A 57120-nucleotide genomic window follows, 5' to 3' on the forward strand; every position below is an offset into this window, starting at 1 on the left:
GGGCGCCGGTGGGGCCGGCGGCCTGTTCGGCGGGGGAGGCGCCGGCGGAGCGGGCGGATTCACTGCGGCCGGCGGAGGCACCGGCGGCGCGGGCGGCAACGGTGGGGCAGGCGGACCGCTGGCGGGGCTGGTCGGGGCTGGCGGCGGACGCGGCGGTGACGGCGCCATCGGTGACGGCACCGGTGGCGCCGGCGGCGCCGGTGGCAGCGGCGGCTTGCTTGGCGGCCCAGGCGGTGCCGGCGGAGGCGGCGGCCTCGGCTTGATCACCGGCGGTGTCGGCGGCGCTGGCGGCAAAGCCGGCCTGTTGTTCGGCAGCGGCGGGGTTGGCGGGACTGGCGGAGCCAGCGCTAGCGCTACCGGGGGCGCCGGCGGCGCCGGGGGCGATGCCGGCCTGCTGTTCTCCAGCGGCGGGTCCGGCGGTGACGGCGGATTCGGCTTCACTGGCGGCGCCGGCGGGGCCGGCGGCAACGCCGGCCTACTGGGGTGCGGCGGGATCGGCGGTGCCGGCGGTTACGGCAACTTCGTCGTCACCGGCGGAACCGGCGGGGCCGGCGGGGCCGGCGGCAAGGGCGGCATGCTTGTCGGCAACGGCGGTGCCGGAGGCGCTGGCGGTCAAGGCGACGTGACGGGCGGTAACGGCGGAAACGGTGGCGACACCACTCTGATCGGCAACGGCGGCAACGGCGGCAACGGCGGGATCGGCCCAACACCGGCCACCGGGGGTAAGCGTGGGAACGGTGGAGCCGGTGGTCTGCTGTTGGGCTTGAACGGGATCAACGGCTTGCCGTAGTCCGCGGCTGCACAAGCAGGTGCTCCGAGGTGTGCGACGGATACGACAGCCGGCGAGGAGCGCGCAGCCGGGGTGTGGGTATTTGTCGGGAGGTCTGAGATGTCGTTGGTCACGCCGCCGGCAGCTGTAGGCACGACGGCGACGGATTTGCCCAGCCTGGCTTTGCCGCCCCGCCAATGCCGCCGTGGCGGCTCAAACGACGGGATGCTGGCCGCGGCTTGATAGAAGGTGTCGGCAGCGATTGCGGCACTGTTTTCCGGGCACAGCCAGACCTATCAGCCCGTCAGCGTGCAGGCGGCGGCGTTTCACGCTCAGTTTGTGCAGGCGTTGACCGCGGGCGCGGGGTCGTATGCCAGCACGGCGGAAACGCTTCCGCGCACCGGCGTCGCGCGAGCCTACATGAAAAATTGCGGTGGGAAATCCGGCGGACGGCGACCGACCCCTCGACGGTCGACCTCCACCGATCTGCACTTCCTCGCGGCCGAAGATGTGCCGAAACTGTCACCACACCGCCTGGTGAGCGGCTGGGGAAAGCCCACTCCGGTCCCGTATTGGCAGTGTTGACGCGCAGCTGAAACTACCCGCATGTGAGCAAGGTGTGCAACTCATGGGCTACCACCGAGTCGCGCCGTAATCGCGCCGGCGGCACGGCACCTACACCGGCCCCGCGCTACCCACGGAAAGCCCGAGCAACCCGATCAATACGCCGTGCCGGTGTCGGGGAACGGCATACGATGCCTTCACGTCTGACGTCGCCCAGGCGGCCAGGCCGGTCATGACCGGAAGGACTTCTGATGTCATTTGTGATCGCGGCGCTGGACACGGTTGCGTCGACGGCATCGGATCTGGCGACCATCGGTTCGATGATCGGAGCGGCCAACGCGGCCGCGGCCGCGCCGACCACCAACCTGCTGGCCGCCGCGGAGGACGAGGTGTCGGCGGCCATCGCAGCATTCTTCGGCGCCCACGCCCAGGCCTATCAAACCCTGGGCGCCCAAGCGCAGGCTTTCCATCAGCAATTCGTCCAGGCCCTCACCATGGGCGCGGCGTCCTATGCGAGCGCCGAGGCCGCCAACGTGTCGCCGCTGCAGCAACTGCTCAACGCGATCAACGCGCCGGTGCAGAACCTCACCGGACGGCCACTGATCGGCAACGGAGCCAACGGAGCGCCGGGCACGGGTCAAAACGGCGGTGACGCCGGGTGGCTGATCGGCAACGGCGGAACCGGCGGCTCCGGTGGCATGACCGGCAGCGGTACCGGGTTACCAGGCGGCAACGGTGGAGCCGGCGGGCTGCTGTTCGGCACCGGGGGCGCCGGCGGCGCCGGCGGATATTCATCAACCAACGTTGACGGCGGCACCGGCGGTACCGGCGGGTCCGGCGGGCTGTTTTTCGGCACCGGCGGAGCCGGTGGCGCCGGCGGTTTCGGCGCCGGCACCGGTGGTATCGGCGGCCAGGGCGGATTCCTGTTCGGTAATGGCGGCGTCGGCGGCACCGGCGGGTTGGGCGACACCGGCGGGACCGGCGGCATGGGTGGAACCGGCGGGCTGTTCGCTACCGGCGGGGCCGGCGGCACCGGCGGCGGTGGCCCCAACGGCGGGACCGGTGGCGCCGGCGGCACCGCCTTGTTGGTCGGCAACGGCGGAGCCGGCGGCAGCGGCGGCACCACCCCGGACATCGCCAACGGCGGGAACGGAGGTGCCGGCGGTAACGCGGGCATGTTCGCCGGCAACGGCGGGGCTGGCGGCGACGGCGGCGGGACCATCGGCGGCACCGTCGGCGCGAACGGCGGCAACGGCGGCAACGGCGGCATGTTCTTCGGCAGCGGCGGCGACGGCGGCAACGGCAGCGTCAGCGCCACCGACAACGGCGGCAACGGCGGCAACGGCGGCAACGCCGGCCTGGTCGGCAACGGCGGCAACGGCGGGGCAGGCGCCGACAGCGAGTTCGACGGCGGCAACGGCGGCAACGGCGGCAACGCCCAACTGATCGGAAACGGCGGCAATGGCGGCAATGGCGGCGCCAGTGTGGGAGTTGGCAATAACGGCACTGGCGGCAAGGCCGGCACCGGTGGAACACTAATCGGCCTAGACGGACTGAACGGACTGCCCTGAACGGCGCCGGGCGCCTGGCCAAGACCCATCGTTGGCACGCGTATCTACCGTCGCCGCAACGAGATTCCGGCGATCAGCGGCTACCCGCCGCGTTATTTGGATGCGCAGTCAGTAGACTGCGCCTATGACCCACGACTGGCTGCTCGTGGAAACGCTGGGGGACGAACCGACCGTCGTCGCCCAGGGGCGTCAGCTCAAGAATCTGGTTCCGATCACCACGTTCCTGCGCCGCAGTCCCTATCTCGCGGCCGTCCGCACGGCGATCGCCGAGTCGCTGCAGACCGGTCAGAGCCTCAGCAGCATTACGCCCAAGAGCGACCGCGTCATCTGCACCGAACCCGTTGTGATGTCGGACGGCCGGGTGCACGGTGTGCAGGTGTGGATCGGTCCCGCCGATGCGGAACCGCCGGAGCGGCCTATCCCGGGCCCGCTGAAGTGGGACCTAACCCTGGGGGTGGCCACCGACACCCGCGAGTCGCTGCTCAACAGTGGCAGGAATCCCGACGTCGAGGTCACCTACGGCAGAGCTTTCGCCGAGGACTTGCCGTCGCGCGAACTCAGTCCGAACGAAACCCGGGTGCTGGCCATGGTGGTCAAGCCTGAGCCTGGCAAAACACTGTGCAGCACTTGGGATCTCACCGATTGTCAGGGAAACCCCATCAGGTTGGGTTTCACCGCGCGCTGCGCGCTGGAGCCGGGGCCGGACGGCCGCGACCACCTGGTCGCACGAGCGATTAACTGGCGGGCCGAACTCAAAGGCCCGCTGGTGCCGGTCGACGACCTGGCACAGAAGATTCTCGACGGACTCGCGCAGGCCGGGGTCCACCGGGCACTTGTCGACTTGAACACCTGGACCTTGTTGAAGTGGCTCGACGAACCGTGCCCCTTCTACGACTGGCGAGCCAACGAGCCCGACAAGCCCCGCGTGCATCCCGACGACCAGGAGCTCATCGCCGCGATGACAAAGGAATTCGCTAACGGAGCCACCAGCGGCGTGCTGCGGCTTCCCGGCTACGACACCGATTGGGTGCCGGTGCACGTCACTGTCAACCGGATAGAACTGCAGCCGGAGACCTTCGCAGGATTGATCTCATTACGGTTGCCCACCGCTGCCGAACTCGCCAACGCCGGACTGCCGACGGCCGCACGCGACTCGACCTGACCGTCACGAACGATCCTGCTTGCAAAGGCATCGGACCCCATTCGACGGTAATGTGAACACTGCACGTCCTTATTGCCAAGCGGGAGAACGTCTTTCATTGTGAACGTCAAAACGATCCGCCCGCAACCCGTGCCCAGAAGCATGGAATGTCGTTGGTGATTGCCGCTCCGGAGATGCTCGCGGCCGCCGCGGCCGAGATGTCGCACTTTGGTTCGTCGCTGCACGCCGCGAACGCCGCTGCACCGGTCCGGACCACCGGGTTGCTGGCCGCAGCCGAGGATGGGGTGTCGGTTGCCGTCGCCGCATTGTCGGATCGCACGGCGACACCTATCAGGTGCCTCAGCGCACAAGCGGCGAAGTTCCATATCCAGTTTGCCCAAACCTTGGCGGCCGCTGCGGCGTCATATGCCGGCGCGGAAGCCGATGCCGGTCAGACGCTGCTGAATATCGTGAACTCGCCTGCCCAGGTCTTGTGGGGCGCCCGCTGTTCGGCAACGGGATCAACGGGGCCGGTACCGGTCAAGACGGCGGGCCCGGCCGGTTGTTGATCGGCAACGGCGGCTCCGGTGGTTCCGCACGCCCGGCCACAACGGCGGTGACGGCGGGCCCGCCGGGCTGTTCGGCGCCGGCGGCGCGGGTGGCGTCGGCGGCTTCGGGCTGCCGGGTGGCAATAGAGGGGCAGGCGGAGCCGGCGGTACCGGTGGGTTGCTCGGCACAGGCCGCGCCGGCGGGGACGGTGGGCAGGCTGACGATGCTGTCGGCGGTGCGGGTGGGGCCGGCGGAAACGGCGGGTTTGGCGGGGACGGCAGGACCGAGGACACCAATGGTGCGGCCGGTGGGACGGGCGGTCGAGGGGGTCTGCGTTACGGGCCCGGCCCTTGCGGAGGCCCGCGCCACACCGGCGAAAGCGACCCGAACCTCGACGGTGATCACCACATCCAGGTCCCGTACCGCACAGGCGGCATCGCCCACCCCCATCGCCTGCGCCACGGCCGTCGCCCGCGCGCAGGCCGCCCGGCTGCCCTCCGGTAACCGCGCGGCCGCCGCCAGCGCCGCCAGATCGGCGGCCGCCTGCGCACGATGCCGGGCCACCACCACCGAGCCCAGATAGGCACCCGCCCCGGCCACCCATAGCAGCACGCCCACCATCGCGACCGCGATGACGGTGGCCGAGCCACCGTCATCGCGGCTCCGTAGCCGCCACCGCCTGAGCCGCAATATCCAAGGTAGGCAACAGCTTTGACCGGGCGGCAACCGAAGCGACAAAGAATTCGCCGTCCCGGCGCACCTCGATCTGCGCCGCAGGCGGAGCAATACGCCGGGCAACGTCGATAGCCGAACGTTCGTCACCTCGCGCGGCCAGTCGAGCGGCCTCACGGGCGGCGTCGATACAGCGCAACTGCATGGACACCGCCGTGAGACCGGCCAGGCACAGCACCAGCACCACGACCAGGGTGGCGAGGGCCAGAGCCGCTTCGACAGTGCTCGACCCGGCACTCGACGCTAAGCCTTGGTGCTGAGCGCGCGACCGATGATGTGGTTCAGCGCCGACACCACCGAGTCGCCGGTGACGACGGTGTAGAGGATGGCGCCGAAAGCCGCCGCGGCGATGGTCCCGATGGCGTACTCGACGGTGGACATGCCGGACTCGTCGGTCACCAGCAGCGCCATACGTGCCGCGATCACCTGAAATATGTTGGCCACCAATGCATTCCTTTCGTTGCGACTTCACATCAGACCCGAGTCAAGTACTTTTCCGGCCAACCCGGCCACCACTGGGACAAGGCCCAGACACACGAAGGCCGGCAGAAAGCACAGACCCAGCGGACCGGCGATCAGCACCCCGGCGCGTTGAGCGGCCGCGGCGGCCGCATGCGCGGCGTCGTGGCGAGACTGGGCGGCCAGTTCGGCGACACCGTCGGCCAGCGCGGCACCCGAGGACGCCGAACGCCGCGCCAGCCGCAGCAGCGCATCGAGATGCGCGTCAGCGGAGCCGGGCGGCGAGTCCGGCGGTAGCGACCAGGCGACCGACGGGTCGGCCCCTAACGTCAACAAGTCGGCGGCGCGGAACAACAGCTGCGCCAGTCGCGGCGGCGCCGAGGGGGCCGTCGCCGCCGCGGCGGCCGACACCGCCATGCCCGCGGCCAGGCACACCGCCAGCACGTCGAGGCTGGATGCGAACGCCAGCGGATCCCGGGCCTGCGCCGGCCGCGACAGCGTCCGCCTTCCGCGAGACGGCATCCCCGCGCGCGCCCGAACGACCGTCGGGCCGACTCCGGCCAACAACGCCGCAGCCAGCAACACCGCCGCGGTACTCATGGCGCAACTCGATCCGTAATTCGGTCCGACCACAACAGTCCCGCGCAGACCAGCGCAACACCGACCACCAACAGCCATCCGCCCGCATGCCCGTCCAGCATGAAGCTCACCGGTCGCGCCCCGATAAGCTGACCGAGCAACACCCCGAGCAGGGGCAGGACCGACAGAATGTTGGCGGTGGCACGCGCGCCGGCCAACTCCGACGCCACGCTTGCGGAAAAGCGTTGCCGCTCAACAATGTCGCGCTGTGCGGCCCGCATCAAGGAAGCGATCGCTAGGCCATGCTCACTGCCCAGCCGCCAGTACACGGCGAGTCGCTCCCAGTGCGCGGGCAGAGCCGACATCCGGGCCGCCGCGCACAAACCGCCGGTGACGTCGGCACCCAGTCGAGCGCGTGCCGCCACGGCGCGCATGGATGCGGCAACCGCACCCTCGGTTTCGTCGGCGGCGGTGCCGAACGCGCGCACCGGATGCAGACCGACCCGTAATTCGCCGACCAGCACATCGAGCGCGGCTTCCAGGGACTGGCCTTCCTCCCTACCGCGCCGATCGCGGCGGCGACGAACGAAACGCAGGCTCGCGGTAGCGCCGATCACCGCGGCAGCCAAGACGCTCGTCACAGGCAACACCACGACGGCACCCACCACGACACAGGCACCGACCGGCACAAGCCACCGTGCCCGCAGCGGCCCGGGTCGACACTCACGACGAAGGACGAGCCGGCGCCGCGACGACGACGGCCACAGCAGCAGCGCCGAAGCGCACATCAGCGTTGCCACCACGACGCCGTTCATGCTGACGTCCGGCTTTGCAGCATGCTGCGCAAATCAGCTGCGCCATCGGCCATTCCGCATTCGGCATGCCACGCCGGCACCGCCTGGACCAGGCCTCTGTCGCTTCGGCGCAGTATGGCGATCTCCGTCAGCCGGCGTCGGCCGGCCTGATCGCGCGTGACGTGCAGCAGCACCTGGACCGCCGCGGCCAGCTGACTGTGCAACGCCGCCCGGTCCAGGCCGCCGAGCGCGCCCAACGCCTCCAACCGGGCGGGAACCTCGCCGGGCTTGTTGGCATGCACGGTTCCTGCGCCTCCGTCATGGCCGGTGTTCAACGCGGCCAGCAGGTCCACCACCTCGGCTCCCCTGACCTCCCCGACGACGATGCGGTCGGGCCGCATCCGAAGTGCCTGCCGAACCAGTTGGCGCATGGTGACCTCACCGGCACCTTCGACGTTCGCGCATCGGGCGACGAGCTTGACAAGGTGCGGATGCCGGGGAGCCAGCTCGGCGGCGTCTTCGACACAGACGATCCGCTCGGCGCCGGAGACGGTGCCCAGCATGGCAGCCAGCAGGGTTGTCTTTCCGGCGCCGGTACCTCCAGACACCAGGAACGCCAGGCGTGCGGCGATGATCTCGGCGACCAGATCGGCGGCCTGCGGCGCGATCGCGCCTGCGGCGGCCAGCGCCGTCAGATCTTGCGTGGTGGGCCGCAGTACCCGCAGTGACAAGCAGGTGCCCTCGGCCGCCACCGGCGGCAACACCGCGTGCAGGCGTACCGTCAACCCGGCGGCGCCGATCCCGCTGAGCTGCCCGTCCACCCATGGTTGCGCGTCGTCGAGCCGACGACCCGCGGCCAGCGCCAGCCGTTGCGCCAATCGCCGCACCGCCGCCTCGTCGGCGAATCGAATCTCACTGCGCCGCAGACCGTTTCCGTCGTCAACCCACACCGCGTCGGGTGCCGTGACCAGGACGTCGGTGGTGCCGTCGGCACCTAGCAGGGGCTCGAGAATGCCGGCACCGGTCAGTTCGGTCTGCAGCACTCGAAGGTTGGCGAGCACCTCGGTGTCACCGAGTATCCCGCCGGATTCGGCGCGGATCGCCGCGGCGACAACGTGGGGACGCAGCGGAGCGGACTCGGTGGCCAGCCGCTCGCGGACCCGTTCGATCAGCGATCCGGTCACGCGGCCCTGCCGTTCAGCCCGCTCTGCGGATGTCCCAGCGCCGCCAGGACCTGCCGGGCCGCCGCGGCCAGCGCCGATCGCCGTCGCAATCGAAGGCCACCGTGTTCCAATTGCCCGGCGAGGCGCGGCTGGGCTCGCATCGACGCCAGCAGCGGGACGCGGGCGATGTCGGCGACCTCCACTGCTCGCAATCCACCCGGTGACGGCCCGCGCACGACCAACCCCAGGTTGGGGTTGATCGCGGTCAGCACCGGAACGATCGCGGCGGTGGCCGCGCAGGCCCTGACATCGCTGGGGCAGACGAGGACGACGAGGTCGGCGGTGTCCAACGCGGCGTGGCTGGCGTCGGTCATCCGGCGGGGCAGATCGCAGACGACGACGACTCCGCCGCGCCGGCCGGCGTCAACGACCGCTTCCACCGGTGCGGCATCCAATTCGCAACTGCCGCGGGTGCCCGAGAGCATGCTGATCCCCCGATGTCGCGGCAAGGCCTCACATACCGCCGACCAATGCAGCCGGCCGCCCTGTAAAGCCAGGTCGGGCCAGCGCACACCGGGTGCTGATTCGCCGCCTACCAGCAGATCGATGCCGCCTCCCCACGAATCGAGGTCCACCAGCAATGCCTGGGCGGCACCATGGGCCAAGGCGACCGCGAACAGCGAGGCCCCGGCACCCCCACATCCTCCGATGACGGCGACGACTTTCCCGCGGATGCCCTCGTCGCGCGCTGATGCGGCGGCGTCGGCGAGTTCGCGGATCAGTTCGTGTTCTTGCTCGGGCATCCGCAGCACCCGCTCGGCGCCGACGGCGATGGCCGCCGCCCAGGTGGCCGTGACAGGTTCGCCGCCGGCCAGCACCGAGACGTGGGCACGCCGCGGCAGGGCAATCCGGCCGCAACGCTCGGCGGCCGCTTGGTCGAGCACCACTGCGGCCGCCGCGGACCAGGCCTTTCTGGTCACCGAACCGCTGTGAACGACCCGAACTCCCACGGCTGCGGCGATCCGGTCCAGCTCGTCGCGCAGTTCACCGGCGGTCACCATCGCCAACACTCCGGGGCCAAGGGATTGGGTCACCCCCCTACCCTGCGAGGCCGCCGCTGTTGCACACCAGTCCCAAAGTGCAATCTGTGGATAGAGACGCGGCTGTGCACAATTACGCCGGCTGCCCGCTCACATCGAACTCGGAGGACCCGGACGGGACGTTTCGCGAAGATCTCCGCAACGTGTAGCGAGCCCGGCTCAGCGCTGCGTCACACAGATTTTGCCCCAGAAAAGGGGACGACCCCCGCCAGGGGGGAGGAGGCGGAGGTCGTCGTGCTTCAGCCCCGGGGGGTCGGGCTGATGCACCCTCGGCTCAGGGCCGAGTAATGCTTACTATACACATGCCAGATGGCATTCACGCAAGTAATTGCACACGCGAAAAAATACCGCCTGAGCCGGGTAAACGTGGTGGCCAAAGCGACAACGTTTGTTACCATCGGCCCCTTCCGGCACAGGATCACGGCGTGCCGGGCGCCAACCTATGCTGGATTGGTGACCGTCTCCGACCAGGCCGCCCCGCAGCAAACTTCACCCCAATCACCCGACGCGCCGCCTCCACAGGTGCGCACCGCCGCTTTCTTCGACCTGGACAAGACCATCATCGCCAAGTCCAGCACACTGGCGTTCAGCAAACCCTTCTTCGCGCAGGGGCTGCTGAACCGCCGCGCCGTGCTCAAGTCCAGCTATGCGCAGTTCATCTTCCTGCTCTCCGGCGCCGACCATGACCAGATGGACCGCATGCGTATCCACATGACCAACATGTGCACCGGCTGGGACGTGGAACAGGTGAAGTCGATCGTCAACGAGACGCTGCACGACATCGTCACTCCGCTGGTCTTCGCCGAAGCCGCCGACCTCATCGCCGCCCACAAGCTGTGCGGCCGTGACGTCGTGGTGGTCTCCGCCTCGGGCGAGGAGATCGTGGCGCCGATCGCCCGCGCTCTGGGTGCCACTCATGCGATGGCCACCCGGATGGTCGTCGAAGATGGTAAGTACACCGGTGAGGTCGCGTTCTACTGCTACGGCGAGGGCAAGGTGCAGGCGATCCGCGAGCTGGCCTCCCGTGAGAGCTACCCGCTGGAACACTGCTACGCCTACTCCGACTCGATCACCGACCTGCCGATGCTCGAGGCCGTGGGCCACCCCTCGGTGGTCAACCCCGATCGCGGATTGCGGAAACTAGCCATCGAGCGCGGTTGGCCGGTGTTGTCATTCTCCCGGCCGGTGTCCCTGCGCGACCGTATCCCGGCGCCGTCGGGGGCGGCGATCGCCACCACTGCCGCGGTGGGAGTCAGTGCGCTGGCCGCCGGAGCAGTCAGCTACGCGCTGCTGCGCCGCTTCGCTTTTTGACCCCGGCGACCGTGCGGCACTGGTGTCCCAGTTTCACCAATCGTCCCGGTAGCAAACACGTTGAGCCACGATCAAAAGTTGTCACGGAATTTTCACGCAATTAGGCCTTGCTGTGGTCAGGGTCTAGTAGTAGAAATGGAGTCACGGAAGCCCGGTGAGGCCAAGGTCGATCCGGAAGAGAAGGTTCGTTCTCCCGACCCGGGCACCCAGCACGGTTCCCGGCACCCACGCGGAGTCATAGCCGCGATAATGGCAGAAGTGTTGCGGGCCTGCGTAATTGCGAAGTGCAGACGGTGGCGACGGTCCTTTGGGTGGGGCTGCAGCCGGATGCGTCGCAAAAGCGCCGAGGCCAACCCACGCAGCCCCGAAATGCACGCTTGGTAACCGAGAACCGTGTTGGCGGGCGGCGATTCGAATCCTTCGGTCGCCGCCCGCTTCGCATTTCTGCGAACAATTTGCTTTTGTAGTCCCGCCAGCTATCTGCGGGGCATTGCCTCGGCGATCGATAGTGCCTCGTGCGCCCCGGCTGTCAGCGCCCGGCAACACAGCACCAGCCAGGCCGCCACACCGTCGGGCGTGCCCTCGGCGAAGCTGCGCGCGGTGTCACGGTAGCGCGCGGGTTGCCGCATCCAACTCACCTCCGGCACCCCGAGGCCGTGCGGGTCCAGTCCCGTGGCGATCGTCACCAGCCGCGACACCGCGCGCGCCACCACGCCATCGGCATGGCCAAAGGGCTTGAGCGTCAATAGTTCTGCATGCGCGACCGAGGCGACCACCGGCGCCGACGCCCGCGTGGGCCGAGTCATCACCGCTGCGAGCAACTCCAGGCGAGGCCCGATCGCGGAGTCGGCCCGTGGACGGCCCAACATGTCGTCGTCGACCAGGCCGGCGGCCGCCAACGTGTGCAAGCGGGCCAGTGCCTGCAGCGGCGCCTTCTGCCACACACCGACCAGCGGGCCGCCGCCGCCCTCCAGCGCCTGCGCCACCCGCAGCGCTCCCCCGAACACGGGATCGCCGACCGCACCAGCCTCGGCCAGGTCGTCCAGCCGTGCCGGACCCCCGTCGAGCACCGAGGAAGCCCGCGCCGCCCGCAGCGCCGCCTCGGCGGCGGTCACCGGCCACCCCCGCAGGTTGGCCCGGTGCCGGTGGGCGCGGCCCAGCGCCGCACGGGCGCGATCGCTGGCGTCGGCAACGCCGGGCAAGTCCATCAACGCAGCCAGCGGGTCAGCCGTCACAGTTTCCAACCTAACGGGACGCCGCCCCGGCCCCGGGAATGGCCTCCAGCAACTGCCGGGTGTATTCGTGGCGTGGCCGGGCGAAGACTTCTTCGGTGGTGGCGTGTTCGACCGCTCGGCCGGCGCGCATCACCAGCACGTCGTCGGAGACCTGCCGGATGACGGCCAGATCGTGACTGATGAACAAGTACGTCAAACCCCGGTCAGCTTGCAGCTCGGCCAGCAGATCCAAAATTTGGGCCTGCACCACCACGTCGAGCGCCGAGACCGCCTCGTCGCACACCAACACCTCGGGCCGCAGCGCCAACGCGCGGGCGATCGCGACGCGTTGGCGCTGACCGCCCGACAGCTCGCGCGGCAGCCGGTCCAGCACCGATGACGGCAGCGCCACCTGGTCGAGCAACTCACGCACCGCCCGCCGACGCTGTCCCCGGTCACCAACCCGGTGGATGCGCAATGGCTCCTCGATGCAGCGAAACACCGAGTACCGGGGATCCAGGCTGCTGTAGGGGTTCTGGAACACCGGCTGCACCCGCCGGCGAAATGCGAACGCGCGGTCCCGGTCCAGCCGGTCGATCTGGTCGCCGTCGAAGACCACCGTGCCCGACGTCGGTTGCAGCAGACCGAGCACCATGCGCGCCAGGGTGGACTTGCCCGATCCGGATTCGCCGACGACGGCCAACGTGCTTCCCCGCCGCAGCCGAAACGACACCGAGTCGACGGCACGGAACTCCGCTCGCCGCCAGGGCACGCCCCGCACCTGGGGGTAGGTTTTGGTCAGTTCCGAGACGACGACGAGGTCGTCGGAATGGCTGGCCAGCTGCGGCCGGTTCGGTGCCGGCTGTCGCGCCGTCAGCGACGGAGCGGCGGCCACTAGCCGTCGGGTGTACTCGTGTTGGGGATCACGCAGAATCCCCTGTGCCGCACCGGATTCCACAACTACACCGCGGTTGACGACCACCACCGACTCGGCCCGCTCGGCCGCCAGCGCCAGATCGTGGGTGATCAGCAGCAGCGCGGTGCCCAGTTCGTCGGTGAGGCGCTGCAGATGGTCGAGGACCTGACGCTGCACGGTCACGTCGAGCGCCGACGTCGGCTCGTCCGCGATCAGCAGCCGCGGCCGCCCCGCCAACCCGATGGCGATCAATGCCCGCTGACACATGCCGCCGGACAACTGGTGCGGATAACGCTTGGCTTGCCTGGCCGGATCCGGCATGCCGGCCTGGCCGAGCAGCTCCATCGCCCGCCGTCGTGCATCGCGGCCGGCGGTGTTGGCCCGCAACGCCTCCCGGATCTGAAAGCCGACCTTCCAGACCGGATTGAGGTTGGTCATCGGGTCTTGGGGGACGTAGCCGATCTCCCGGCCGCGGATGGTCCGCATGACCCGCCGGTCCGACGACGTGATGTCGCGCCCGTCGAAAAGGATGCGGCCGGCGGTGATTCGCCCACCGGACGCCAGCAGCCCCAGGATAGCGGCGGCCAGCGTGGACTTGCCCGATCCCGATTCGCCCACCACCGCAACGGTTCGTCCCGCAACGACGGTCAAGTCGATGCCGCGCAGCACCGGGTCGTCCGCGCCGAACCTGACTTCCAAACCCTCGACCGACAGCAACGGCGGTCCCCCCGCGCTCATGCCCGCCACGCCCGCGAGGCCGGATCCAGGGCGTCCCGCAACGCGTCGCCCATCAGCATGAAAGCCAGCACCGTAATCGCCAGCGCACCAGCCGGATAGAACAGGATTGGCGAACCGGCCCGCAGCCGCATCTGCGCGACATTGATATCGCCGCCCCACGACACCACCGACGTCGGCAAGCCGACCCCAAGGTAGGACAGCGTGGCCTCGGTGACGATGAAGATGCCCAGCGCGACCGTGGCTACCGCGATCACCGGACCGATCGCATTCGGCAGCGCGTGCCGCAACAGGGTCTGAAAGCGACTCAGCCCCAGTGCTTTCGCGGCGAGCACATAGTCGCTGCCGCGCACCTCGAGCACCGAACCTCGGGCCACTCTGGCGATTTGGGGCCAACCGAACAGCGCCAGGATGGCGATCACCGTCCACACCGTGCGGTGAGGCATGACCTGCATGAGCACGATCGCGGCCAGCAGCAACGGTAATCCGAAGAACACGTCGGTGATCCGCGAGATCACCGCGTCCAGCCAGCCGCCGTAGAAGCCGGCCAGCGCACCCAGCGCGGTGCCCACGACGAATACCGCGAAGGTGGCGCCCAGTCCAACCAGGACCGATGCCCGCGCTCCGTAGACGGTGCGCGCGTAAATGTCGTGGCCTTGCAGATCGGTGCCGAACCAGTGCGCCGCCGACGGACCAAGCATGCTCTGGCTGGGATCGGCGTAGGTGGGGTCGGCCGCGGTGAACCAACCCGGAAACGCCGCGACGACGAGAATGAGCAGGATCAGGGCGGCGGCGGCGACGAACTTCGGTCGCCGGCGCAGCCGGCGCCAGGTGTCGAGCCAAAACCGGCCGGGCTCAGCCATATCGGATCCGCGGGTCCAGGGCGGCATACAGCAGGTCGACCGCCAGATTGGTGATCAGATAGATGACCACCAGCACCGTCACGATCGACACCACCGTGGGCGCTTCCTGTCGGGTGACTGCCTGATACAGCACGCCGCCAACGCCATGGATGTTGAAGATGCCTTCGGTCACAATGGCTCCGCCCATCAGCGCACCCAGATCCGCGCCGAGGAACGTGACCACCGGGATCAACGAGTTGCGCAGGATGTGCACCGCCACCACCCGTGGCCGTGACAACCCCTTGGCGGTGGCGGTGCGAACGTAATCCGCGTCGGCGTTGGCGGCCACCGCCGAACGGGTCAGCCGCACCACATACGCGAAAGACACGGCGCCCAACACGATCCCGGGCAACAACAGCCGGCCGAACGTCGCCCGCCCCCCTACCGTCACCGGCGCCAGCCCAAGCTTCACGCCGAACAGGAACTGCGCGAGAAAGCCGAGCACGAATATCGGGACCGCGATAATGATGAGCCCGGCGATCAGCACCGAGGCGTCGAACAGCCCGCCCTGGCGCAGGCCGGCGATCACGCCAAAGCCGATGCCCAGCACCGCCTCCACCGCCAGCGCGATCAACGCCAGCCTGATAGTGACCGGAAACGCGTGCGCCAGAACGGAACTGACCGGAAGACCGGAATAGGCGCGGCCCAAATCGCCGTGCAGCACACCGCCCAGGTAGCGAAGGTACTGCACGATGAACGGGTCGTCGAGGTGATAGCGGGCGCGCAGCTGCGCGGCCACGGCGGGAGTCAGCGGCCGGTCACCGGCCATCGCGGCCAGCGGGTCACCCGGCAGCAGGAACACCATGGCGTAGATCAGCAGCGTCGCGCCGAGAAACACCGGCACCATCGCCGCGATCCGCCGCACCAGGTACCAACCCATGTCAAGCCTTGACGATGTTCTCGTAGTCGGGCAGACCATTCCAGGTGACGCGCACATTGCTGACCTCGGCCGACCACCCGACGACGGCGATGTTGTCCCACAACGGAACAACGGGCATGTCGTGTAACAGGATTCGCTGTGCGTCGTTGACCAGCACCTCGGCCTCGCGCAGGGTGGGCGCGGCTTCGGCTCTGGCCAGCGCCGCGTCGAATTCGCTGCTGGAGTAGCCGACGTCGTTGGAGCCGGCGCCGGTGGTGTACAACGGCGCGAGAAACTCGATCATCGAGGGATAGTCGCCTTGCCAGCCGGCGCGGAAAGCAGTGTCGATGCTGCGGTTGGTGATCTGGGTGCGAAATCCCGCGAAGGTTGGCTGCGGGGCGCCGACGGCGTCGATGCCCAGCACGTTCTTGATGCTGTTGGCCACCGCGTCGACCCACTCCTGGTGGCCGCTGTCGGCGTTGTAGGCGATGGCGTATCGGCCGGTCCACGGCGAAATCGCGTCGGCTTGGGCCCAAAGCTGGCGGGCCCGTCCGGGATTGAAGTCCAAGGCATCGTTACCCGGGATGTCCGGGTCGAATCCCGGCAGCGAGCGGGCGGTGAAATCGCGGGCCGGGCTGCGGGTTCTGTTGAAGATGTTCTGGCAGATCTGCGGGCGGTTGATGGCCGCCGACAAGGCCAACCGGCGCAGCCGGCCCTCCTCTCCGCCAAAGTGCGGCAGCCGCAACGGCGTGTCCAGGGACTGGTTGACCGCAGCCGGCCCGCTGGTGGCATGGTCCCCCAGGTCACGCTTGTAGATCGTCAATGCGCTGGACGGAATCGTGTCCAGCACATCGAGATTGCCGGACAACAGGTCCGAATAGGCGGTGTCGAGGTTGGCGTAGAACTCGAACCGCAGACCCTTGTTTCGAGGTTGCCGGTTGCCGTGATAGTCGGGGTTGGGCACCAGATCGATCTTGACGTTGTGTTCCCACGAGTCGCCGTCAGCCAACTTGTAGGGGCCGTTGCCGATCGGATTGCGGCCGAACGCCGCCATGTCACGAAATGCCGTGTCGGGCAGTGGATAGAACGAGCTGTGACCCAGTCGCAACACGAAGTCGACGGTCGGCGCCTTGAGCCGCACGCTGAACTCGAGGTCGTTGAGCACCCGCAACCCGGACATGGTGGTCCGTTTCGCATCGCCGGCGGCCACCTCGTCGTATCCCTCGATCGGGCTGAAAAACTGCTGCTGCAGTTGGGCGTTGGCGGCCAAGGCGCCGTAATTCCAGGCGTCGACGAACGAGTGGGCCGTCACCGGTGAGCCGTCGGTGAACTTCCAACCCGGTTTGAGGACGATGCGGTAGTTGACGTTGTCGGTGGTTTCGATGGACCGGGCGACCTCCGGAGACGGCTTGCCGGTGGCGTCGTAGGACATCAGGCCGGCGAACAGCCGATCGAGGATGCGGCCGCCGTTGCTGTCGTTGGTACCGGTGGGGATCAGCGGGTTGGGCGGCTCCCCACCGTTGACCAGCACCACATCGGGGCTCAGCAGGCCACCGCCACACGCGGTCACACCGGCGGCCAGCAGCAGCACGGAGGCTGCTGAGGCTAGCCAGGCCAGCGCGGCGCGCAACATGACAGCGACCCTAAGGCCTGACCGATTCGCTGCCTTGACCGTGCCCGCTCAAATCAAGTGGCGGAGACGGGCCGCCAGCGCAAGATCGTCGCGAAACTGGTCGAGGTTACTGAGGGTGTACATACCGTCGATCTGCTTGTTGGTCCACAGAAAATGAATGCGACGCAGGTCAGCTTGACGCGACTTCCAGCCGATCCCGTCGATCACGGCCATGATGCACTGGGTAGGCAGACGCACGTCGGCCATCTCCTCGATTTCTCGAACGGCGTCGGTGAGCTTGCTGCCGGTGGAGTCGAAGCTCGCGGCCACCGCAATGTCGGCGTGATAGCACTCAGGCTGACAGTGGCCTGACGGATACTTCCGGCTTCCGGTGTGGAAGCAGTGGGATCGACACGTGCGGTCAGACGACCAAGCGAGTCCAAATAGGCTTCAAAAGAGATCGGTTCATTCATGCATTGCGTCCGACGAAAACGTATTCCCTGACATCACGTCGGGATGCCGCCGGGTGTGTTCCGAGGCTGTACTTGTGATCGATTGCAATGATCTCTACCGACGGCTTGACCTTGCCAAGCAGGTCCACAATGCGCGCCGCGTCCGGTATAGCGTTGGAGGAGTATGACAAAACGATCGCCCCAGCGTGCTCGAAGTGTTCGAAAGTACGCAATAAAGCGTCTTCGATCGTCCGCTTGTATGCGAAAGGGGTGAACTGCTTCTTCAGCTTCTTGGTAGTGGTTTCTTCCATGATGGTGAGTCCGCGCCAATACACGCTCAGCCCTTCGAGGAAGTGGTAGCGCTTGATGTAGTCATTGTCGTCACTGGGCGGAGCGTACGGCGGATCGAGGTAGACCAGGTCGGCTTTCGTGTCCGGAATGTCGAAAACGTCGCCGCAAATCGCTCGGCTTCGGTGCTTATTGCTAAACACCGTCGCGTTGTATTCGGCAGCTCGCTCGCGAAAGTATTCTCGCAGAGACAACCTGAGGTCGCGGCGACCGTCCGCGTAACGAGTTGCGTCGGTAAATGTGAATACTCCACGCGGCTGCCTACGAGCAGCCGATAAGACGAGCGTGCTATCGCCAGGTCTCGACGGTAGCCGCGGAGCATATCGATGTGCGAGCAGGCCGAGTCGAGGAACCTGCGATCCGCCGGCGTGAAATACAGTCCGTCGAACCGAGACTGGATGAAGTCGCGGTCATCAGCCGGCGGCCCGCAGATTTGGTCGATCAGCTCCTCCTCGAGTCGCACCGAGGAATTCTGTACCGTTGCCCGGGCGATTATCGCCGGAAAGTTCAAGAAATCGTTTGATGTGACCCGATAGCCTTGGGCTTTGAGCAGATAGGAAACGACGCCCGACCCAGAGAAGCCGTCCACAGCGGTGGTGCCACCGAGCCGGGCAAAGACGCGCTCCAAATGCGGCAGCAAGCGATACTTCGATCCCCTGTACCGCAGCCGCGGAAAAGTCTGGGCCTTGATCAAGCTGCCCGGCACGGCCGGCGGGGACGGTGTCAGAGAAGACAACTCTGAATCGAAGGCCACCCGAATCTCCCTCTGCGTCTCCCCAGGCACAGACGTATCTGCACTTGGCATCGTGCCACCAGTGACAGATACACCCGTGGACCGACAGACCGCGGGAGATACGGCCCGGCCCCGCTGATCGTCTGGGAAGGCGCCAGGTACCCCGTTCCGGCAATCTGACACGCTCGCACCGCCGTTACCGAATAATCGTCGACGTGCCCGAACCTCACCTGCGCTGCACCCGCGAACTCGTCGCATTCGCCTTGACCGCGACAAGCGCCCTAGCGTGCCCGCCGGCTGCGGCCGCGCCGGCCGATCAGCCACCCCCGTGCTCGGCGGGGCAGCTGATAGTCAGCGCCGGTCAACCCCAGGCCGCCGTGGGCCACCGCGCCATCACGCTGACCTTCGCGCTCGCCGACGACGCCATGCCGTGCACGCTCACCGGCTATCCCGACGTCGACTCGGGTGCGGGCGGTCCGCTCATTTATGCCGAGCACACGCTGCGCGGCTACCTGGGCGGCCTACCGGCAAACGTCGGCGTCCCACCGACGGTCACCCTGACGCAATCGCAACCGGCGCAGGCCATTGTGGAAGGCACCGCCATCGACGGCAACGGCAATCCCTGCCCCACCTACACCGAGCTACGCGTAACTCCCCCGGGCGCCGCCAGCGCCGTCACGGTGCCGACCGGCATCGAGGCCTGCCAATTGCAGGTTCACCCGGTCGTTCTAGGCTCGCAAGAGTGACCGAGACCGCCGCCGAAGTCCCGTCCTGTTACCCGCCGCCGCAACACTTCGTCGAGCAGGCGAACGCCCGCGAGGAGCTGTACCGCGCGGCCGAGGAAGACCGCCTTGGGTTTTGGGCCAAGCAGGCCGACCTGCTGTCCTGGGCGACGCCGTTCACCGAGGTCCTGGACTGGTCCGATGCCCCGTTCGCCAAATGGTTCGTCGGCGGCAAACTCAACGTCGCCTACAACTGCCTGGACCGCCACGTCGAAGCCGGCCAGGGCGACCGGGTCGCCATCTACTGGGAGGGCGAGCCCACCGATCATCGCCGCACCCTGACGTATTCGGAGCTGCTGACCCAGGTGTGCAAGGCGGCCAACGCGCTCACCGGCCTCGGCCTGGTCGCCGGCGACCGCGTGGCCATCTACATGCCGTTGGTCCCCGAGGCCGTGATCGCCATGCTGGCGTGCGCTCGGCTGGGCATCATGCACACCGTCGTCTTCGGCGGTTTCACCGCGCACGCACTGCGCGCCCGGATCGCCGATGCCCAGGCCAAGGTGCTGATCACCACCGACGGACAGTACCGGCGCGGCAAGCCGATGCCGCTCAAGGACGCCGCCGACGAGGCGGTCAACGACCCCGACAGCCCGGTCGAACACGTTGTGGTGGTGCGGCGCACCGGAATTGACGTGGCCTGGAACGACGATCGCGACCTGTGGTGGCACGACGTCGTCGACCCCGCCGCAGCCGAACACACGCCGGAAGCGTTCGACTCCGAGCAGCCGCTGTTCCTGCTCTACACGTCGGGCACCACCGGCAAGCCCAAGGGCATCCTGCATACCACCGGCGGCTATCTGACCCAGAGCTGCTACACGATGCACACCATTTTCGACGTCAAGCCGGAGACTGACGTGTTCTGGTGCACCGCCGACATCGGCTGGGTCACCGGCCACACCTACGGCGTCTACGGACCGCTGTCCGCCGGTATCACCGAGGTCCTCTACGAGGGCACACCGAATACCCCCGACGAGCACCGGCATTTCCAGATCATCGAAAGATACCGTGTCACAATCTATTACACCGCGCCGACACTGATCCGGACGTTCATGAAATGGGGTCGTGAAATCCCCGACGTCCACGACCTGTCCAGCCTGCGGCTGCTCGGCTCGGTCGGCGAACCGATCAACCCCGAGGCGTGGCGCTGGTACCGCGACGTCATCGGCGCGGGCCGGGTCCCGGTGGTGGACACCTGGTGGCAGACCGAGACCGGCTCGGCGATGATCTCGCCGCTTCCCGGTGTCGCCGCGGCCAAGCCCGGGTCGGCGATGACACCGCTGCCCGGCATCTCGGCCAAGATCGTCGACGACCACGGCGATCCGCTGCAACCGGACACCGATGGCGACGAGCACGTGACCGGTTATCTCGTTTTGGACCAGCCGTGGCCGTCGATGCTGCGCGGTATCTGGGGTGATCCGGCGCGCTACCACTACGCCTACTGGTCGAAATTCGCCGACAAGGGCTATTACTTCGCCGGGGACGGCGCGCGCATCGATCCCGATGGCGCGATCTGGATTCTGGGCCGCATCGACGACGTAATGAACGTGTCCGGGCACCGCATCTCCACCGCCGAGGTGGAATCGGCGCTCGTCGGCCATTCCGGGGTGGCCGAGGCGGCCGTGGTCGGGGTTACCGACGAGACCACTACCCAGGCCATCTGCGCGTTCGTCGTGCTCCGGGCCAACTACGAACCGCACGACGGGACCGCCGAAGAATTGCGCTCCGAAGTGGCCCGGGAGATCTCGCCGATCGCCCGGCCCCGTGAGGTCCATGTGGTGCCGGAACTCCCCAAGACCCGCAGCGGCAAAATCATGCGCCGGCTGCTGCGCGATGTCGCCGAAAACCGGGAACTGGGTGACACGTCGACGCTGTTGGATCCCGGTGTATTCGACGCGATCCGGGCAGCGAAGTAGTTCGGCCCGGGATCGGGACCACCAAGCCGCCGCGGTTTTAACGGGATGCCAGATCGAGTTCGGTGATTGACGACAACCGCCGCTGCGGGCAGGCCGTCACCAGCGTCAACAGCCTTTCCAACTGCTCGATGACGGTCTCGATAACCGTAGGGCTGAAGAGGGCGGTGCGATATTCAACCACCCCGCTGATCCCGGCGGGCTCACCGGTATCGTTGAATTGTTCGGTCAGCGACAACAAGAAATTCATTCGCGCGGTTTTCGTGTGCACCGAAACAGGGGTGATGTCCAACTCGCCCAATACGAGCTCGGCGGGCTTGTTGTTCTGCCAGGCCAGCACGACTTGAGTCAGCGGCCCCGGGGGTGCCGAGCGAGCGGCGTTGATCCGCTCGACGAGAAATCCATAGGGCATGTCCTGATGGTCGAACGCTTCCAGGCCGCGGGTGCGCACCTGTGCTAGCAAGTGTGCGAAGTCGAGGTCACCGGTCACCTCGGTGCGCAGCAACATGATGTTGACGAAGATGCCGACCAAATCATCGAGTCTCGGATGGCCGCGACCAGCGACCACTATGCCCATAACGATGTCGTTGCGGCCGGTAAGTAGGCCCAGCAGGGCAGTCAAGCCCGCTTGGACGACCATGAAGCTGGTGGCGCGGTGCTCTCGGGCCACTTGCATAATCTGGCGGTGCAATGCGGCCGGCCACTGCACAACGACCGTGTCGCCACGATTGTCGTACGAAGTGGCGCCGGGTTGGGGCGACAACTCGAGAGGCGGGGGCATACCCGCAAGCGTTTCCTCCCAGTAGCGAAGGTCCGCGGCGATCATGCTGTCGGGATCTTCCGGATCACCCAGGTATGCGCGTTGCCACAGGGCGAAATCGATGTATTGGATGGGCAACGGTTCCCAGGAGGGGATCTGCCCGGCACATCGACTGCGATAGGCGAGGCTGAGATCGGCCGCCAGCGGGGCCAGTGACCAGCCGTCAACGGCGATATGGTGCAGCACGAGAACCAACACGTTTTGGTCGTCGGCCACGCGATATAGCCGGGTTCGTAGCGGCATTTCAGCGGCGATGTCAAAGTGGTGGCAGGCTTGGGCGGCGACAACTTCGCGGAGCCGATCGGGCGTCCACGCGGTGGCATCGACGACTTCCCAGCACACCTGCGCCTCTTCAACCGGCAATACGACCTGATGCGGAACGCCGTCTACGGCGGGATAAACGGTGCGCAAGGGTTCATGACGACTCACCACATCGGCTAAGGCTTGTCGCAACGCCTCCGTGTTGAGCGGGCCGTGCAACTCGTACACCCAGGGGATGTTGAACACAGCCGACGGGCCCTGCGACTGGATGATGGTCCACATGCGGTGCTGGGCAAGGGATAACGGCACCTTCTCAGGCCGCTCAACCGCCACCAGAGGCAGCGACGCAGCCGATCCGGCGTTAATATGCGGCGTCAGTTCGGCGACCGTCGGGGCATCAAACAACACCCGCACGGACAGGTCTGCGCCCAGAGCGGTGTTGACTGCTGCGACCACTCGCATCGCCAGCAACGAATCGCCGCCCAGGTCGAAGAATGATTGGTCAGCGCCGACGCGTTGCAGGCCGAGGACCCCCGCGTAGATTCCGGCCACGATTTCGGCCACCGGTGTCGTCGGCGCCTGGTACCGGTCAGCGGTGTGGTCCGGAATGGGCAGCGCGGCAACGTCGAGTTTCCCGTGGACTGTCACCGGCAACTGCCTGAGCGTCATGATGGCTGCCGGAACCATGTAATGGGGCAGGCGGTCTTTCAGCCCGGCGCGGACTACGTTCGGGTCGGCCGCGCCGGTGATGTAGCCCACCAGACGTTTCTCGCCGACACGGTCTTCGCGTGCGATGACGGCCGCATGCTCCACTCCCGGTGACTGCGCTAGCGCAGTGGCGATCTCGGCAGGCTCGATGCGGTAGCCGCGGATCTTCACCTGTTCGTCGGAGCGACCCTTGTAGTGCAGTTGGCCATCAGCGCCCCAACAGGCCAGATCGCCGGTGCGGTACATACGGCTTCCCGCCGCTGAAGTTCCGCCGAATGGGCACGCCACAAAACGTGACGCCGTCAACCCGGAGCGTCGCCAATATCCAAGCCCCACTTGACTTCCCGCAACATATATTTCGCCCACCACCCCGGTGGGAACTTGCCGTAGCCACGGGTCCAATACAAACAGCGCGGTCCACGGCAGCGGACGTCCGATGGGCGCCACACCTGAACCCGCAGTCAGCGGTTCGCTGATGGAGACACAGACGGCGGATTCGGTTGGGCCGTAGGCATTAACCATCACCCGGTCGGGCGCCCAGCGGTCCACCACTTCGGCGGTGCATGGTTCACCCCCAACCACGAGTGTCGTGCCGGTCAGCCCGTCCGTCGGCAAGGCCGCAACCGCTGAGGGCGTCTGGGTTAGTACGGTGACATTTTCCGCCGCCAGCAAAGCGTGAAAGTCGTTGGGGGAGCGGGTTACGTCTTCACCTACCACCAGCAGGCGCCCGCCGTGCAACAGTGCGCTCCAGATTTCCCACACCGAAAAATCGAAAGCATAGGAATGGCATTGCGTCACCGTGAGTTCGGCTTGGGCGCTGAGCGGCGTAGCCGAGCTGACGAGCTGAACAATGTTGCGATGGGTGATCGCCACACCTTTGGGCGTTCCCGTAGTGCCGGAAGTGTAAAGCACATAGGCGATTTCGTCAGCGTCAGGCGCTGGGAGCGGGGTTCCGGTGCCGGCGGCGATAGCAGGGGCGTCGACGTCGATGACCGCGACGTCATGGCTGTCCACAAGCGTGGTCAGGTCACCAGCGGTCAGAACGGCCGGCGGTGCGGTGTCCTCGAGCAGGAAAGCGACGCGGGAGCGGGGGTAATCCGGGTCGATGGGCAGGTAGGCGGCTCCCACTTTGAGGACTGCCAGGATTGCCACGATGGCGCGGCCGCTGCGTGGCAGCAGCACCGCCGCCACATCACCGGGGCCTATCCCACGGCCGGCTAACAGAGACGCAAGTCGGTTGCTGGCTGTGTCGAGTTGCCGGTAGGTCAACACGCAGTCCGCGGATGTCACGGCGACGGCATCAGCTGTCCGCGCCGTTTGGGCGGCGAACAGCGCCGGAATCGAGGGACCGGGAGCAGCTGGAATCGTCAGCGCAGCATGATTGCTCCACGCATGAATATGGCGGTCCGCATATTGATCGAGCAGATCGATCGATGACAACCGCCGTCCCGGATCGGCGGCGATGAGCGTGAAAAGCCGCGCCAGTCTGTCGGCCATAGCGGCGCCCTCAAAATCCGACGACGGCGCGCCGGGACCTGCGGTGCTGAGAAACAGCCGGTTGCCCTCATTCATAAAGAACAACCCGAACCGATCCCCACGGCCGAAGTTGGTATACACCAGCGAAGCCGGCGCATCGCCGAATTGCGGGACCGTCGTGGACGGGAAGAAATTCAGCGCAACTCCACGAAGCGGGCCGCTCAGGGTTTGCACCGGGAACCGTTGATGCCGAACGACTTGACGTATCTGTGAATCCGCCTGGATGCACAGCTCGCCAACAGACGAGGTTGGCGGTGTCGTCAACCTCAGCGGAACCACCCCGGCAACCATCCCCGGAATCGTCTTCAACTTTTCACTGGTGCGTCTGTTTACCGGGAAATCGAGTACCACCTCGGGTCCGCTGTGGTCCCAGGTCTGCACCAGGAGTCCACACACCGCCGCGATGACCGACCGTCGGCTGACGCCCAACGTCTGCGACAGATCGTCGATTCTCTGCACGGCGGCAGCGTCCAGTGCCACCGGTGCCGACGCGAAGTAATTGTCCCCGTCACCGGCATCCGCGCACCGATAGGTCACCGGCTGGCGGTGTGACGGAAGGTTCTCTTTCCAGAACCGCAGGTCTTCTCGATACCTTCTGGACGCCTCGTACGCTAATTCGGTACCGACAAGATCGCGCAGCGTACCGAAAGTGCATTCCGGAGCCGCTACCCCGGACACGATGGCTGAGTAGCTCGTCGCAATTCGACTGACGAACATCACAGAACTAAATCCGTCAACAATTATATGGTGCAGACAGACAAACAAGTGAAATCGATTGGGACTTGTACGGAATAACGCAAATCGAAATAATGGCCCAGTCCACGGCATGGGCTCACGCTGCATTGACGAGGCCAGCTTGTACGTTTCCTGAACGGGCTCGGGCGAACTGCTCAGGTCGAAGAAGGGGACCGCGGCAGCTGGATAGTCCGCAAACTTCTGATACACATGTCCGTCCACCTCGAAAATTCCGGCTCGCAGCGGCTCGCACTCGGCGAGCGCCTGCCGGACCGCGTGCTCGATCAGGCCTGGCTCGACGACGCCGTCGATCACCACAAAAAAGCTCGCCTGCCACGGTATTCCCGAGCCAGTTGTCTCCTGCGAAAGCCATATATCAAGCTGCCCACGGGTTAGCGCGAGCGACTGCTCATCAGCCGGCATGCCGTTCTGCAAGCTGGTGGACTCAGGCATCAGGTACCGGCATGTCAGCGAATGGCGTCCGACTGCTTCGACAAATCAACGCGGGGCATGTCCCGCGAAGAGTCCCGGCAATGATCCAGACCCATGCCATTTGCTTTCCACCTAGATCATCGCAACCGACATACAACACGTGTGCTCAGCACGCCCGACATCGCCGCGATAGAGTTTAGCCGCCGAACCGCTTCATTCGCATCGACCTCTCGGGCGCGCTGGGTGGACTGCTACCCCATGTCCCCCGATCGGGGGCCATGGTGTCCTCTAGACGGTTGGGTAGACATTCCCCCAAAATTCCCCCTAATCGGCAACCGTTCGGGGGATGTTCCGTTTCCCGGAACCTGGCAAGCTCTGCGCCAGAGGATGAGAAGAGCCAACGACAGTTCTTCACTCTGGCTGAAGGAGAGAACCACATGGCACACGAGCTGCTGTTCTGCGAAACCGAGGGCGCCTACACGGCTCCCGCGTTCCACGCCGACACTGTTATCGACTGACCTCGTCGACAAACCAGTAGGGTCTTATCCGCCTGAAGTCAGGCGGATAAGACCCTACTGTTGTTCCGGGACCCACCAAACCCGTTCGGAAGCGGCGGAACCCAAGTCCGGGCAGCCACATAGCCGCCAAATAGCCGCGAAATAGCTCAGCCCGGGATCGGGACGAAGTCCGAGCCCGGCCGGTTCTTGGCGTTGATGTCGGCCAAGTCCGCGTTGATCGACATCACCACCGCCGGGGTATGCAGCGGAACGTATTTGGTGACGCAGCCGGGCAGATTCTCGCTGAAGGCGCCGTGCAGCATCCCGACCAGCAGGTTGTCGACCGTCACCGGCGCGCCCGAGTCGCCGGGGCCGCCGCACACCTGCATCACGATGGTGCCCGGATCCTGGCCCGGACCCCAGGTGACCCCGCACGAGTTGCCCGTGGATCGTCCTTGTTTGCAGGCGATCTGACCGAACGTCGGATCGGGACCGATGCCGTTGATCGCAAAGCCGTTGAAGTCGGCCACCGGCGTCACCTTGGCCGGATCGAACTTGATCACCGCGTAGTCGAGGGTGTCGTTGCCGGCGACCATGGTGCCCACGATGCCTTTGGCCTCGGCGCCCTCGGCGGCGACGGGCGCGCCCGGACCGCCGCAGTGCGCGGAGCTGAATCCGATGAGGTCGCCGTTCTTGTCGTGGCCGATGGTCGTCAACGTGCACAACGTCCCCCCGTTGACGACGATGCCCGCACCGCCACCCAACGGAATCTTGTCGTCGGCAGCCGCGGTGCCCGCGGGTAGAAACCCAACAGCCAGGAACACGGCCACGATCGCCGCGGTGAAGCGGCGGTGCGCCGTCTGCAAAGTGGTACTCCCGTCTGGAGGTTGGACCTCTGTTGGAGATCTACCGGACATCACCGGACATCAAAGGACAGATGCGCCAGTGTAGATGATCGTCAGATTACGTCCGATGCGGTTAGGTGTGGCCGCGGATCGTCAATTTAATAGGTTCAAACCGCCCGGTAACTCACGGTGTTCGGCTGGCCTCGTACGGCGCCGAAGCGCATGGCAACATAAACCGCGGCTACCGCGAAACCGTGGCCCGTCAACGCGAGAGGATCGTCTGTGAGCAAACCTGATCGCCAGACCGGTGTGCCCAGCACGCTGACCACGATTCCGTTGGCCGATCCGCACGCCCGGCCCGGTGAACCGTCCATAGGCGACCTGATCAAAGACGCGACAACCCAGATGTCGACGCTGGTGCGCGCCGAGATCGAGCTGGCCCGCGCCGAGATCACTCGCGACGTCAAGAAGGGTCTGACCGGCAGCGTGTTCTTCATCGCCGCGCTGGTCGTGCTGTTCTACTCGACCTTCTTCCTGTTCTTCTTCCTCGCCGAGCTGCTCGACTCGTGGCTGTGGCGCTGGGTGGCGTTCCTGATCGTGTTCGCCCTCATGGTGGTGACCACCGTCGTGCTCGCCCTGTTGGGTTTCCTGAAGGTCCGCCGGATCCGGGGACCGCGGCAGACCATCGAGTCGGTCAAGGAGACCCGCACCGCGCTCATGCCGGGCCACGACAAGACCCCGGCCGTGATACACCCCGCGGCGGCACCCGAGAGCAAGACGCCCACCGATCCGTCGGGTTGGTAAGTGCCGGCACCAGATCCGTCGATGACCCGCATCGACGGGCCATGGCGGCATCTGGACGTGCACGCCAACGGCATCCGGTTCCATGTCGTCGAGGCCATTCCGGCCGACCCGGACGCGACGGAGCCGGCCATACCGGCCATGGCACGGCCCCTGGTGATGCTGTTGCACGGGTTCGGTTCGTTCTGGTGGTCGTGGCGTCATCAGCTGCGCGGGCTCACGAGTGCCCGGGTGGTCGCGGTCGACCTGCGCGGCTATGGCGGCAGCGACAAACCGCCCCGCGGCTACGACGGCTGGACCCTGGCCGGTGACACGGCCGGATTGATCCGCGCGCTGGGACACTCCTCGGCGACGCTGGTCGGTCACGCCGACGGCGGGCTCGCCTGCTGGACCACCGCGCTGCTGCACTCCCGGCTGGTGCGGTCCATCGCGCTGATCAGCTCACCGCACCCGGCCGCGCTGCGACGGTCCACCCTGACCAGGCGAGACCAGGGCCGCGCGCTGTTGCCGACATTGCTGCGCTACCAAGTGCCGCTGTGGCCCGAGCGCCTATTGACCCGACATGACGCGGCCGAAATCGAGCGCCTGGTGCGCATTCGCAGCAGCGCCAAATGGGTTGCCTCCGAAGACTTTTCACAGACAATCGGCTATCTGCGGCAAGCCATCCGGATTCCGGCGGCCGCGCACTCCGCGCTGGAGTATCAGCGTTGGGCGGTGCGCAGTCAGCTGCGCGGCGAAGGCCGGCGCTTCATGAAATCGATGCGCCGGCAACTCGGCGTGCCGTTGCTGCACCTGCGCGGCGACGCCGATCCCTACGTGCTGGCCGATCCGGTCGAGCGCACCCAGCGTTACGCACCGCACGGACGCTACGTATCCGTCTCCGGCGCTGGACATTTCAGCCATGAGGAAGCGCCCGAAGAGGTCAACCGGCAGCTGGCGCGGTTCCTCGATCAGGTGCACCGGCTCAGCTGACGCACGCCCCGGTGGCGACGCGCTGGGTGGCCCCGAGCTTCTCCAGCTGACTGGCCACCTCACCGGCGGTGAGCACGAACCCGGTGTCCGGGTCGTCGACGGCCGCGCCGAAGACCACGCCGAGCACCTGACCGTTGAGGTCGATCAACGGCCCGCCCGAGTCTCCCTGTTCCACGTTGGCCCTGATGGTGTAGACGTCGCGGGTGACCGGCTGCGGGTTGCGGTAGATGTCGGGACCACTGAGTTTGATGGCCTCGCGGATCCGGGCCGGCGTCGCGGTGAAGTTGCCGCCGCCCGGGTAGCCCAGCACCACGACGCTGGTGCCCGTTCTGGCTTCTTCTTGGGCGAACACCAGCGGCGGCGGCGACAGATGCGGGACGGCCAGGATCGCGATGTCGACCGAAGGGTCGTAGGACACCACGGTCGCGTCCAGGGGCTTGCCGCTCGCGTACACCTGCACACTGTTGGACCCGGCGACCACGTGCGCGTTGGTCATCACGCGCTCGGGCGCAACCACGAAGCCGCTGCCCTCCAGCACCTTCTGGCAGCTGGGCGCCAGGCTGCGGATCTTGAGCACGCTCGGCGCGGTGGCCGTCACCACCGGGTTGTCGCTCAGCGCCGGGTCGGGCGAGGCGACCGGGATGACCGGGGTGTGGCTGAAGGGCTCCAGCACCTGCGGCAGGCCCGAGGTGTTCAGCAGCGCCGAAAGTCGCTTGGGCACCGTCTTCAGCCAGGTGGGTGCCACCTCGTTGACCTCGGCGAGCACCCGCGAACCGCGAACCGCCGCCGCCAACTCCGGCTGATCCTTCGACTGGGTCAGCGGCGTCGCCAGCAGCCACGCCGCGGTCAGCACCACGACCAGCTGCACCGCCACCCCGATGATCGAGTCGATCACCCGGATCGGCCGGTTGCGGATAGCGCTGCGCACGGCCCGGCCCAGCACCACACCTGCGACTTCGCCGACCACGACCAGTCCCAGGATCAAGAGCAGCGCGGTGAACAGCTTGGCCCGGGGGGCGGCGATGTGGGCGACGATGTGGGGCGCCAGCAGCACGCCGGCGATCGCGCCCAGCAGCACACCGGCAAACGACAGCATCGAGCCCAGCGCACCGGACCGCCAGCCCGAGATCGCCGCGATGCAGGCGACCGCCAATACCGCGATATCGAGCCATTGTGACGGGGTCATGGCATTCATCGAGTTCATCGCAGTCCACCCTGCTCACCGACCAGCGCCATCGCATCGTCCAGTTCGCGGACATCGCTGGTGTCCCAGGGCCTGGCCCATCCCGCAACGTCGAGCACCGCCGAAATCACCTGACCGGTGAATCCCCATACCAGCATGTGGTCGAGCAGAAACGCCGGTCCGGCCCAGCGCCGGCTCAGGGTCCGCCGGTACACCGTCAGCCGGTTTTCCGGATTGACGAAGGCGCGCACCGGAACCCGCGTCACCATGGCCGTTTCCGCCTCGTTGACGACGTACACGGGCCCCGGATCGGGTGAATACGCCAGCACCGGGACGACGTGGAATCGCGACGGAGCGATGAAGGTGCGTTCCATGGTGGCCAGTGGGTGCAGCCTGGCCGGGTCGAGCCCGGTCTCCTCATGGGCTTCTCGGAAGGCGGTGGCCACCGGACCCTGGTCTCCGGGGTCGGATGCGCCGCCGGGGAAGGCCGCCTGACCGGCGTGGTGACGCAAGGTCGACGCCCGCACCGTCAGCAGCAGGTCGGCGTCGTCGGGAACGCCGCCGTCGGCCCGCCCGGACTCGGGACCGGAGAACAGCACCAGAACAGCGGCCTCCCGGTCGTTGCGGCGCAGGGATGCGGTCGCCCGGGCTGCCGTCACCATGGCCAGCACCTCGCCCGGCAGCCGCCGCCGGACCGCGTCGGGCACCCGGTCCACGTTGTCGACCAGCGGGCGCAGCCAGGACGGGCCGACCTCGGGCGTCAGGGCAACCCCAGCGTTCACCGGCGCCTCCTTGTCGGGCTGGTCGGGTGCACCTGCCCGCCTTCTCTCCAACCGCTCACCACGCCTTGTCTCCGACCGCAGCCGCTATCTCCTCGGCGCTGGCGAAAGCGCGCGGCAGGGTCTGGGCCACGCTACCGTCCGGCCGCAACAGCACCGTCGCGGGCATCACATTCGCCACCCGCAATGCTGCCGCCACCTTACGGCGGTCGTCCTGCAGGGTCGCCAACCGAACACCGAGATCGGCCAACCGCAGTAACGCGGCCGCCTCATTCTCGTCCTGATGCACCGTCACCACCACGACGTCGGGCCCGGCCCGTTGTTGATATTCGGCCATCGCGGGCAGTTCGGCTATGCACTCCGCGCACCAGTACGCCCATAGATTGAGCAACACCCGCCGTCCGGCCAGCGCCCGGGCCACGTCGACGGCCGAACCGTCGGCCGCGCATTCCACCACCACGCCGCTCAGTGCCGGTGAGCCTGGGCCGTCACCGGCGGCCGGGCAGGCCGGCAGATTTGCCCGCCGCCGCGGCCCGGCCAGCGCCGCGACGGTGTCGGCATCCCGGTGGTCCCGCGCCGCCGGCGCCTGTTGGGTTGCGGTGGATGGGGAGTCGTCGCGCAGTTGGGCGACCAGCGCCACGATGAGGATGGCGACCACCGCCAGGACCGCGATGGTCCAGCGGGTTTTCGGGGTCAGGCGAGGTGTCACAGGCCGGCAAGGGCCAGCAGGTGCTCGGTTTCGGGGCCCTGGACCAGCGGTGCGGCCAGCAGTGGTTCGGTGGGGCCGAGTCCGAAGGAAGGGCAGTCCTTGGCGAGCACGCAGACACCGCAGGCGGGCTTGCGGGCATGGCACACCCGGCGGCCGTGAAAGATCACCCGGTGGCTGAGCACGGTCCACTCCTTGCGCTCGATCAGTTCGCCGACCGCGTGCTCGACCTTCACCGGATCGGTTTCGGCGGTCCAGCGCCAGCGCCGCACCAACCGCCCGAAGTGGGTGTCGACCGTGATCCCGGGGATTCCGAAGGCATTGCCGAGGATCACGTTCGCGGTCTTGCGCCCGATTCCCGGCAGCGTCACCAGTTCCGCCATGGTGGCGGGCACCTCGCCGTCGAACCGCTCGACCAGAGCTTGCCCGAGGCCTATCAATGCGTTCGCCTTGTTACGGAAGAAACCAGTGGGGCGAATGAGGTTTTCCAGCTCGGTACGGTCCGCTTTGGCATAGTCGAGCGCCGTCCGATATTTAGCGAACAACGCCGGCGTCGTCAGGTTCACCCTCTTGTCGGTGCTTTGGGCCGAGAGGATGGTGGCCACCGCCAGCTCGAGCGGATTGGTGAAGTCCAATTCGCAGTACACACGCGGAAAGGCTTGTGCCAGTAGGCGATTCATCCGTCGCGCGCGGCGCACCAACGCGGTGCGGGTTTCGGCGGACCAGCGCTCGGCGGCGTCGGTGGCGGGCGTGGCTGGTTTGGGCCGGGTAGGCCCGGACGACTTTGCCGCTGTCACCTACGACAGAGTACTGATTTCGTGATCTGACCGAGACCTCGTGTTGATTCAAGGCCATGTTTACTCTCCTTGTGTCGTGGTTGCTGGTGGCGTGCGTTCCGGCGTTGCTGATGCTGACGACCCTCGGCCTTGGTCGGCTGGAACAAGCGCTTTCCTGCAATACCGTGACCGCCTCGGACGTTGCCGAGTTTCTCGAGCAGGCTCAGGCCGTCGATGTGCACCGCCTGGCCCGTGAGGGCATGCCGGAGGCGCTGGCTTATCTGCACCGACGCCAGGCGCCGGCGCTGACCGAGGCCCCCGCCGCCAGGGCGCTCACCGGCAACCATCACGCCGATCCGTACCGTGCCGCCCCCCGACACATCCATTCCCGGGTTAAGGCGACTCGACACGTCAATCGTGTGTAGCGTTGGCACGTCGTACCGATTGGCCTAACCTGTACACCGGCGCTGGTCAAGAGGGACGGCCTGCCCGTATCACTTCGTTGGAAAGCTGAAGAGGCAACGTGGACGAGATCCTGGCAAGGGCAGGAATCTTCCAAGGGGTTGAGCCCGGCGCGGTCGCGGCACTGACCAAGCAGCTACAGCCCGTTGACTTCCCCCGCGGACACACGGTTTTCGCCGAAGGTGAGCCGGGCGATCGGCTGTACATCATCATCTCGGGCAAAGTGAAGATCGGGCGCCGCTCGCCGGATGGCCGGGAGAACTTGCTGACCATCATGGGACCGTCCGACATGTTCGGCGAGCTGTCGATCTTCGACCCCGGGCCCCGGACGTCCAGCGCGACCACCATCACCGAGGTGCGGGCGGTCTCGATGGACCGCGACGCGCTGCGGGCGTGGATCGCCGATCGTCCGGAAATCGCCGAGCAGCTGCTGCGCGTCCTGGCCCGCCGGTTGCGGCGCACCAACAACAACCTGGCCGACCTCATCTTCACCGACGTGCCCGGCCGGGTGGCCAAGCAGCTGCTGCAACTCGCCCAGCGTTTCGGCACCCAGGAGGGCGGCGCGATGCGGGTCACCCACGACCTGACCCAGGAGGAGATCGCCCAGCTGGTCGGAGCTTCGCGGGAGACGGTGAACAAGGCGCTGGCCGACTTCGCTCACCGCGGCTGGATCCGGTTGGAGGGCAAGAGCGTGCTCATCTCCGACTCCGAACGCCTGGCGCGCCGGGCTCGCTAGCTTCGCCGAGCCTGTAATTCTGCAGGCCTCCACTCGCGCTTTGGCTGCAAATTTTCAGTCTCGGCGCAGATAGTCCAGTTGCACCTGCACCGACCATTCGGCCGCATCCCAGAGCTTCTCGTCGACGTCGACATAGACATGTTCGACGACCTGACGGGTGGTGGCATCGTCGCCGAGGTCCCGCAGCGCCGAGCGCACCTGCTCCAGACGTTCGTGCCGGTGGGTGAGGTACCCCTGCGCGACTGCCGAGAGATCCGCCAATTCCGGCCCATGCCCGGGCAGCACCTTACGCCGGCCCAGACCGCGCAGCCGATGTAGCGATTCCAGGTAGTCGGACAGGCTGCCGTCGTCCTTGTCCAGAACGGTGGTGCCGCGGCCCAGCACGCTGTCGGCCGTCAGCACGGCATCGTCGAGGAGGAACGACAGCGAGTCGGCGGTGTGACCCGGGGTGGCCAGCACCGTGATCTCCAGCCCGGCAGCCTGGATCACTTCCCGGTCGCTCAGCGCCACTTGATCGCCGCGCAGGAATTGCGGGTCCGCGGCGCCTACCGGTGCCCCGGTCAGCTCGACCAGCTTGTCGATGCCGTCGGTATGGTCGCCGTGGCGATGGCTGATCAGCACCAGCGCGATGCGGCCCAGCGCGGCGACCCGGGCGAGGTGCTCGTCGTCGCCCGGCCCCGGATCGACGATGACCAGCTCGTCGCTGCCCGGTCCGCACAGCACCCAGGTGTTGGTGCCCTCCAGCGTCATCAGGCCGGGATTGTCGGCCACCAGCACCGATGCCGTGTCGGTGACCGGCCGCAGCCGGCCGTAGGCGGGATGGGTCAGCGGCTCGGTCACGGCCGCTGGCCGGCCTCCACGATCAACTCGACTTCGACGGGTGCTCCCAGCGGCAACTCGGATACGCCGACGGCCGAACGCGCGTGCGCGCCGTTGTCGCCGAACACCTCGGCAAGCAGGTCCGAGGCTCCGTTGATGATGCTGGGCTGACCGTGAAAGCCCGGTGCGGAGGCGACGAACCCGACCACCTTGACCACCCGCGTCACCGAGTCCAGGCCCACCAGCGAATCCACCGCCGCCAGCGCGTTGAGCGCGCAAATGCGCGCCGCGGCCTTGGCCTCCTCCGGCGTGATGTCTGCGCCCACCTTGCCCGTGCAGGCCAGCTTCCCGGCCTCGAAGGGCAGCTGCCCCGAGGTGTAGACGAGGTTGCCGGTGCGCACCGCCGGCACGTAGGCCGCCAGCGGCGCCACCATCTCCGGAAGCGTGATGCCCAGTTGCGCGAGCCGGGATTTAGCGTCCATTACTTCGGACGCTTCAGGTAGGCGACGTGCTGCTCGCCGGTTGGCCCCGGCAACACCGCGACCAGCTCCCAGCCGTCGGCTCCCCACTGGTCGAGGATCTGTTTGGTGGCGTGCGTGAGCAGCGGAACCGTTGCGTACTCCCATGCGGAGGGTTGGGTCATGACGCGAGCTTATCCGCCCCGGTTGATGACCTCCGGCCAGCCCGGCGGCCGGGTGAGGCGGTAGGGCTAGCATGCGATGGTGGCGAACACACCTAACGACGGTCCTTCCGTCGGCTGGCCGTCGCGCCTATCGAAGGCCCGGTTGCACTTCGTGACCGGGAAGGGCGGCACCGGGAAATCCACCATCGCGGCCGCACTGGCGCTGACTCTGGCAGCCGGAGGCCGCAAGGTCCTCATCATCGAAGTCGAAGGGCGCCAAGGGATTGCGCAGCTTTTCGATGTGCCGCCGCTGCCCTATCAGGAGGTCAAGATCGCGACCGCCGAACGCGGCGGGCAGGTGAACGCGCTGGCAATCGATATCGAAGCCGCGTTCCTGGAATACCTCGACATGTTCTACAACTTGGGCATCGCGGGCCGGGCAATGCGACGCGTAGGTGCGATCGAGTTCGCGACGACGATCGCGCCCGGTCTCCGCGATGTGCTGCTCACCGGCAAGATCAAGGAAACGGTGGTCCGCCTCAACAAGGGGACCAAGAGCCCGGTATATGACGCGATCGTCGTCGACGCGCCCCCAACGGGCCGCATCGCGCGCTTCCTGGACGTCACCAAGGCGGTCTCCGATCTGGCCAAGGGCGGGCCGGTGCATTCGCAAGCCGAAGGGGTGGTGAGGTTGCTGCACTCCGATCAGACCGCTATCCATCTGGTGACGCTGCTGGAAGCGCTGCCCGTGCAGGAAACCCTGGAAGCGATCGAGGAGCTGGCCGACATGCAGTTGCCGATCGGCAGCGTCATCGTCAACCGCAATATTCCGACCTACTTGAGCGCCGAGGACCTAGCGAAGGCAGCCGAGGGCGATGTCGATGCCGACTCGGTACGGTCCGGTTTGGCAATGGCCGGAATCGAGCTGGCGGCAACAGATTTCGCCGGTCTGCTGACCGAGACGATCCAGCACGCCAGCCGAATCAGCGCACGCGCCGAGACCGCGCAACAGCTTGACGCGTTGCATGTTCCACGGCTGGAATTACCCACGATTTCCGATGGTGTCGACTTGGGCAGCTTGTACGAGCTTTCGGAATCGCTTGCACAGCAGGGGGTTCGATGAGCACCGTACCGAAACCTCTTGACATGGCCTCGATCCTGGCCGACACGTCCAACCGGGTTATCGTATGCTGCGGGGCCGGTGGTGTGGGCAAGACCACCACTGCCGCGGCAATTGCCATGCGCGCCGCCGAATATGGCCGCACTGTAGTCGTCCTGACGATCGACCCGGCCAAGCGGCTAGCTCAGGCGCTGGGTATCGACGACCTGGGTAACACCCCGCAACGGGTGCCACTGGCCCCGGAGGTGCCCGGTGAGCTGCACGGGATGATGCTCGACATGCGGCGCACGTTCGACGAAATGGTGGTCCAATACTCCGGATCCGAACGGGCACAATCGATTCTGGACAACCAGTTCTACCAGACCGTCGCTACATCGCTTGCCGGCACCCAGGAATACATGGCCATGGAGAAGCTGGGGCAGCTCCTGGCGCAGGACCGCTGGGATCTGGTCGTGGTGGACACCCCGCCGTCACGCAACGCGCTGGACTTTCTGGACGCGCCAAAACGATTGGGCAGCTTCATGGATAGTCGGCTGTGGCGGCTGCTGCTTGCTCCAGGCAGGGGTATCGGCCGGTTGGTAACCGGTGTTATGGGTTTGGCCATGAAGGCGATGTCTACTGTGCTCGGTTCGAAAATGCTGAGTGATGCCGCCGCATTCGTGCAATCGTTGGACGCCACATTCGGAGGTTTCCGCGAGAAGGCTGACCGAACTTATGCGTTGCTGAAGCGGCGCGGCACCCAGTTCGTGGTGGTGTCGGCAGCCGAGCCCGATGCGCTGCGCGAGGCGTCGTTCTTCGTCGACCGGCTGACCGAAGAAGGCATGCCGCTGGCGGGCCTGGTGTTGAACCGCACCCACCCGATGCTGTGCGCATTACCCGTCGAACGGGCTATCGACGCGACCGAAACGTTGGAAGAGGAGCACGGCGAGTCGGAGGCGACGTCGCTGGCGGCCGCGGTGCTGCGGATCCATGCCGACCGCGGGCAGACGGCCAAGCGAGAAATCCGGCTGCTTTCCCGGTTCACCGGGGCCAATCCACACGTGCCTGTCGTCGGGGTCCCGTCGCTGCCGTTCGACGTCTCGGACCTGGATGCGCTGCGCGCGCTCGCCGATCAGATCGCCCCGGTCGGCGACGATGCGGCCCGCGCGGCGGGCCGCTGAGAAGCCGACCAACCAGGCCCCCGTCGGCGACGAAGCGGCCCGCGCGGCGGGCCGCTGAGAAGCCGACCAACCAGGCCCCCGTCGGCGACGATGCGGCCCGCTAGCTGCGACTCCGCCCGGCGGCATCGAGCGCGTGCTGAGGGCGTCGACCGTGAACCCTGGGCGCGGCCGCCCCGGACTTCTCCGCCCCAGCCACACACTCGACACCCACGACTCACACTCGACGCCGAAAGCGCACGCGCAAACGCCCCGGCCACCCGCTGGACGCCGTCGAATCACACTCGGCGTCGAACATTCGCGAAACCGGCCCCCACCGCGCCGAACAACGATACAGTGAGAAAACTGCGCTATTGCGCATACGCCAGTTTCTGTTGGACACAAGGCAATTAGAGTCGGCGACCTGCCACCGTAACAAAATCGTAATGAGGAACGAGGGGCCGACCGGCTCGCCTGCACCCCGATCCGAGAGCCTTAACCGACGCTGCGACGCTTGCGCTTGTCGAGGTAGTCCGACCACGAGACCACCTCAGGATGCTGCTTGAGCAGTGCCCGTCGCTGACGCTCGGTCATGCCGCCCCACACCCCGAACTCGACCTTGTTGTCGAGTGCGTCGGCCGCGCATTCCTGCATTACCGGACAGTGACGGCAGATCACCGCGGCTTTGCGCTGCGCGGCTCCACGGACGAACAGTTCGTCCGGGTCCGTCGCCCGGCACAGCGCTTTTGACACCCAGTTGATCCGTTCCTCCGCGTCGGTACTGCGGAGAAGGTTTTGCGCCGACGTGAGGTTTGTCCTTCGAGCGGCCGGACGTGTTCCTGACACGAGCTGATCCCTTCCTCCCGGCCGCTGATCGCGACCGCCCTCCTCGGGTACCAGCCGATGTTGCGACCTAAGACACACTGTGCACATCGGTGTTACCTGAATCTCACTGCGCTTATAAGTTAGGTGGTCAGGTGGCAATTGCGCAACAGTCTGATAACGCTTTTTTTGGGACGCGCGTCCCGACTTCTGCCGATCGGCCGGGGGAAAAGCACCCCCTCGGTCCCCGATTAGGTCCCTGACCTGTGACGCACGCGCAAAATAACCGCCGGGGCGCCGACGGCGCCGCCGTCACCGCTTTCCTAAGAATTTTTTCAGTCTCGCGGCGCGGGGGCGTGACAAGGGGCCGCTACTGTAGTACGCATGTCCGATCGCCCCCCGGTGGCACTTACCCTGCTGAAGCTCGCGGGCTGTTGTGTGCTTGCCAGCGTCGTGGCCACGGCACTGATGTTCCCCTTCGCAGGCGGGCTCGGGCTGATGTCCAATCGCGCTTCCGAGGTAGTGGCGAACGGCTCGGCTCAACTCCTTCAGGGGGAGGTTCCGGCCGTGTCGACGATGGTCGACGCGAAGGGCAACACCATCGCGTGGCTCTACTCGCAGCGCCGGTTCGAGGTGCCCTCCGACAAGATCGCCAACACCATGAAGCTGGCGATCGTCTCCATCGAGGACAAGCGCTTCGCCGAGCACAACGGCGTCGACTGGCAGGGCACCCTGACCGGCCTCGCCGGTTACGCCTCCGGCGACCTCGACACTCGCGGCGGTTCGACCATCGAGCAGCAATACGTCAAGAACTACCAGCTGCTGGTCACCGCCCAAACCGACGCCGAGAAGCGGGCAGCCGTCGAAACGACCCCGGCGCGCAAGCTGCGCGAGATCCGGATGGCGCTCACCCTGGACAAGACCTTCACCAAACCGGAGATCCTGACCCGGTACCTGAACCTGGTGTCGTTCGGCAACAACTCGTTCGGCGTGCAGGACGCGGCGCAGACGTACTTCGGCATCAACGCCTCGGATCTGAATTGGCAGCAGGCGGCGCTGCTGGCGGGCATGGTGCAGTCGACCAGCACACTGAACCCCTACACCAACCCCGAGGGCGCGCTGACCCGGCGCAATCTGGTCCTCGACACCATGATCGAGAACATCCCGCAAGAGGCCGACGCACTGCGTGCCGCCAAGGCGCAGCCGCTGGGGGTCTTGCCGCAACCCAACGAGTTGCCCCGCGGCTGCATCGCAGCGGGCGACCGCGCCTTCTTCTGCGACTACGTCCAGGAGTACCTGTCCCGCGCGGGGATCAGCAAAGACCAGCTGGCCAAGGGCGGCTACCTGATTCGCACCACGCTGGACCCCGACGTCCAGGTCCCGGTCAAGGCGGCGGTCGACAAATTCGCTCCCCCGAACCTGGCGGGCATCTCCAGCGTGATGAGCGTCATCGCACCGGGCAAGGACTCACACAAGGTGCTGGCGATGGCCAGCAACCGCAAGTACGGCCTGGACACCGAGGCCGGTGAGACCATGCGGCCTCAGCCGTTCTCGCTGGTGGGCGACGGCGCCGGATCCATCTTCAAGATCTTCACCACGGCCGCCGCGCTCGACATGGGTATGGGTATCAACGCCCAACTCGACGCGCCGCCCCGGTTCCAGGCCAAGGGCCTGGGCAGCGGGGGAGCCAAAGGCTGCCCGAAAGACACCTGGTGCGTGATCAACGCCGGCAACTACCGCGGATCGATGAACGTCACCGACGCGCTGGCCACCTCCCCCAACACCGCCTTCGCCAAGCTGATCTCGCAGGTCGGAGTGAGCCGCACCGTCGACATGGCCATCAAGCTCGGCCTGCGGTCCTATGCCAATCCCGGCACCGCGCGCGACTACAACCCCGACAGCAACGAGAGCCTGGCCGACTTCGTCAAACGCCAGAACATCGGGTCGTTCACCCTGGGTCCGATCGAGGTCAACGCGCTGGAACTGTCCAACGTCGCCGCCACGCTGGCCTCCGGCGGCGTGTGGTGCCCGCCGAACCCGATCGACAAGCTGATCGACCGCAACGGCAACCAGGTTTCCGTCACCACCGAGACCTGTGAACAAGTGGTGCCCGAAGGGCTGGCCAACACCCTTGCCAACGCGATGAGCAAGGACGCCGTGGGTAGCGGCACCGCAGCCGGCTCGGCCGGCGCCGCCGGCTGGGACCTGCCGATGTCGGGAAAGACCGGCACCACCGAAGCACACCGGTCCTCCGGATTCGTCGGCTTCACCAATCGCTATGCGGCGGCGAACTACATCTACGACGACTCGACGTCACCGACCGATCTGTGTTCTGGCCCGCTGCGCCACTGCAGCAATGGTGACCTGTACGGCGGGAACGAGCCGGCCCGGACCTGGTTCACCGCGATGAAGCCGATCGCCAACAACTTCGGCGAGGTGCACTTGCCGCCCACCGATCCGCGGTACGTCGAAGGCTCGGCGGCCTCCCGGGTGCCGAGCGTGGCCGGGCTGGACGTGGACCAGGCGCGCCAGCGTCTGCGGGACGCCGGTTTCCAGGTCGCCGACCAGCCCAACGCCGTCAACAGCAGCGCCAAGTACGGCGAAGTGGTCGGAACATCGCCCAGCGGCCAGACCATTCCGGGTTCGATCATCACGATCCAGATCAGTAACGGCATCCCGCCGCCACCGCCGCCGCCGCCGGAGGACGGGCCGCCGGTCCCGATCGGTTCGCAGGTCATCGAGATCCCCGGGCTGCCGCCGATCACCATTCCACTGCTGGCTCCGCCACCGCCTCCGTAGGGTCGTGTTGCGGTAGACACAAGCGATCAGTCGCCGACCGGCAGTAGGCTGCCTGCATGGCTGTTTCGCCCGTCCTGTTACGCACCGGTGCCGTCGCGCTAGGCTCGATCGTCGCCGGGATCGGTTACGCCGCGCTCATCGAACGCAACGCGTTCGTGCTGCGTGAGATCACCATGCCCGTGCTGAGCCCGGGCTCAGCACCGCTGCGGGTCCTGCACATCAGCGACCTGCATATGCTGCCCGGCCAGCGCCGTAAACAGGCCTGGTTGCGCGAGCTGTCCAGCTGGGAGCCCGACCTGGTGGTCAACACCGGCGACAATCTGGCCCATCCCAAGGCGGTGCCGGCGGTGGTGCAGGCCCTCGGCGACCTGCTGCACCGGCCGGGCGTCTTCGTCTTCGGCAGCAACGACTACTTCGGGCCGCGCCTGAAGAACCCGGCCAATTACCTGATCAACCCGGGCCACCGCGTCCACGGCGAGCCGTTGCCCTGGCAGGATCTGCGGGCGGCGTTCACTGAGCGCGGCTGGCTCGACCTCACCCATAACCGCCGCGAATTCGAGGTGGCGGGGCTGCACATCGCCGCAGCCGGCGTAGACGACCCGCACATCGATCGGGACCGCTATGACACGATCGCGGGCCCGGCGAGCCCGGTCGCGAACCTGCGGCTGGGACTGACGCATTCGCCGGAGCCTCGGGTGCTGGACCGCTTCGCCGCCGACGGCTACCAGCTGGTGATGGCCGGCCACACCCATGGCGGACAGCTGTGCCTGCCGTTCTACGGGGCCCTGGTGACCAACTGCGGGCTGGACCGGGCGCGGGCCAGAGGAGCATCACAGTGGGGCGCGAACATGCGGCTGCATGTCTCCGCCGGCATCGGGACCTCACCGTTTGCGCCGGCGCGGTTCTGCTGCCGCCCCGAAGCGACCCTGTTGACGTTGATCGCCAGCCCCATGGGCGGCCGGGACTCGAACAGGAATCTGGGCCGTTCGCAGCCCAGCGTCTCGGTGCGTTGAACGACACGACCCGCATCGCCGTCCGCAGCTTGTCCCGCGACTGGACAGACAACGCGATCCGGCTGATCGAGGCGGACGCCCGGCGCAGCGCCGACACCCATCTGCTGCGCTATCCCCTGCCGTCGGCCTGGTGCGCCGACGCTGACGTCGCGCTGTACCTCAAGGACGAGACGACCCACATCACCGGCAGCCTCAAACACCGGTTGGCGCGGTCGTTGTTCCTGTATGCGCTGTGCAACGGCTGGATCGGGGAGAACACGACGGTGGTCGAGGCGTCGTCGGGTTCGACAGCGGTGTCGGAGGCCTACTTCGCATCCCTGCTGGGCCTGCCGTTCGTCGCGGTGATGCCGGCGGCGACCAGCGCCGCCAAGGTGGCGCTCATCGAAGCGCAAGGCGGCCGTTGCCATTTCGTGGAGAATTCCAGTCAGGTCTACGCCGAGGCCGAACGCGTCGCGGCCGAGACCGGCGGTCATTACCTGGACCAGTTCACCAATGCCGAGCGCGCTACCGACTGGCGCGGCAACAACAACATCGCCGAGTCGATCTACGCGCAGATGCTCGAGGAGAAGCACCCCGTCCCGGACTGGATCGTGGTCGGTGCCGGAACCGGCGGAACCTGCGCGACGATCGGGCGCTATATCCGCTATCGGCGGCACGCGACCCGGTTGTGTGTCGTGGACCCGGAGAATTCGGCGTTCTTCCCCGCATACGCCGAAGGTCGGTCCGACGTCGTGATGTCCGCGTCGTCGCGGATCGAGGGCATCGGCCGGCCGCGGGTCGAGCCGTCGTTTCTGCCCACCGTGGTCGACCGCATGGTGTCGGTTCCCGACGCTGCGTCGATTGCGGCCGCCCGCCACGTCAGTACCGTGCTGGGACGCCGGGTAGGACCGTCCACGGGCACCAACCTGTGGGGAGCGTTCGGCTTGCTCGCTGAGATGGTCGCCGACGGCCGCAGCGGTTCGGTAGTCACCTTGCTCGCCGACAGCGGCGACCGCTACGCCGACACCTACTTCGACGACGACTGGGTCGATGCGCAGGGGCTCGATCCGAGCGGTCCGGCCCGGGTCTTGGTCGAGTTCGAACGCTCCTGCACATGGGACGCTGAGCCGGCGGTTTGGCGAGTCGACGGGCGGGTGCGATAGGCTGTCGTGGCTTCAAGCGGGGTGTGGCGCAGCTTGGTAGCGCGCTTCGTTCGGGACGAAGAGGCCGTGGGTTCAAATCCCGCCACCCCGACCAGGTGTTCCGGCGCCTATGCGGTAACCAGGCTGTTCCTTGCGAGCGGCGTTCCGAAGTAACCGACTCCGGGATCGACGACGACGGTCTTGGCTTGGCCTTGCCGCGCCAGGACATCACGGGCCATCTGCTCGAACGAGATCTTCTCGGGCCCGCCGACATTGTCGATGCCACCCAACGGTTTGCCTTCCACCACCCGCGCCACCTCGGTCGCGAGGTCGGCGGCGGCGATGGGCTGGATCAGCGCGTCCGGCACGCGCACTTCGTCGCCGACCGTCATCGACGCCGTGATGGCGTCGGTGAACTCCGCGAACTGGGTAGCGCGCACGATCGAGTACGGCAGCTGCGATTCTTCGATGAGCTTCTCCTGGGCGGCCTTCGCGCGCAGGTACCCGCCGTCGGGCAGCTGATCGCACCCGACGATCGACACCGCGACGTAGTGCCCGACGCCGACGGCCCTCGCAGCGGCCATCAGGTTGGCAGTCGACTTGGTGCAGAACGCCATCACCGGATCGTCGTCGAAGGAGGGTGAGTTCGACACGTCGACAACGACGTCGACCCCGCTCAGAGCGTCGGCGAGGCCTGCCCCGGTCAGCGTGTTGACGCCGGTGCTGGGCGACGCCGCCAACACCTGGTGGCCGTGTTCCCGCAGCTTCTCGACCACTTTCGACCCCGGTATGCCCGTACCACCGATCACCACGGCCTGCATGGCTTCCCCCTTTCCCAAAGATGCCGCGCGGTCTAGATGACGTGCGCGCGGGCCAGTGCGAACAGCAGCGCGACCCAGCCCGCGGACGTCGCCAGCGCGGCGATCGCCAGTCCCCGGCCTTCGTCGGGATTCTTGATCTGAACCAATGCGGTGATGGCGCAAACGACGCTCAACACCAGCGCCCCCACTACGCTGAACGCGAACGCCGCCGACGCATAGACGTTGGTGGCATGCTCCGGCGCGGCGCCGGCAACGGACAGTGGGCGGGTGGTGGTCATATCGGCTCTATCCCTTCATCGCTGCCTATCAACGGCGACGAGCATCCGAGCCGGCGCTTGGAAGATTCTCAACGGATTCTTGGAGCCGGGTCCGGAACCGCACTCTGGTGCCATGGCGGGGCGCCAGCATGATGGAGCGCCGCACGATGCGCTCGGGCCGGGCGTCGACGGCACTGAACTCGCCTTCGCGCAACAGTACATGCAACACTGTGACCAGCTCTCGCATCGAAAAGGCCGCGCCCAGACAACGTTTCACGCCCCCACCGAACGGCACCCAGGCGTAGGTTTGCGGGTGCACTCCGAGGAATCGGTCGGGCCGGAATTCGTTGGGATGGTCATAGACATCGGGATCGCGGTTGATGGCGATGATGTGGACGACGACGCGGGTCCCGGCGTCCACAAGGTAGGCGCCGATACGAAATGGTTGGGCGGCAACGCGTGCCGTGACGGGTGCGGGCGGCCGTACCCGCAACGTCTCGTTGATCACCGCCGTGGTGAAAGCCTCCGCGCCGCTGACGGCTTCCTCCTGCACTCGCCGCAGCGCATCGGGATGGTGCAGCAAGAGGTCGAATGCCCAGGCCAGCGTGGTCGCGGTGGTCTCGTGGCCGGCCAGCATCAAAGTGATCAGATCGTCGCGAATCTCATTGTCGGACAACCGTTCACCGTCGTCGCCACGCGCGCAGATGAGCAAGGCCAGGACATCGCGTTGCTCGGTCAAGCCCGGGTCGTTGCGCCGTCGGGCGATCAGCGGCATGACGACGTCGTCGATCTCCCGATAAGCCCGGGTGCGCGACGGCCACACGCGCAACGTGCCCAAGCGCCGAAGTGCGTAGCGAACCGTCAATTGCTCCGAGACACCGAGGTTCAGCAGACGCCCGAACGGCCGGCCCAGTCGCCGTACCTCGGCGGGATCCTCCACGCCGAAAACCACCTTGACGATCACGTCCAGCATCAGCGCCCGCGCCGCCGGCAGCAGCGCGAACGCACGGTCGACGGGCCAACCACGCATCGCCGCGCGGGCGGAGTCTTCGATTATCGGCACGTAGCCATTGAGGGCGGCCCCGTGTAAGGGGGGTGTCAGGAGTTTGCGGCGCCGCAGATGCTCCGGCTCCTCCTGCACGAACATCGACCCGGATCCGTAGATCGCCGCCGCGGGGCCCACGCCCTCGCCGCCGAGCAGGACGTCGGTTGGAGCGGTGAACACCTCCTTCACCAGCGCCGGGTCGGACACGATCGCTACGTCGCCCAAGGTGAGGATCGGCATCGTCATAATCGGGCCGTAGCGCCGGATCAGCCGCAGCATCCGGCGTTCCCCACCCACCAGGTAGGCAACTGCATACGCCGCCGCGAAAGCCGTACGAAACCGGCGTGGAGCCGGCAGGCCCGGTGGCCGGTGTATCACCTCCGGTGAGCCGGCGAAATCTGGCTCCGAGTCAGGCGAATCAGCAGCCACGCCCACGACACAACACCGCGCCGCCGGCTAGGTCAAGACCGGCCAGCCGCGCCGGTCACACACAGTCGGCGCACACCGGAAGTTCGCCGGCCGAACTGCGCAACCGGCTGCGGTGCTGCACCAGGAAACAACGCGAGCAAGTGAATTCGTCGGCGCGCTGGGGAATCACCGTTACCGACAGTTCTTCGCCGGAAAGATCCGCACCCGGCAGTTCGAAGAATAGCGCCTCGTTCGGATCGTCGTCGGCGACGGCCGTGGACAATTTGGGCAAGGCTGGTGTCAGGTCGCGCAGAACCGCACCGTCCGCGGTCTCGGCGTCGGGCACGCGGCGTGCATCGTAATCGCTAGCGGTCGGCATGGTGCGTTCCTTCCTGCGCAGTGACCGGGTTACACCTGTTGTGGTCACCCCGTGGCAGAGTCAATACCCCGTTCGGATACCGGCCACACCTGTCAACAGAAAGAAATTGCCGACGTTTCCAAGGCGCGTCGATCGATGTCACCCCTCCAAGGAGGCCGACTCAGCGGGCCGGGATTTCCATCCCGTGCCAGCCGTTGGGCATGGTTTCGGGCGCCCCGGATCCGGACGCAGGAATTCGGCTGCGTGAAACCGCCAGCCCGAACCAGGGCGACATGACGGCCGCCACCAGGATCACCGCGGCCACCACCTCATGCCCGGTTGCCAGCAGCACCAGGCCGGCGACAAGGCCAACTGCCCAGACACCCGCGGCCACCAAACCGGAGACGTTGGCGCCGCGCTCGCCGGCCGCTGGCCGCGTCGTGCGGTGAGAACAAACGGCGCTACTTCCGGCGTCAAGCATGCTCACTCCCCAGCCCTATCGGTGTGGTCCATACCATAGCCTATGGCAACTATTTTCACGTCGTCCAATCTGTAACCGCTCTGCCGGATACCTGTGAGGTCACTGCCAATGGCTACCCAGCCCAACCCGAGTGGCCGGCCACGTGCCGGGGTATCACTGGTCGGTGAGTGATACCGCGTTGCTGGTCATCGACATGTTCAACGACTACCGCCATCCCGACGCCGAACAGCTGGCGGCCAACGTCGCGGCCATCATCGATCCGCTGGTCGGGCTGGTCGGCGACGCTGAACGCAACCGCGGCGTCGACCTGATCTATGCCAACGACAACCACGGCGACTTCACCGCCGACCATCGTGCCATCATTTCGGCCGCGCTGGACGGCGAGCGTCCTGACCTGGTCAAGCCGCTGGTGCCGAAGGCCGGCTGCCGGATCATCACCAAGGTGCGCCACAGCGTGTTCTATGCCACCGCGCTGGAGTACCTGCTGGACCGGCTGAAGACCCGGCGCATCGTGCTTGCCGGTCAAGTCACCGAGCAGTGCATCCTCTATAGCGCGCTCGACGGCTATCTGCGTCACTACGACGTCGTCGTCCCGCCCGATGCCGTCGCGCACATCGACGAGGAGCTCGGAGCCGCCGCGCTGAAGATGATGGAACGCAATATGAGCGCGACCTTGCGACCCGCGGCGCGCTGCCTGCGTTGAACGTGCGTTTGCGATCGGCCCAACCGGGGAATATGGGCGCTCTAGCGATTCCCGAGAGGTAGCCAGATGACACGACGTCAGTCCGAGAAGGCCGAGTCCGATGTGGAGTTCGACCCGCATGTCGCCAAGTCGCGAGCCGGTCGCGACGACGAAGGAAGCTACGTCGGACGCGGTTCCGCCGACGACGACTTCGGCAGCGGGGAAACCGGCGCGGAGGCGCGCAGTCAAGAGCACTGAACCGTCGGCGCTAGAGACGCGGCGTCGACTTTCTCATCAGCCACATCAGTCATCACCGGTTGTGGTGTCTCGTCCTGCCCGGCTCACTCGGTATTTCATGGTGACCACGAATGCTGCTGGTCAACGATGGCCTGTTGCGCAGCCTTGGCTGCCTGCGCATACCTTGGCTCTGTTTTCGGCACGCCGATACCGCGCCTTCGCTCAAACCCCTTGTGATGACCGGCATTGCGGAATGTCTCAGGTGCTCACCGAGTGAGCTGACATGCCGCCGTGTCGAGTGTGCAATGACGGCTTTGAGAGTGTACGGAAGGCGGGAACATCCACCGATCGGCCCGCCCTGACGGCACAGTCGGCGTCGCCAGCGCATACTCGACGCCGTCAGTCGCCGATCCAACCGCACCAGCACGCGATTTCCATCTCGCCACACCGGTGCGCAACCCTGCGACGACGTCGGTGCGGCGTCGGACCTGGTTGTCGCTAATAGGTGGGCACATTGAGCACCACCTAGGCCTGGGGCCCATGTGACGGATGTGATTGCCGGGCCCAGGACCCCGCTGACCGCGGCGACTAGATCAGCACCGTTTTCGAGGCCCGATCCAGGTCCACCAGCAGCGCCCGATGATCCGAGATCGGCATCAGCTCGGCCGCCACCGCGCCGGCGCGAAGACCGGCATCGTCGGTCAGGATGTGGTCGAGTTGCCGGTCGGGTGCGGCCGCCGGAAATGTCGCGGCCGTTGCCAACGGCCGCATCCGCGACCATCGGCGCACCGCGGCCGGAGTCAGGTTGAGGTCCCCGGTCAGCAGCCGCGGTCCAGGGAAGCCGCGCACGTCGTGAACCAGGCGGCGCAGCTGCCAGCGGTTCCAGCCGGGCACGAAAGACAAGTGGGGTGTTGGCCACCGTGATCGGCCCCAACGGCGTATGCAGGCGCGCGATGACGGCCGCCCGCGGCTCCTCGTCGACGATCATCACCCTGTCCGGCCCTGGCAGGTACATCGGGATGCGCGCCGGAATGCGGGGCAACCGCACCACCTGCCAGCTGGCAGCCGGGAAGCGCGACAGCAGCGCGATGCCGTAGGCCGCGGTCCCGGGTTGTTCATCGCCGGAGGCGGCCATCCACGTCGCGCCGGGCGTGCCCGAGATCGCGGCCACAAACCGATGCGCCACCGCGCCCATGGCTTCGGCGGCCGCCGCGGTGAGGTCGGCCCGGCCCGACCGCGGCTGGTCGCAGTCCACTTCCTGCAACGCCAGCACGTCGGGGTCGAGACGGCGCACGCAGTCGCACAACCGCTGCACCGCCACCCCGTCGCCCACCGTGCGGCCGTGCAGGATGTTGAAGGTCGCCACCCGCATGGCTACCGGTCGGCTAACGGCATGGCCGCGGCTCGGGAGCCTCTGCCCGGCGCCGCGGCCCGCAATGGTGTTGCCCGGCCAGGCGCCCGAGCTCGGCCAGGTCCCGCTCGGCGTGGCTTTGTCGGATGTAGATGGTCAGGTCGGCTACACGCTGTGCATGGCGACCGTCCTCACACAGCGGTCCGGGCCCCAGGGCGCGGCCGGTCCGGGTGATGGCCTCGTCAACGGCATGTTCCACGACGGCGCGGGCGCGACGGGCCAGCAATTGCGGGGTGCCGGACCGATCGAACGGATCGCTGTCGATCCGCTCCGCGGCGCTGGCCAGCACCGCTTCTCCAGCGGCGAGCGCGGCGTCGACCGCGCCGAGATGCGCCAGCGCGTAGGCGTCGGCCGACTGGCTTCCGGCGCAGCGGTACAGCGGGTCGGCGACCCGGCGGGCGCCGCCTAGCCAGCACGCCGCCACCCCGATCGCGGCGTGCCAGAAGCCGGGCCGGTTCGGGTAGGCGTCGGGTTCCCCCACCGCCATCGCGTGGACGTCGCTGAACTGCACGGATCTGGTGTCGCTGCCGGCCATGCCGGGGTTCCACCAGGTGCTCGGCAAGGGTTTGACGACGGGGTCGGTGACGGTTACCGCGAACAGGCCCCGTTTGCCGTCGTCAAGGGCGGCGGTAACCAGCGCGTGCGTGCAGAACCCGGCGCCCGAACACCACACCTTGATGCCGTTGAGGACATACTCGTCGCCGGCGATGCAGCTGGCCCGCAGCACCGCGTCGGCGGATTCGGCCACCCACACGCCCCACAGCTGGCCTGCTTGCGGCGGCTTGCCGCCCAACTCGTTGAGGATGGCGCCGGCGTCCACATGGGCTTCGGCGATGCGGGCCGCCGCGATGTCCTCCTCGGCCAGCTGCGCCAGGCGTTGCCAGCGTTCGGCGGTGCGCCCCGAGGCCGGCAACGGCAACTCCAGCCGCCCCGACTCCAGCCAGTGCTCCACCAGCCCCGCCGTCACGCGCGCACCCGCCCGTCGCGAACGAAAGTCACCACCGCGGCCCGTGCGTAGCAACTCGGCGCCGTGGGTGACATATGTTGCTGATACCCGATTTCGGCGGCCGATTAAACGGCTGCCCGATAGTCCCCGACAGTCACGGTCGCCCGGGTTGGCGATGACACCGTCAGGGTATGCACTACCCACGATGACTGAGCCCAATAGGCCGCCCACTAGGACGACCACCACAGCTGAGTGCAGATGCGGCGGGCAGTACCCGGGACTACGGGAATCGTTACGCCACGCCGCGTCAGCCCTCAAGGAACACGGGCCGCGCTTCGCGTTGGCCGGCAGCTACGCGTTGTGGGCCTACGGCGCCCCCGAACCCAGCCACGACGTCGACATCGTGGTCGCCGAGGCCGACGCGGGTGCCGCGGCTGCCACGCTCGCCGACGCCGGGTTCTGCATCGAACGCCCACCGGAAGACTGGCTACTCAAGGCGCGCAGCGGTGAGTGGGTTGTCGACGTGCTGCACCGGGTCAACGGTGAGCCGGTGCGGCCGACCGACCTCGACGACGCCGAAGAGCGTGTGGTGCTTGCCATTTCGATGCCGGTATTGCCGCCCACGACGGTCTTCACCCAGAAGTTGCGCGCCCTGACCGAGCATCGCTGCAACTTCGCCGACCTGATCCCGGTCGCCCGTGCGGTGCGCGAACGGCTGGACTGGGACCACATCGAGAAGGCCACCGACGACAACGATTTCGCGGCCGCATTCCTGATGCTGGCCGGCCGGATCGGCTTACGCGGCTGAGAGCGTCAGGTCTGCCCGCCGCCACCAGCGCCCAGCGTCCGCTGCATGTCCGGCTTCATCGCCGCCAGCTGGGCTCCCCAGTAGCCCCAACTGTGCACGCCGTTGGTGTCGATGTTGAACACCGCGTTGTGGCCCCCGGCTGCGGTGTAGGCGTCTTTGAACGCGACGTTGCTTTGTAACACAACCTGTTCGATGACCTGCCCCGGGATACTGCCCTGGCCGATTTCCGAAGGTGTGCCGTTGCCGCTGTAGACCCACAGCCGGGTGTTGTTGGCTGCCAGTCGTCCGGCCTGCACGGTGGGGTCGTTGCGTTGCCAGCCGGGCCCTCCCGTCGGTCCCCACATATCTTGCGGATTGAACCCGCCTTCGTCGTTCATGGCCATACCGATCAGGGTCGGGCCGTTTCCGCTGGACGGCGTCATATAGGCCGACAGCGAGGCGGCATAGGCGAACTGCTGCGGGTGGTAGGCCGCCAAGATCATCGCCGACGACCCGGACATGGAGACGCCGACCACCGCATTGCGGGTCGACCGCACGCCCCTGCTCGCCAGGTAACCGGGCAGCTCGCTGGTCAAGAAGGTTTCCCACTTGTAGGTCTGGCCGTTGGCCGATCCGTACCAGTCGGAGTAGAAGCTGGACCGCCCGCCCACCGGCGCCACCACCGAAATGCCTGAACCGGCGTACTCGTCGAAGGCGTTGGTCTCGATGTCCCACCCGCTGCGGTCGTCGCGGGCGCGCAGACCGTCGAGGAGATAGACCGCCGGGGCTCCGCCGGATTGGAACTCCACGGTGATGTTGTGGCCTATGCCCGCCGATGGCACCTGCAGAAATTCGGGTGCGGCCGCCCGCGCCGGCGGTTCCCCACCGACCACACCGACCAGCCACGGCAACGCGGCGGCGGTGATTCCGACGACACCTAATCGACGCTTCCAACGGTTGTTATTCGTGCCCATCCCCGGCTCCTTTCATCGGAGGGTATTGGTGTTCGCTCGCTCAGGTGCCGGGACAAGCCGCGCCCTACCGACCAAACCGGGTTGCGGGTACCCCGCGCCGCACCGCTTCAACCGCCGGAAATGACGACGGCCGGGCCGATCCGAGGCGCCGAAAAATTCGCGGTTTGGGGACGCGCCGCGGCGGGCACCTCCTGCGGCATGAATGCCTCTGCCATTGTTCCTGTTGCTCGTCTCCTCGGTCCCGCGGTAGCCGCCGCATGGGGCCTTAGCGCTGCTGTCCTGCCGGCTACCGCCATCCCTGCCGCCTCCGCCCAGCCATGCCCCGACGTCGACGTCGTGTTCGCCCGCGGTACCGGCGAACCGCCCGGTACCGGTCCTACCGGACAGGCATTCGTCGACGGCCTGCGCTCCCGCCTGGGCACACGCTCGATGGGCGTCTATGCGGTCAACTACCCCGCCAGCGATCAGTGGGACACCGGCGTCGACGGCATCCGCGACGCCGGCGCGCACGTCGTGTCCACCGCCAATGCCTGCCCCAACACCAAAATGGTGCTCGGCGGTTACTCCCAGGGCGCGGCCGTGATGGGCTTCGTCACATCCCCGGCGGTGCCGGACGGGGTCGACCCGGCGACCGTGCCCAAACCGCTGGCACCCGAGGTCGCCAACCACGTCGCCGCCGTCGTGCTGTTCGGACCACCCAACATTCGGGCCATGAACTTCCTCGGTGAGCCGCCGGTCACCATCGGCGCGGCATACCAAGGCAAGACCATCAAGGTCTGCGCCCCCGAAGACCCGGTGTGCTCCGACGGGATGAACTTCGCCGCCCACAACACCTACGCCGATGACGGCGGCATGATCGCCAAGGGCGTCGACTTCGCCGCCAGCCGCCTGGGCGCAGGGCCCGGCGGACCCATGACGGTCGCGTCACCAGGCGGCGGCTTCGGCAACTGAGGCAACTGACTCCCGCCGTTGTGGTCCACCCGGGTGAGGCGGCGGGTGCCCCGAATCGCCGTACCGCACCCGCCGCCTCACACCGCCTTCCCGGATGACGAGATAATCTGGCGCACAAGCCACTTCACGTCATCGTGGATCAGCCGGCGGGCCAGTTCCGCCAGCATCCGCGGATGCCACGCGGCGCCGGCCAGCTGGTTGAAGTGGTCGAGCGCCACGTCCACCCGGGCCAGCGCGGTGCATCCGGGAACCGCCCGGGCCGACGGGTTCGGGTAGCAAGGTGGTGACTCGTACCCCGGTCTGGCCCAACTCGTGTTGCAGCGTCTGGGCGAAGTCTCTGAGAAAGGCCGCGCTGGCGCGGTACAGCGCCACCTGGTGATCGGAGCGGTCCGAGGAGTACGGTTCGGCTGCGGCCGGCGACACGGTCAAGATAATGCCGCCGCGGCCATGCATGACCATCTCCTCGGCCAGCAGCCGAGCCAGCCGCATAGTCTGACCGATGCCTGCCACCATCTCGTTGAGCACGCTCTCCAGGCTGTCGTCCAGGTCGTAGCCGTCGACCGGTGAGTTCAGCGCGGCCGCCACCACGGGCTGCCGGGCGGCCAGCACGCGCCGATACAACACATACGGCCGCTCGGCGAGCCGCGCGTCGACTTGGATCGGCTGAACGTTGGCACCCAGCCCGCTCAGAGCGGCCGCCGCGGTGTGGATCTCGTCGCAGGAGTCGGAGACGATCAGGTCGTATCCGCGCCGGGCGAATTGTTTGGCAAAGGCGAAGCCGACGCCGCCGCCGCCGCTGGCACCGGTAACCAAGGCCAACCCGGCGGGCGAGGAGTCGGGGCGCTGTTGCGGCCTTTCGGCGCGGCCGCGCGCTCACTATCTGCAACCGGGCGGATGGGCCTGACCCTGTCATCGGTAGTCATCAGTCGATTCCACGGACCCGGTCGCTCACCTGCAGCTCGGCGGCAAGGCTTTCCAGGGCGCGCCGAGCCTCATGGTGCCGGGAGCCGGCTGCGGCGCTGTCGGCGATGACGAGTTCGGCCGCCGGATTTTTGGGCAGGGAGCGCGTCGCGGTGACGTCGAAGAACACGATCGAGACCCCGAGCAGGCCGTTCTGCGCGTCGATCAGCGGGTTGACGTGGATCTCGAACCACACCGTGTCGGCGCCGGGCCGCTGCCACTTGACGTCCTGAATCCGCGCCGAACGCCGCTCCACCTTGGCCTGTTCCAGGTAGGCCCGCAGCTCGACGGGCCGGTACGACACTTCCAGGTCGCGCAGCAGCCGCCCAATGTCGCGGGCCGAAAGGCCGAAGGCGTTCTCGGCCTGCAGGTTGATCATGGCCACGGTGTCCTCGCCGGTGACCACTATCTGGGCCACCGGACTGGCGCGAAAAGCCAAGTCCCGCAACGTAGTCAGGCCAGTCGAGTCGTCATGCCGGTCGTAGAACGCTGCCGCCGGGTGATAGCGGTTGACGCCGTCGTGCGGCCCTGGTGCTCACCGAGTGGCCGCAGTTTCGCGATCTGGACTGGCATTCCATTGCCCGGGAGGCGCCCGTCGCCGTCGTCCTGGACACCAGGAACCTGCTGGATCCGGCCGGAATCCGCGCCGCCGGACTGACGTACCTGGGGAACGGCGTACCGCGCGGATTCTGAACCAAATGTTTGGCTGCGATTTCACTGCGTAGCACCTCGGCTGGGGAATGCCGGCGTTCGGGACCGGCAAGCATGGAGGACAGGTCGCCCCGGCCCGGTCGCCGCCGACGAACTGCCGGCACTGCTGCGATCGGCGGACGTGGTCGCGTGCACGCCCCGGCAGGCGCCGCCTTGCAGGCCATGGCCAGCGGCGTCGCCGTGGTGGCGGTGTCCACCGGTGCCCTGGCCGACACGGTGGTGCACTCGGTCACCGGGTTACTGGTGCCGCCCGACAACCTCAGGGAATTGGCGGTCGCATTGAAAACTCTTCAAGGACAACGCTTTCAGTGTGCGGGCATGGGGGCGGCGGGGCGGTTGCACGCAGAGCGCGGTTCAGCTGGGAGCGCATCACCCTCGACGCGCTGCACATCTATCGCCAGGTGGGCTCGCCGGTCGAACCGCGACACGTGGCAAACACCCGATAGTCGCCCGGATCAACTACCATCATTGTCAACCATGACAAGTGTTACCGAGGACACACGGTGTCGTGCGCGTCCGCAGCTGCGCGACGCGGTCAACCCTGACGGAAAGGGTCGCCCGGAGCGACAGGATGACCCGGCCGCCGTGCTGCTCGCGCACTTCCATACGGCCGACCCGGTCGCCGCCCAGAGATTTTTCACCAACGCCTATCACCCGAGCTGGCGGATCAGGGAGTTCGCCAAGGGATCGACCGTCACCCACCGTCGGTTCGCGGCCGAACACCTCACCGTCGACGACGTGGCGATCCGGGGCCGAGTGGACTGCGAAGTCCGCACGGCCGACGGCTTTGTGGTGATCCAGCCGCGCTCGGGCTCGTTGATCGCGGTCGGCGATGGCGCTCCGAGCCTGGACACTCCGCTGCTGGCCGTCGACGGATTTCCGCGCGTGTTGCGGCTGAACAGCGTTCGGTTCACCGTTGCCAGCATCGACGCCGACCTGCTCCGACAAGTCGCCGCGGGGTCCCACACGCCGATGCCGCAGCAGGTCGAATTCCTCAGTTCCCGGCCACGTACCCCGGCGGCGGCGCACACGTGGCGCGACGCGTTCGACTACGTGACCACCAGCTTCGCCTCGGCCGACGCCGCCCGGCGCCCACTGGTGGTCGCCGCGGTGTCCCGGCTGCTGGCCGCTGCGCTGCTCGAGTGCTTTCCGTCCAACGTCACCACGGGGCAGTCGTCGCCCAACGACCAATCGGTACCCAAGGCCCTGCAAACCGCCATGTCGTTCATTCATCGCCACGCCGCGATGAACATCGGGGTCACCGACGTCGCGGCCGTGGTCCATCTGACGCCGCGGGCGGTGCAGTACCTGTTCCGGCAGCAGCTCGACACCACTCCCACCGAGTACCTCCGCCGGGTCCGGCTGCATCGAGCCCATCAAGATCTGCTCTCCGGCGACCGCTCGGTCACCACGGTCAGCGAAATCGCGCAGCGCTGGGGCTTCGCCCACACCGGCCGGTTCGCCGTGCTGTATCGCCAGACCTACGGCGAAAGTCCGCACACCGCGCTCAAGCGCACCGCCGCCGGGTAGCCGGTTCAAGCCGTTTTGGCCAACGGCTGAGCCCGAGACGTGCTCTGGCCCTTGGCGATTCGTTGCACCAGAGTTCGGGTGGCGGTTTCCAGGATGTGCTGCGCGGCAGCGGGCCGGCGGGCGCGCCGCGCGCGGCGGACCGCCGCGGCAATCGTCATGCCTTGCCGGTAGCCGGTGACCACTCGGGGATCGACGTAGGAGCCGCGCGCCACCGCCGCGGTGTTGCCCAGCTCGTCGGCGACCTCGCGCATCACGGCGGCCTCGACCCGCTTGGCCACGCGTTGCGACATCGGCGGGTCCGCGTCGGCGAACGCCGCGGTCGCCAGCACGGTGCCATGCCAGGTTCGTAAGTCCTTGACGCTGCAGTCGTTGCCGACCAACTCATTGAAGTGCGCATTGAGGTCGTCGGCACGAATGTCTGCCCATCCGGAGCCATTGCGGCACAACAGGAGTCGCTCCGCGGACGAGTTTCGGCGAGTCAGCGAGCGCACCGCGCGGACCACATCGGGATCGTCGATCTCCAGGGTGCGCCGGACCCCGCTCTTGGCGGGGTAGTCCGAAGGCCACCGCGTCGCGGCGCACCGTCACGTGCTCGCAGCGCAGGGTGGCGATGCCGTAGGAGTCGTTGTCGTCCGCATACTGTTCGCCGCCGGCGCGGAAGTAGCCCAGATCGAGTGGGTGCAGGGCCAGTGCCAGCACCCGCTGGCGGGTGAGACGACGGCCGCCGAGGTCCGCCGCGCTCCGGCGCCGCAGTGCCGGCAGCTGTTTGGACAGCGCCAGCACGCGGTCGAACTTCTCCTCGGCACGCTCCTGCTGCCAGGCCTGGCGGTAAAGGTACTGACGACGTCCGGCCGCGTCGGTGCCGACCTCCTGAATGTGCCCGTTGGGATACGGCGAGATCCACACCTGCTGCCGCGCCGGCGGGATCACCAGGTCCTTGATTCGCTGCAGGGTCTGGCCGTCGGTCAGCAACTTGCCGTCCGGGCCGTAGTAGGCGAGCCCTTACCCCGCCGTTTACGGGTGTGCTCGGCACGCTGCGACGCAGCCGCATCGGCGCTCCTCTCATGTCCCAAGAGGAATTACCCGCCGCGGCAGCGGCTCACACCGAGCGTCGGCCGGTCAGTAGTCCGGCAGGCGCACGTCGCGGGTGCGCAGCAACAGCGGAACCAGCACCCAGAAAACCGCGAACAGCGCCAGAGCGCACGCCCCGGCGACGATGCCCGCGACCGGCCCGGCCACCGCGTCGAAGATGATGGTCGTCACCCCGGTCAGGGCCAGACCGAGCAGCACCAAACCGGCGTAAGCACACCGGTGCGCCGCCGACACCACCACCACCAGCCGGTGCCGCCGGAACAGCAGCCGGTGCATGCCGACCGGGGCGATCAACAGCACCGTCGCGCCCACCGAACATCCCACTGTGGCTAGATACACCCAATGCAGGGTCAAGGTGTCGAAGCGCTGCTGGAACGGCAGCGTCAGCAGGAACCCGGTGAGCAGCTGCACCCCGGTCTGGACCACCCGCAGCTCCTGCAGCAGGCTGTTCCAATTGCGGTCGAGCCGTTGGAGTTCGGTCTCCCCGCGGCTGCGGTGATCCCACTGCTGGTCCCGTTCCGGATGGTCGACATCCATGCCGGTGATCATCGCATTTGCCCAGAGCCGGTGAGG

53 protein-coding genes, 1 tRNA gene and 7 pseudogenes are annotated in these 57120 nt (G+C 67.1%); 25 read left to right on the forward strand and 36 right to left on the reverse strand.

Annotated features, from left to right (window positions below; genetic code table 11):
- The 5 genes and pseudogenes from AWC07_RS09655 to AWC07_RS09675 all read left to right on the forward strand — a co-directional run.
- Positions 1-790 (forward strand): annotated as a pseudogene (locus AWC07_RS09655) (PE family protein); the annotation flags it as partial.
- Between the two features lie 228 nt (positions 791-1018).
- A complete protein-coding gene (locus tag AWC07_RS29330; RefSeq protein WP_051507877.1) occupies positions 1019-1354 on the forward strand; it encodes a PE family protein in 336 nt (111 codons plus the stop codon).
- A 230-nt stretch (positions 1355-1584) separates the two neighbouring features.
- Entirely contained in the window at positions 1585-2904 is a 1320-nt protein-coding gene (locus AWC07_RS09665) for a PE family protein (RefSeq protein ID WP_036411208.1), read from the forward strand.
- A 124-nt stretch (positions 2905-3028) separates the two neighbouring features.
- On the forward strand, positions 3029-4066 hold the full coding sequence (locus AWC07_RS09670; RefSeq protein ID WP_036411207.1) for a PAS domain-containing protein: 1038 nt from the start codon (positions 3029-3031) through the stop codon (positions 4064-4066).
- A gap of 146 nt (positions 4067-4212) precedes the next feature.
- Positions 4213-4614 (forward strand): PE family protein, encoded by a 402-nt coding sequence (locus AWC07_RS09675; RefSeq protein ID WP_244187545.1) that lies wholly within the window; start codon positions 4213-4215, stop codon positions 4612-4614.
- Here the strand turns inward: AWC07_RS09675 and AWC07_RS29545 are convergent.
- From AWC07_RS29545 to ssd, 7 genes are read right to left on the reverse strand one after another with little or no spacing between them, the layout of a single operon-like run.
- Positions 4586-5215: an Rv3654c family TadE-like protein gene (locus AWC07_RS29545; protein WP_084293411.1), complete on the reverse strand. Its 630-nt coding sequence runs from the start codon at positions 5213-5215 to the stop codon at positions 4586-4588. The genes AWC07_RS09675 and AWC07_RS29545 overlap by 29 nt on opposite strands.
- A gap of 31 nt (positions 5216-5246) precedes the next feature.
- Complete coding sequence (locus tag AWC07_RS28655) at positions 5247-5534, reverse strand: TadE family type IV pilus minor pilin (RefSeq protein WP_084293534.1); 288 nt, start codon at positions 5532-5534, stop codon at positions 5247-5249.
- Positions 5535-5569: 35 nt separating this feature from the next.
- Complete coding sequence (locus tag AWC07_RS09690) at positions 5570-5737, reverse strand: DUF4244 domain-containing protein (RefSeq protein ID WP_081254740.1); 168 nt, start codon at positions 5735-5737, stop codon at positions 5570-5572.
- Between the two features lie 57 nt (positions 5738-5794).
- Positions 5795-6385 (reverse strand): type II secretion system F family protein, encoded by a 591-nt coding sequence (locus AWC07_RS09695; protein ID WP_036413719.1) that lies wholly within the window; start codon positions 6383-6385, stop codon positions 5795-5797.
- A complete protein-coding gene (locus tag AWC07_RS09700; RefSeq protein WP_036413722.1) occupies positions 6382-7179 on the reverse strand; it encodes a type II secretion system F family protein in 798 nt (265 codons plus the stop codon). Before AWC07_RS09700 ends, AWC07_RS09695 begins: the two co-directional genes overlap by 4 nt.
- Positions 7176-8342, reverse strand: coding sequence for a TadA family conjugal transfer-associated ATPase (locus AWC07_RS09705; protein ID WP_036413725.1), 1167 nt, complete (start codon positions 8340-8342; stop codon positions 7176-7178). Before AWC07_RS09705 ends, AWC07_RS09700 begins: the two co-directional genes overlap by 4 nt.
- Positions 8339-9382, reverse strand: a complete 1044-nt coding sequence (ssd, locus tag AWC07_RS09710; protein WP_036413728.1) for a septum site-determining protein Ssd — start codon at positions 9380-9382, stop codon at positions 8339-8341. Before ssd ends, AWC07_RS09705 begins: the two co-directional genes overlap by 4 nt.
- A gap of 492 nt (positions 9383-9874) precedes the next feature.
- Between ssd and AWC07_RS09715 the strand changes: the two genes are divergently transcribed.
- Positions 9875-10732 carry an HAD-IB family hydrolase gene (locus AWC07_RS09715; RefSeq protein ID WP_036413784.1) on the forward strand — a complete coding sequence of 286 codons (858 nt, stop codon included), beginning with the start codon at positions 9875-9877 and terminating at the stop codon, positions 10730-10732.
- Positions 10733-11208: 476 nt separating this feature from the next.
- Here the strand turns inward: AWC07_RS09715 and AWC07_RS09725 are convergent, their stop codons facing one another.
- The 7 genes and pseudogenes from AWC07_RS09725 to AWC07_RS09755 form a co-directional block, all read right to left on the reverse strand.
- Positions 11209-11967, reverse strand: a complete 759-nt coding sequence (locus AWC07_RS09725; protein WP_036413731.1) for a Fic family protein — start codon at positions 11965-11967, stop codon at positions 11209-11211.
- Between the two features lie 10 nt (positions 11968-11977).
- Positions 11978-13600, reverse strand: a complete 1623-nt coding sequence (locus tag AWC07_RS09730; protein ID WP_036413786.1) for a dipeptide ABC transporter ATP-binding protein — start codon at positions 13598-13600, stop codon at positions 11978-11980.
- Complete coding sequence (locus tag AWC07_RS09735) at positions 13597-14487, reverse strand: ABC transporter permease (RefSeq protein ID WP_425271237.1); 891 nt, start codon at positions 14485-14487, stop codon at positions 13597-13599. Before AWC07_RS09735 ends, AWC07_RS09730 begins: the two co-directional genes overlap by 4 nt.
- Positions 14453-15379: an ABC transporter permease gene (locus tag AWC07_RS09740; RefSeq protein WP_036413736.1), complete on the reverse strand. Its 927-nt coding sequence runs from the start codon at positions 15377-15379 to the stop codon at positions 14453-14455. The genes AWC07_RS09735 and AWC07_RS09740 overlap by 35 nt, the downstream gene beginning before the upstream one ends.
- Position 15380: 1 nt before the next feature.
- The gene (locus AWC07_RS09745) at positions 15381-16991 is read right to left on the reverse strand and encodes a peptide ABC transporter substrate-binding protein (protein WP_036413738.1); all 1611 of its coding nucleotides are present in this window, start codon (positions 16989-16991) and stop codon (positions 15381-15383) included.
- 48 nt (positions 16992-17039) lie between these two features.
- Positions 17040-17312: pseudogene (locus AWC07_RS09750) on the reverse strand (hypothetical protein); the annotation flags it as partial.
- A gap of 127 nt (positions 17313-17439) precedes the next feature.
- A pseudogene (locus tag AWC07_RS09755) lies at positions 17440-18476 on the reverse strand (DNA adenine methylase).
- 290 nt (positions 18477-18766) lie between these two features.
- Here AWC07_RS09755 and AWC07_RS09760 point away from each other — a divergent pair.
- Together AWC07_RS09760 and acs are read left to right on the forward strand one after the other, a co-directional pair.
- Entirely contained in the window at positions 18767-19249 is a 483-nt protein-coding gene (locus AWC07_RS09760) for a DUF4232 domain-containing protein (RefSeq protein ID WP_051508008.1), read from the forward strand.
- Positions 19246-21198 carry an acetate--CoA ligase gene (acs, locus tag AWC07_RS09765; protein ID WP_036413744.1) on the forward strand — a complete coding sequence of 651 codons (1953 nt, stop codon included), beginning with the start codon at positions 19246-19248 and terminating at the stop codon, positions 21196-21198. The genes AWC07_RS09760 and acs overlap by 4 nt, the downstream gene beginning before the upstream one ends.
- A 37-nt stretch (positions 21199-21235) precedes the next feature.
- On the opposite strand, the gene AWC07_RS09770 is transcribed toward acs, so the two are convergent.
- Together AWC07_RS09770 and AWC07_RS09775 are read right to left on the reverse strand one after the other, a co-directional pair.
- A complete protein-coding gene (locus AWC07_RS09770) occupies positions 21236-25708 on the reverse strand; it encodes a non-ribosomal peptide synthetase (RefSeq protein WP_051508006.1) in 4473 nt (1490 codons plus the stop codon).
- Positions 25709-26351: 643 nt separating this feature from the next.
- Positions 26352-27050 carry a chymotrypsin family serine protease gene (locus AWC07_RS09775; RefSeq protein WP_036413747.1) on the reverse strand — a complete coding sequence of 233 codons (699 nt, stop codon included), beginning with the start codon at positions 27048-27050 and terminating at the stop codon, positions 26352-26354.
- 261 nt (positions 27051-27311) lie between these two features.
- Here AWC07_RS09775 and AWC07_RS09780 point away from each other — a divergent pair, with 261 nt between their 5' ends.
- Positions 27312-27833 carry a phage holin family protein gene (locus tag AWC07_RS09780; protein WP_036413750.1) on the forward strand — a complete coding sequence of 174 codons (522 nt, stop codon included), beginning with the start codon at positions 27312-27314 and terminating at the stop codon, positions 27831-27833.
- A complete protein-coding gene (locus tag AWC07_RS09785) occupies positions 27834-28802 on the forward strand; it encodes an alpha/beta fold hydrolase (RefSeq protein WP_036413752.1) in 969 nt (322 codons plus the stop codon). It abuts the gene before it with no gap.
- Here AWC07_RS09785 and marP read toward each other — a convergent pair.
- Genes marP through nth form a run of 4 tightly spaced genes read right to left on the reverse strand, consistent with a single transcriptional unit; the run spans position 28795 to position 32150 of the window.
- The gene (marP, locus tag AWC07_RS09790; RefSeq protein ID WP_139829625.1) at positions 28795-29988 is read right to left on the reverse strand and encodes an acid resistance serine protease MarP; all 1194 of its coding nucleotides are present in this window, start codon (positions 29986-29988) and stop codon (positions 28795-28797) included. The genes AWC07_RS09785 and marP overlap by 8 nt on opposite strands.
- A gap of 14 nt (positions 29989-30002) precedes the next feature.
- Positions 30003-30767, reverse strand: a complete 765-nt coding sequence (locus AWC07_RS09795; protein WP_036413757.1) for an NUDIX hydrolase — start codon at positions 30765-30767, stop codon at positions 30003-30005.
- 55 nt (positions 30768-30822) lie between these two features.
- Positions 30823-31461 (reverse strand): TlpA family protein disulfide reductase, encoded by a 639-nt coding sequence (locus AWC07_RS09800; RefSeq protein WP_036413790.1) that lies wholly within the window; start codon positions 31459-31461, stop codon positions 30823-30825.
- An 8-nt stretch (positions 31462-31469) separates the two neighbouring features.
- Entirely contained in the window at positions 31470-32150 is a 681-nt protein-coding gene (nth, locus tag AWC07_RS09805; RefSeq protein ID WP_139829626.1) for an endonuclease III, read from the reverse strand.
- Between the two features lie 173 nt (positions 32151-32323).
- Here nth and AWC07_RS09810 point away from each other — a divergent pair, with 173 nt between their 5' ends.
- Together AWC07_RS09810 and crp are read left to right on the forward strand one after the other, a co-directional pair.
- Positions 32324-32671, forward strand: a complete 348-nt coding sequence (locus tag AWC07_RS09810; RefSeq protein ID WP_036413764.1) for a hypothetical protein — start codon at positions 32324-32326, stop codon at positions 32669-32671.
- Positions 32672-32769: 98 nt separating this feature from the next.
- Positions 32770-33444 carry a cAMP-activated global transcriptional regulator CRP gene (gene crp / locus AWC07_RS09815; protein ID WP_036413767.1) on the forward strand — a complete coding sequence of 225 codons (675 nt, stop codon included), beginning with the start codon at positions 32770-32772 and terminating at the stop codon, positions 33442-33444.
- Positions 33445-33498: 54 nt separating this feature from the next.
- Here crp and AWC07_RS09820 read toward each other — a convergent pair whose 3' ends face one another.
- The 3 genes from AWC07_RS09820 to sp36 are packed head-to-tail and all read right to left on the reverse strand — an operon-like array spanning position 33499 to position 34906.
- A complete protein-coding gene (locus AWC07_RS09820) occupies positions 33499-34284 on the reverse strand; it encodes an MBL fold metallo-hydrolase (RefSeq protein WP_036413769.1) in 786 nt (261 codons plus the stop codon).
- Positions 34281-34745, reverse strand: a complete 465-nt coding sequence (locus AWC07_RS09825; protein WP_036413771.1) for a RidA family protein — start codon at positions 34743-34745, stop codon at positions 34281-34283. Before AWC07_RS09825 ends, AWC07_RS09820 begins: the two co-directional genes overlap by 4 nt.
- Positions 34745-34906, reverse strand: coding sequence for a Sp36 family protein (gene sp36, locus AWC07_RS26800; RefSeq protein ID WP_023368608.1), 162 nt, complete (start codon positions 34904-34906; stop codon positions 34745-34747). Before sp36 ends, AWC07_RS09825 begins: the two co-directional genes overlap by 1 nt.
- Positions 34907-34982: 76 nt before the next feature.
- Between sp36 and bagA the strand changes: the two genes are divergently transcribed.
- The gene (bagA, locus tag AWC07_RS09830; protein ID WP_036413774.1) at positions 34983-36008 is read left to right on the forward strand and encodes an ATPase BagA; all 1026 of its coding nucleotides are present in this window, start codon (positions 34983-34985) and stop codon (positions 36006-36008) included.
- Positions 36005-37165: an ATPase BagB gene (gene bagB / locus AWC07_RS09835; protein WP_036413776.1), complete on the forward strand. Its 1161-nt coding sequence runs from the start codon at positions 36005-36007 to the stop codon at positions 37163-37165. The genes bagA and bagB overlap by 4 nt, the downstream gene beginning before the upstream one ends.
- Positions 37166-37636: 471 nt before the next feature.
- Here the strand turns inward: bagB and AWC07_RS09840 are convergent, their stop codons facing one another.
- Positions 37637-37987 (reverse strand): WhiB family transcriptional regulator, encoded by a 351-nt coding sequence (locus tag AWC07_RS09840; RefSeq protein WP_036413777.1) that lies wholly within the window; start codon positions 37985-37987, stop codon positions 37637-37639.
- A 360-nt stretch (positions 37988-38347) separates the two neighbouring features.
- Here AWC07_RS09840 and ponA2 point away from each other — a divergent pair, with 360 nt between their 5' ends.
- From ponA2 to AWC07_RS09860, 4 genes are all read left to right on the forward strand, one after another.
- The gene (ponA2, locus tag AWC07_RS09845) at positions 38348-40762 is read left to right on the forward strand and encodes a transglycosylase/D,D-transpeptidase PonA2 (protein ID WP_036413780.1); all 2415 of its coding nucleotides are present in this window, start codon (positions 38348-38350) and stop codon (positions 40760-40762) included.
- Positions 40763-40818: 56 nt separating this feature from the next.
- On the forward strand, positions 40819-41775 hold the full coding sequence (locus AWC07_RS09850) for a metallophosphoesterase (RefSeq protein WP_036413782.1): 957 nt from the start codon (positions 40819-40821) through the stop codon (positions 41773-41775).
- Positions 41772-42917: an L-cysteine desulfhydrase Cds1 gene (gene cds1 / locus AWC07_RS09855; RefSeq protein ID WP_051508007.1), complete on the forward strand. Its 1146-nt coding sequence runs from the start codon at positions 41772-41774 to the stop codon at positions 42915-42917. Before AWC07_RS09850 ends, cds1 begins: the two co-directional genes overlap by 4 nt.
- A gap of 17 nt (positions 42918-42934) precedes the next feature.
- Positions 42935-43011 (forward strand) — tRNA-Pro (locus AWC07_RS09860).
- A gap of 13 nt (positions 43012-43024) precedes the next feature.
- On the opposite strand, the gene AWC07_RS09865 is transcribed toward AWC07_RS09860, so the two are convergent.
- From AWC07_RS09865 to AWC07_RS09885, 5 genes are all read right to left on the reverse strand, one after another.
- Positions 43025-43717, reverse strand: coding sequence for an SDR family oxidoreductase (locus AWC07_RS09865; RefSeq protein ID WP_036410828.1), 693 nt, complete (start codon positions 43715-43717; stop codon positions 43025-43027).
- A 32-nt stretch (positions 43718-43749) separates the two neighbouring features.
- Complete coding sequence (locus AWC07_RS09870; RefSeq protein WP_036410829.1) at positions 43750-43995, reverse strand: hypothetical protein; 246 nt, start codon at positions 43993-43995, stop codon at positions 43750-43752.
- 28 nt (positions 43996-44023) lie between these two features.
- The gene (locus AWC07_RS09875; RefSeq protein WP_244187546.1) at positions 44024-45448 is read right to left on the reverse strand and encodes a cytochrome P450; all 1425 of its coding nucleotides are present in this window, start codon (positions 45446-45448) and stop codon (positions 44024-44026) included.
- A 55-nt stretch (positions 45449-45503) separates the two neighbouring features.
- Positions 45504-45806: a DUF4193 domain-containing protein gene (locus AWC07_RS09880; protein ID WP_036410830.1), complete on the reverse strand. Its 303-nt coding sequence runs from the start codon at positions 45804-45806 to the stop codon at positions 45504-45506.
- Between the two features lie 160 nt (positions 45807-45966).
- Positions 45967-46266, reverse strand: a complete 300-nt coding sequence (locus AWC07_RS09885) for a hypothetical protein (RefSeq protein WP_244187547.1) — start codon at positions 46264-46266, stop codon at positions 45967-45969.
- Positions 46267-46429: 163 nt separating this feature from the next.
- Here AWC07_RS09885 and AWC07_RS09890 point away from each other — a divergent pair, with 163 nt between their 5' ends.
- Both AWC07_RS09890 and AWC07_RS27540 read left to right on the forward strand, forming a co-directional pair.
- The gene (locus AWC07_RS09890) at positions 46430-46969 is read left to right on the forward strand and encodes a cysteine hydrolase family protein (protein WP_036410836.1); all 540 of its coding nucleotides are present in this window, start codon (positions 46430-46432) and stop codon (positions 46967-46969) included.
- Between the two features lie 66 nt (positions 46970-47035).
- The gene (locus AWC07_RS27540; protein WP_167380050.1) at positions 47036-47206 is read left to right on the forward strand and encodes a hypothetical protein; all 171 of its coding nucleotides are present in this window, start codon (positions 47036-47038) and stop codon (positions 47204-47206) included.
- Between the two features lie 567 nt (positions 47207-47773).
- Here AWC07_RS27540 and AWC07_RS09895 read toward each other — a convergent pair.
- Positions 47774-48557 (reverse strand): annotated as a pseudogene (locus tag AWC07_RS09895) (endonuclease/exonuclease/phosphatase family protein).
- Between the two features lie 13 nt (positions 48558-48570).
- The gene (locus AWC07_RS09900) at positions 48571-49563 is read right to left on the reverse strand and encodes an acyl-CoA dehydrogenase family protein (RefSeq protein ID WP_051507852.1); all 993 of its coding nucleotides are present in this window, start codon (positions 49561-49563) and stop codon (positions 48571-48573) included.
- 184 nt (positions 49564-49747) lie between these two features.
- On the opposite strand from AWC07_RS09900, the gene AWC07_RS09905 reads away from it, so the two are divergent.
- The gene (locus AWC07_RS09905) at positions 49748-50350 is read left to right on the forward strand and encodes a nucleotidyltransferase family protein (protein WP_084293386.1); all 603 of its coding nucleotides are present in this window, start codon (positions 49748-49750) and stop codon (positions 50348-50350) included.
- Between the two features lie 5 nt (positions 50351-50355).
- Here the strand turns inward: AWC07_RS09905 and AWC07_RS09910 are convergent, their stop codons facing one another.
- On the reverse strand, positions 50356-51303 hold the full coding sequence (locus AWC07_RS09910) for an esterase family protein (RefSeq protein WP_036410831.1): 948 nt from the start codon (positions 51301-51303) through the stop codon (positions 50356-50358).
- 198 nt (positions 51304-51501) lie between these two features.
- Here AWC07_RS09910 and AWC07_RS09915 point away from each other — a divergent pair, with 198 nt between their 5' ends.
- Positions 51502-52254, forward strand: a complete 753-nt coding sequence (locus AWC07_RS09915; RefSeq protein WP_036410839.1) for a cutinase family protein — start codon at positions 51502-51504, stop codon at positions 52252-52254.
- 129 nt (positions 52255-52383) lie between these two features.
- On the opposite strand, the gene AWC07_RS09920 is transcribed toward AWC07_RS09915, so the two are convergent.
- Entirely contained in the window at positions 52384-53073 is a 690-nt protein-coding gene (locus tag AWC07_RS09920) for an SDR family NAD(P)-dependent oxidoreductase (RefSeq protein ID WP_084293387.1), read from the reverse strand.
- Between the two features lie 238 nt (positions 53074-53311).
- Positions 53312-53722: pseudogene (locus AWC07_RS09925) on the reverse strand (PAS domain S-box protein); the annotation flags it as partial.
- A 23-nt stretch (positions 53723-53745) separates the two neighbouring features.
- Between AWC07_RS09925 and AWC07_RS26805 the strand changes: the two are divergent.
- The 3 genes and pseudogenes from AWC07_RS26805 to AWC07_RS09930 all read left to right on the forward strand — a co-directional run bounded on the left by AWC07_RS26805 (position 53746) and on the right by AWC07_RS09930 (position 55455).
- Positions 53746-53907, forward strand: coding sequence for a hypothetical protein (locus AWC07_RS26805; protein WP_167380051.1), 162 nt, complete (start codon positions 53746-53748; stop codon positions 53905-53907).
- A gap of 180 nt (positions 53908-54087) precedes the next feature.
- Positions 54088-54156 (forward strand): annotated as a pseudogene (locus AWC07_RS28660) (hypothetical protein); the annotation flags it as partial.
- Positions 54157-54402: 246 nt separating this feature from the next.
- The gene (locus tag AWC07_RS09930) at positions 54403-55455 is read left to right on the forward strand and encodes a helix-turn-helix transcriptional regulator (RefSeq protein WP_084293388.1); all 1053 of its coding nucleotides are present in this window, start codon (positions 54403-54405) and stop codon (positions 55453-55455) included.
- Positions 55456-55460: 5 nt separating this feature from the next.
- On the opposite strand, the pseudogene AWC07_RS09935 reads toward AWC07_RS09930, so the two are convergent.
- Both AWC07_RS09935 and AWC07_RS09940 read right to left on the reverse strand, forming a co-directional pair.
- A pseudogene (locus AWC07_RS09935) lies at positions 55461-56506 on the reverse strand (DNA topoisomerase IB).
- 68 nt (positions 56507-56574) lie between these two features.
- On the reverse strand, positions 56575-57084 hold the full coding sequence (locus AWC07_RS09940; protein ID WP_036410844.1) for a DUF6328 family protein: 510 nt from the start codon (positions 57082-57084) through the stop codon (positions 56575-56577).
- Positions 57085-57120: the final 36 nt, after the last annotated feature.

Origin of the sequence: Mycobacterium gastri (assembly GCF_002102175.1) — a bacterium.
In the GTDB taxonomy this organism is placed as follows: Bacteria; Actinomycetota; Actinomycetes; order Mycobacteriales; family Mycobacteriaceae; genus Mycobacterium; species Mycobacterium gastri.

What these genes read in the sequence shown, in the direction of transcription:
- AWC07_RS09665 (WP_036411208.1), top strand. Translation starts at nt 1,585, where the DNA reads ATGTCATTTGTGATCGCGGCGCTGGACACGGTTGCGTCGACGGCATCG.
- AWC07_RS09670 (WP_036411207.1), top strand. Translation starts at nt 3,029, where the DNA reads ATGACCCACGACTGGCTGCTCGTGGAAACGCTGGGGGACGAACCGACC.
- AWC07_RS09675 (WP_244187545.1), top strand. Translation starts at nt 4,213, where the DNA reads ATGTCGTTGGTGATTGCCGCTCCGGAGATGCTCGCGGCCGCCGCGGCC.
- AWC07_RS29545 (WP_084293411.1), bottom strand. Translation starts at nt 5,215, where the DNA reads ATGGTGGGCGTGCTGCTATGGGTGGCCGGGGCGGGTGCCTATCTGGGC.
- AWC07_RS09690 (WP_081254740.1), bottom strand. Translation starts at nt 5,737, where the DNA reads ATGGCGCTGCTGGTGACCGACGAGTCCGGCATGTCCACCGTCGAGTAC.
- AWC07_RS09695 (WP_036413719.1), bottom strand. Translation starts at nt 6,385, where the DNA reads ATGAGTACCGCGGCGGTGTTGCTGGCTGCGGCGTTGTTGGCCGGAGTC.
- AWC07_RS09700 (WP_036413722.1), bottom strand. Translation starts at nt 7,179, where the DNA reads ATGAACGGCGTCGTGGTGGCAACGCTGATGTGCGCTTCGGCGCTGCTG.
- ssd (WP_036413728.1), bottom strand. Translation starts at nt 9,382, where the DNA reads ATGGTGACCGCCGGTGAACTGCGCGACGAGCTGGACCGGATCGCCGCA.
- AWC07_RS09730 (WP_036413786.1), bottom strand. Translation starts at nt 13,600, where the DNA reads ATGAGCGCGGGGGGACCGCCGTTGCTGTCGGTCGAGGGTTTGGAAGTC.
- AWC07_RS09735 (WP_425271237.1), bottom strand. Translation starts at nt 14,487, where the DNA reads ATGCCGCCCTGGACCCGCGGATCCGATATGGCTGAGCCCGGCCGGTTT.
- AWC07_RS09740 (WP_036413736.1), bottom strand. Translation starts at nt 15,379, where the DNA reads ATGGGTTGGTACCTGGTGCGGCGGATCGCGGCGATGGTGCCGGTGTTT.
- AWC07_RS09745 (WP_036413738.1), bottom strand. Translation starts at nt 16,991, where the DNA reads ATGTTGCGCGCCGCGCTGGCCTGGCTAGCCTCAGCAGCCTCCGTGCTG.
- AWC07_RS09770 (WP_051508006.1), bottom strand. Translation starts at nt 25,708, where the DNA reads ATGCCTGAGTCCACCAGCTTGCAGAACGGCATGCCGGCTGATGAGCAG.
- marP (WP_139829625.1), bottom strand. Translation starts at nt 29,988, where the DNA reads ATGACCCCGTCACAATGGCTCGATATCGCGGTATTGGCGGTCGCCTGC.
- nth (WP_139829626.1), bottom strand. Translation starts at nt 32,150, where the DNA reads ATGAATCGCCTACTGGCACAAGCCTTTCCGCGTGTGTACTGCGAATTG.
- AWC07_RS09810 (WP_036413764.1), top strand. Translation starts at nt 32,324, where the DNA reads ATGTTTACTCTCCTTGTGTCGTGGTTGCTGGTGGCGTGCGTTCCGGCG.
- AWC07_RS09825 (WP_036413771.1), bottom strand. Translation starts at nt 34,745, where the DNA reads ATGGACGCTAAATCCCGGCTCGCGCAACTGGGCATCACGCTTCCGGAG.
- sp36 (WP_023368608.1), bottom strand. Translation starts at nt 34,906, where the DNA reads ATGACCCAACCCTCCGCATGGGAGTACGCAACGGTTCCGCTGCTCACG.
- bagA (WP_036413774.1), top strand. Translation starts at nt 34,983, where the DNA reads ATGGTGGCGAACACACCTAACGACGGTCCTTCCGTCGGCTGGCCGTCG.
- bagB (WP_036413776.1), top strand. Translation starts at nt 36,005, where the DNA reads ATGAGCACCGTACCGAAACCTCTTGACATGGCCTCGATCCTGGCCGAC.
- ponA2 (WP_036413780.1), top strand. Translation starts at nt 38,348, where the DNA reads ATGTCCGATCGCCCCCCGGTGGCACTTACCCTGCTGAAGCTCGCGGGC.
- AWC07_RS09850 (WP_036413782.1), top strand. Translation starts at nt 40,819, where the DNA reads ATGGCTGTTTCGCCCGTCCTGTTACGCACCGGTGCCGTCGCGCTAGGC.
- AWC07_RS09865 (WP_036410828.1), bottom strand. Translation starts at nt 43,717, where the DNA reads ATGCAGGCCGTGGTGATCGGTGGTACGGGCATACCGGGGTCGAAAGTG.
- AWC07_RS09870 (WP_036410829.1), bottom strand. Translation starts at nt 43,995, where the DNA reads ATGACCACCACCCGCCCACTGTCCGTTGCCGGCGCCGCGCCGGAGCAT.
- AWC07_RS09880 (WP_036410830.1), bottom strand. Translation starts at nt 45,806, where the DNA reads ATGCCGACCGCTAGCGATTACGATGCACGCCGCGTGCCCGACGCCGAG.
- AWC07_RS09885 (WP_244187547.1), bottom strand. Translation starts at nt 46,266, where the DNA reads ATGCTTGACGCCGGAAGTAGCGCCGTTTGTTCTCACCGCACGACGCGG.
- AWC07_RS27540 (WP_167380050.1), top strand. Translation starts at nt 47,036, where the DNA reads ATGACACGACGTCAGTCCGAGAAGGCCGAGTCCGATGTGGAGTTCGAC.
- AWC07_RS09905 (WP_084293386.1), top strand. Translation starts at nt 49,748, where the DNA reads ATGACTGAGCCCAATAGGCCGCCCACTAGGACGACCACCACAGCTGAG.
- AWC07_RS09910 (WP_036410831.1), bottom strand. Translation starts at nt 51,303, where the DNA reads ATGGGCACGAATAACAACCGTTGGAAGCGTCGATTAGGTGTCGTCGGA.
- AWC07_RS09915 (WP_036410839.1), top strand. Translation starts at nt 51,502, where the DNA reads ATGAATGCCTCTGCCATTGTTCCTGTTGCTCGTCTCCTCGGTCCCGCG.
- AWC07_RS09930 (WP_084293388.1), top strand. Translation starts at nt 54,403, where the DNA reads ATGACAAGTGTTACCGAGGACACACGGTGTCGTGCGCGTCCGCAGCTG.
- AWC07_RS09940 (WP_036410844.1), bottom strand. Translation starts at nt 57,084, where the DNA reads ATGGATGTCGACCATCCGGAACGGGACCAGCAGTGGGATCACCGCAGC.